This is a genomic window from Fibrobacter sp. UWB12 (assembly GCF_900142485.1).
Taxonomy (GTDB): Bacteria; Fibrobacterota; Fibrobacteria; order Fibrobacterales; family Fibrobacteraceae; genus Fibrobacter.
Window position 1 is genome coordinate 575,944 of the sequence record NZ_FRAZ01000001.1, and the last position, 57,671, is coordinate 633,614.

Here is a 57,671-nt window from a genome sequence, read left to right on the forward strand (position 1 = left end):
CTTGGCGGTATGTCGTCCGATTTCAAAACCGATAATCCCTGCTGCAAAACTTGCAAATGCGATGGCGCTTACGGCAAAGCTCAAGTTGACGCTCATAAAAGCAAACGAAATTCCAACGGCAAAGGCGTCGATGCTTGTGGCGATGGACAAAAGCAAAATGTTCGTGAGGCTTAAGTGCTTGCACGAGACCGCCTCATCGTCACCCCTGATGGCTCCAAAAATCATGCGACCGCCCAATATGCAAAGGATTCCGCAGGCAATCGGCGTTCCGACGGTGTTGAACCAGCGTTCCGCGAAGCTCCCGAGAAAGTATCCGAGCATGGTCATGCCGCCCTGAAAAACGCCAAAAGAAACGGCCTGGAGCCCTGCGCGCGAGCGCTTGATTCCCGATTTGCAAAGTCCGGTCGAAATGGCGACCGCAAAACAGTCCATCGCTTCGACAATCGCAATAATGATAATCTCTATAGTGCTCATGAAAAGTCGCTTTTTTGAAAATGTGAAAAACGACATCAAAAATAAAAAAATATATTGTAGAGGGGGAGGTTCGTTCTTGGTGTAACTAACAATGAACAACAAAGTCGTTACAATTGTTTTTATCGCACTATGTTTGCTACTACTGCTTTCTGTAGGAGGCACGTTTTGGGATGGTTCTCTTGATTTGCTTTTGCATAATAGCGGTAGCTGGAAGTTCCCCAAGACTCTCTTCATTTTTTGGATGGGGATGTCTCAGGCGGGTGTTCTCCTTTCGGCGTTCTTGCTCATCATGAAGGTGAAAATCCACCGGCGTACGTCGCTTTTGTTGGAACTGAGTTCCCTGTGCAGCCTTGTTGTCGCTATTGCGCTTGCGATGCTTTGTTCGAACTCAATCAAGATCGATAGCGGTGTGTATAGCATTGGTATTGTTGGCTTTATATCGCTTTTGTTTTTTGTGACGCATCTTGTGGCGGCGGATTCGGCTGAAGATTTGGCGCTCTGCAAGGAACTCGCAAAGATTAGGCGGCCGCTTGCATGGATTATCCTTCCGACGGTGTTTTGGGTGGTTTCGTCTTTTGCGCTTGGCTTTGCGCAGTTTGAAAATTCCGTATGGCAGGGCTCGTTTTTCCCGGTGAACGTTGTTGCGTGTGTATTCTATATGGGGCTTGCCAATTCGATTATACTGCTTTCGTTCGAGAATTACTACAACCGTATGATTGGGCGATTCCTGATGCTCTGTAGCTGGTTTATGTCGCTGTTGTTCCTTTGGTTGATTTTATTGAAGGGCGGGGGCAGTTTTGCTTCGTTTATATTTGCCTGCGCTATCCCGCAGTTGCTGTTCTTTGAGGTTGTTCGCGAAAATCTCTGGGGACGCCTGCTAGTTGTCTTGAGTATTTTGTTCGGTATTTTGCTAAAGTGCGATTTCGTGGTGAACCACAACGATTATCATTTTTTCGCCAACGCGAATTTTGCCAATGCAAGTCTTATGTTTGCAGGGGGTACGCTGTTTGTCGCTTTGTTCTTTGGCGTGCGTTTTTTGCTTTCGCGGTTCTTTGAAAACGATGAAATCCTGATGGGCGAAGAAAGCGGCAACTCGGATGGCGAAGTGCCCGATGTGGAAGAGAAAAAGTATTACTCTCCGTTTTCGGCTCCGGAATTCAAGGTGGTTCGTTTGCCAGTGCTGTGTGGAGTCCTTGCTGCAGTAACGTATGGCTATTTTTCTTCGGACTGGATTACTCTTGCGGGCCCGTTTGGGGCGTACGTGAGCTGCTTGTTAGTCTGTTTGCAACCCTTTGTGCATCTTGGCGTAAAAAGGCGTAGGGGGAATCGAAAATGAGCATGTTTGCAAATGCAGTGGCATGCCTCTTGTGCCTGATTTTTGCGGCGTTCCTTTGGAAAATGAAGGGAATGTTCCGCATTACGCTCGTGATGTTCCTGATTGTCTTGACAAGCTGCCTTTATACGGTCTTTGTTGGGAATCTGTTTAACCCTGTACTTGAAAATTACCCGTTCCGTATGCTTGCACTTGCGTTGTGTGTGTTTACGACCGGACTTCGCGAAAACCGCAGGCGCTTTATGGTGCTTGCTCAAACATTCTGGCTTTGGGTGGAACTTGTAGGGAATGTCTCGCTTTATCAAGCGGGGGCCGAAGCCCCGTGGATACGCCTTGCCGCCATTGCCGAAATTGCTCTCGGTTGTTGCTTTATGGCAAGAATTTCTAGAGAAATTGAATTCGGGCTTATCGTTTTGTGGATGGCCGTCTGGATGTTCTTCTAGGAAATGTGCGTGTAAGTGATTTTGTTCGAAAGTCTCTTTTCGAATTCTTCCTTAGAGAGAGGCTTGTCGAAAAGGAATCCCTGAATCGTAGAGCATTTTGCGTCTTGTAGAAAATCTAGCTGCTTGCTGTTTTCGACACCTTCGGCTACGACTTCGAGGTTCAGTTCGTTGATCATGTTCACCATGTTCTTGATGACAACTTCATCGTGGTGTGTTTCGTCTCCAATGTGGTCGAGGAGCGACTTGTCGAGCTTGATGACGTTGACGTTCAAGTCCTTGATGGCGGAGAATGTGGAGTACCCTGTACCGAAGTCATCGATAGAAACGTTAATGTTGTTCTCGCGGAGACCATTTACGAATTTCTGCATGGAAACCTTATCTTCAAAATCGGAGGCTTCCGTCAGTTCAATTTCGATGTACTTGCTATCGATCTTGAATTCCTTCATGATGTTCAAGATATTTTCCATAAGGTGCGGGTTGCGCAGATGGTGCCTTGAGAAATTCGAAGAAACGCGGACGGGTTCCATGCCAGCATCAATCCAGGAGCGGATGTCTTCGCATACTTTGCGGAATACGTAAAAGTCGAGCTGGCAGATGGTGGCTTCTTTTTCGAGAATCGGCAAAAATTCAACGGGAGCGATTATTTTGCCATTGCGATTCCAGCGCACAAGCGCTTCGCAACCGCAAAGCTTTTGATCCTTGACGGACACTTTGGGCTGGTAATAGACGATAAATTCCTTGCGGCGCAGAGCCTCGCGGAAAAGCGACGAAATTTCCTTTTCGTGGTAGGCTCTGTCGAGCATTTTCCTTGTGAAAAAGACGATGTCGTTTCCGGGATGGACTCTGGACTCGTTTAGCGCAACGGAACTGCAATGCATGATTTCGTTCATCGAATCATTGGGCTGGATATCGTAAATGCCCATGCGGCTTTGTAGCGTAAGCGGGATAGGTTGTGATTGCGGTATCGGAACGTTTATGTTCACCGAGGTCAATTTCTTGATGAATTCGTCTCTGTTCTCTTTTTTGACAAGAACAAAAAAGTTGTCGCCGCCCAGTCTTGCAATCATTTCGTCATCGTGGCACATTGCCATGACTGTATGCGTAAAGATGGTAATACCCTTATCTCCAATAGCAGGGGATTTCGACTGGTTGATGTACTTGTAATTCTTAAGATTGATGAAAATGCCGCTGAAATTCTGCAGCTTGTTTTTGGATTTAAGCTCAATGCTGTGGTGAACCAGTTTTGCCGTGTTGGGGGCACCAGTCATGGTGTCTGTTTGACTTGCATAGTGAATTGCGCCCATAAGGCGTGCTCTGCCAAACATGATGAAAAGGTCGTCGCAGACGAGTTTTGCAGCTTGGAGTTCTGGTGTTGTAAATTTGTGGTTTTTCTTGGCGCGGACTTCGATGGTGGCCATTCCATTTTCACCCGTTCGATAAGTCTGGATTAAGGGGAACTGCTCGTAACCGGTGGTATCTTCGTAAACAATTCTTTCTTCGTTTAATCCTTCTTTGGATATAATGGAGCTTGGGGCTATAAGTTTAATTTTGATGAAACCAATGTTTAGAATATTGCAAACTGGAGGAATCGCGCTGGAAACGCGCTTAATCAATGCTGAAATATCAGGCACATTATCAAGAATAGCATCCCTAAAATCTTTATATACGCTACTGAAAATGACGTAGTCCATTTCCGCCCCTTAATGTCCACACATTATACACCGAATTAGTGCTCTAAATGTAAATAAAAATTTCATAAAAGGGAAAAAATATTTTTTTTATATGTTTTGGATGTATTCCATTTTAGAACGCTTGATTTTGATTACAAATACTAGTGGATTGGTGGGAAGAATATGTAGGCAATAATGATTGCAGCAATGACTCCGACAGCATCTGCAATGAGGGCACATGTGACGGCGTGGCGGGTCTTTTTCACGCCCACGGAACCGAAATAGACTGCTATGATGTAGAATGTCGTGTCGGCAGCTCCCTGGAACATGCAACTGAGACGGCCTGCAAAGCTGTCCGGGCCGAGGTTTTTCATGGCGTCGATCATCATGCCGCGGGCACCGCTACCGCTGAGGGGTTTCATAAGGGCGGTGGGGAGGGCCGGGACAACGTCGTTTCCGACTCCGATAAGGCCAAGTAATGCTGAAATTCCATTCATAACAAGGTCCATGGCGCCGCTAGCACGGAAAACCGCAACGCCAACGAGAATGGCGACGAGGTTCGGGATAATCATGACTGCGGTGTTGAATCCTTCCTTGGCGCCTTCGACGAATGCTTCGTATGCTTGAACTTTCTTGTAGCAGGCGAGGCCGAGGAATGCAATGATAATGCCGAATAGAACAATTCCGCTAATAAAGAGACTCGTTGTGCCGATAGCTTCTGCGGTGAGGTGGCTAAAGTAGAACATGATGGCGATGACGCATGCACTGATGCCGCCGAGCCATGCGACGGTTACGGGATCCTTGAGCTTGATTTTCTGGAAAAAGCTGAGTGCGAAAATACCTGCGATGGTGCTGAAAAATGTGGAAAGCAAAAGCGGCAAAAAGACATCGCTTGGGTTTGCGGCGCCGAGCTGGGCACGGTAAGTCATTATGCTAACAGGAATTAGCGTAAGTCCACTTGCGTTTAAAACAAGGAACATGATTTGCGAATCGCTTGCGACGGTCTTGTCTTCGTTCGGGTTGAGCTCTTGCAACTGCTTCATGGCTTGGAGACCCATCGGAGTTGCTGCGTTATCGAGGCCGAGCATGTTCGCGCTGATGTTCATGAGCATGGTGCCTACAACCGGATGTCCTTTTGGAATTTGCGGAAAAAGTCTCGAAAAGAGCGGTTGGACAATCTTGGCGAGAATCTGGACTGCGCCTGCTTTTTCTCCGATTTTGAGGATGCCGAGCCAAAGGCTCAAAATGCCCGTGAGGCCGAGGGCGATTTCGAAAGCCGTTTTGGACATGTCGAACGCCCCGAGAATAGCCTTGTTGAAAATGCCGGAGTCACCGAATGCGAGCCATTGGACGATGCATGCGATAAATGCACCAAAGAAAAAGACGAGCCAAATTACGTTTAAAACCATGACTCAAATGTAAGAAAAAAATAGCAGGTGGTGCGCCATACCCCCTGCATAGTTATGCCCGCATTGTCACCCCGGATTTGTACAAGTATAAAGCCCTTCGGCTCAGCTATGAAAATGCGTGCATTTTCGCAGCGTTCGCCTTGGTTGCTTTTATTCCGGGATCACCTTACACGGTATAAAAGGCGATGCCGGCACTATGGCCGGCATGACAGTAAAAAACATTTCCTTTTTGTTGTCATGCCCGACTTGATCGGGCATCTCCGTTTCGTATTTCTATAAAGTCACGGACTTAATTTCCGAGCCGTCCTGCAGCGTGTGTATGCTGAATTTCGCATGTGCAGGCTCGTTTGCAGTTGCTGGCGTACATTCATAGAATCCAAAGGTCGGCGGGTTTCCGCCTTTGGGGAGGCTTGTAGAACCGGGATTGACCATGAGAACATCGCGGAAGTTCTTTTCGAGCTTCCAAATGTGCGTATGGCCGAACAGGTAGGCATCGATTTGCGGCTTTTTATTCGCCTCGGCTTGAGACTGCATTGTCGACTGCGCTGAGGATTGCGCGGCTCCCGTAGATTCGATGGCGTTTAGCGCGTCTTTCGGGAAACATTCCGGCATAAAGATGTGCCCGTGGCTCAGGAATAAATGGAAGCCTTTGTCCTCGATGACTTTGTATTCGTTTTCGATAGGGAAATCGAGCATCATCAAATCTACATCGGCATCGCAGTTCCCGCGGACGGCAATTATGCGGTCTTTGTAAGGCGCGAGTGCTTCGACGACTTGCATGGGGCCGTGGCCTGCCGGGAGCGGGTTTCTAGGCCCGTGATAAAGCGTGTCGCCAAGCAAGATAATCTTGTCGCAGTTGAACTTATCAAAGAACGTTAATGCTTGCCTTGCAGCCAAGGCTGAACCATGAATGTCAGAGAGTATTAATGCGCGCATTGTGACTCCTACTTCACTGTAATCATCGGGCTCGTTTCGCTCAAGAGGTAATTCCATTCTTCGCGAATCTTTTCGTATTCGGTCGGATCGGCGTAGAGCGCGAACGTAGTCCACTTGATTCCGCTAGAAGCCTTGGACTTCGGTTGTTTTTCAAAACTTACGTAGTCTGGAGTATGGTTGAGCGGTTTTGCTTCGGTGATGGTTACCGAGTGGCCGCTTGCGGTCTTGATGTTCAACTTAAAGCTGAAAATTGTTTCGTGCGGCATACGGATGGGGTGATGACGCTTTGCAACTTTCGGAAGCTTGAACAGGCTCCTTTCCCAGACGTTCGGGAAGCGTCCCTTGAGTTCGGAACCGCCTTGACCAAAGTAACCCTTGGACAAGTAAGTGTTCACGATGATGAGAGGCTTGTTGAACTGCTCGAGGTTCTCGATGCGGATGTTGCCGATGCTTACATCAGGTATGCCTGCGGCGAGGAACTGTTCCAAGAGCTTTTCCTGGTCCTTCACATCGCGACCAAAGAACTTGTTACGGATGGCACTGGCGAACTTGCCCTGGAGCTGCACGGAATCGCGGAATTCGCATTTGCCGTCTTCACCAATAAAGAGGTCGTGCTGGATTGCAATTTGGTGTTCCTGGTTGTCTTCGAGAATCGGGGTGGTTACAACGTGGCTCTGGTCTCCATCGATGACGAGGGCGACTTTGCCTTCCATGTCAAGCGGTACAGGGCGGTCGTTTCCAGTTTTGTCAGTTGCGTCAACCCAGCGTTCACTAATCTTACCCTGCTTCGGGATGTAGAGAATCATGTGGTTGAACTGCTGGATGGTCGGCAAGTGCGAGAATCCTTCTTCGGTGAGGTGGATTGCCGTCAGGTAGCTCTTGACGCCAATGGCTTCGAGCATGTCCTTGAGCAAGAGTGCCATGTCCTTGCAGTCGCCGCGGTGTTCCTTGAGGGTCACTTCTGCAGTTTGCGGAATGAGGCTGTGGCCGCCGAAACGTACATCGCGGTAACGGATGTCGTGACGGACAAAGTTGATAATAGCCTTGACGGCTTCATCGCCAATCTTGTTGCCGCGCACTTCGAACGCTTGCTCGCGAACCTTGACGGCCTGCTTGAACTGGTGGCTGATGAGGTTCTGGTAATCGTCGCCAACATCGCGCCATTCCTGCTTGCCTGTGAGCATGAGGCCTGCGCCAAAGTCGCGGTACACGGGCATGTAAAGTTCCTTGCGGACAATCACGGGATTTTCAATCTTCCATTCAATGCCACCCTTAATGGCGGTCTTTTCGAGCGGACCGTATTCTTCAGTGACAAAGCGTGTTGTGTCGGCGTAAATGCGGAAGACGGATTCTCCGACAGGCACTTCGCGGCTACTTTCGTAGTTGGTGTACGGAATCATGCCCTTGTTCTGGAGATTCGTGCGGCTGAATTGCATGTAAATGAAGTCACCCGGAGCAATTTCCGAAAGCGGGAAGTGTGCGGTCTGTGATTCATTGCCACCGCCGATTTCTGTAGCGTAGGTGATGTAGGCTCCGTTGAGTGTAGCCTTCTGCTTGAGTTTCCAATTGCTGTCGTAAACTTCGAGTGCGTTCAGGTAAATGCGATCAAAGCCCGGCAAGAAGTCGAACGTGAATTCACGATAGATGGCTGCACCGCGCTGGTCCAAGATTTCGAGGAGCATTTCTTCGCTGCGGACCCAGTTGGCGCCTTTTTCTGCCTTGAGGGCTTCTTTTTGGTAATGGATAACGGCCGGGAAGTCGCCTTCGACAGCGGTCTGCTTTGCCTGCGGGCGGAGAAGCGTCTTCAAGTCAGCGGTGCGATCTTCGACAGGAGTAATCGGCTTTTGGAGCGTGCGGTTGTCAGCCTTGCCGAGATAAGCCTTGGTTGCAGAAAGGAAACTCTTGGCGTCTTCGTTATCCGGGCGGAGGGAGAGAGCCTTGGTGAGAGCCTTTTCTGCTTCGCGGTAGTTACGGCTGTAGAAGAGAATCTTGCCGTGCATCGTCCAAATTTTATAGTCGTTCTTTGCCTTGGCGAGCGTTTCTTCGCTGATGGCGCGAGCTTCTTCGTAGCGGCCGAGGAACATGAGAGCGTCCATGAGAGTTTCACCCAAATCCTTGCTCATGCCAAAACGTCCGCGGACTCCGTACAAAATATCAACAGCTTCGGCGTATTGGTCAAGTCCCATGTAGGTCTTGGCGAGATAGACACCGAGACGGGAACTGGGCTGCGTGTCAAAGAGGCGCTGCACGACGATGAGGGACTGATGACGTTGTCCGAGTCCCCAAAGTGCATCACTCAGGTTGATGACGTATTCTGGATTGTTGGGGGTGTAGCGGAGGGCGCCTTCGGCACATTCGCGAGCGTGACCATAGTCGAACAGCGCTTCGTACATTTCGCCGAGAATCGAGAGCAATTTGCCATTCTTGCGCACAAGGTCAATTTGGCTTGTAAAGTAGCTGATGCCCGGACCGTAAAGTTCCTTCATCTGGTACACAAAACCACAGTTGATGAGGTAGAGCGGTTCTTCCGGGTCCATCTTGTTGGCGCGTTCAAAGTAGCTGAGGGCCACAAACGGCTGGTCTTCGAGCAAACGGAGAATACCCACTTGGCTCATGACTGCTGCATTAAACTTGTTCTGTTTTTTACGGGCTTCATCATCGCTTGCCATTTTCGGCATGGCGCCAACCTTGAGGCCTTCGACAGCGTTCTTCATCACCGAGGCGTATTTCTTTTTGTTGATGCCTTGAGTCCATGTCGCGATGAGGATGCCGCGGCCATTGTCGTAGAAGAATCGGCCGGTATAGTAGAAGTCGAAGTTGTTGACAACGCGGGTGAGGGTAAATTCTTGAGCGTAGCGGTCACCGACCTTGACTCGCTGAACTTCAATGGACGGATCGTTCATTGAAAGTCCGAGGCGGTTAAGGAGAACCTTGAACATGTCTTGCTGGCTGACTTCTTCGCTTGGGACGATGGCTCCGTATACGAACAAGGAAATATCTTCTTTCTTGTTGCTGAGGACTAAATCGGGGTCTTCGTTTTGCTTGGCGACGCCTGTCCAGTTGTGCCAAAGCGTATCCTTGGTGCTCCAGGTATAGCCGAGGTCTGCGCTAGAGTATTGCGTGATGCGTTCATCGGAAAGTTCCGAGACTGCTTCCTTTACAACGTCCTTGAGTTTGAATGTTGCGAAGAAATCTTTCCATTCCTGCTTGAGTGCACCTGCGGTAAGCTGAACGTCGTTTGCGGAGAGCGTGAGCGTAAAGACTCTGTTCCCGGCGCCGATGACGAGACCGACGGCTTCGTATGGCGTGTCGTAGCGTTTGCCTGCAACATCGAAGAATGCGCCGGTGGTGCCGAATGCTTCTTCGGGGTAAGTCTCGGCAAGCGATGCTTTTTTGCCGCTCGATTCAAAGGACTGCATTTCGATTTGGGCGCGGTCCATGAGTCGCAAGGGTTCGCCTTCGGGGAGTGTTACTTCGACGAGGACGGCGCGACGGCCTGTTTGCGGGTTATAGAATTCATAGGGTGCGTTATCTTCGCCACCGATGATTGTCCAACCGTTATCGGGAGCGGTGAATGTGTAGCCGCTTGTTTCGATGGTGCCGCCGGTTGCTCTCGGGGCGACTGGTTCTTCGGATGTGTAATCCGTTTCCGAGGATTCATCGTCATAATAGGAACCATCGGTATTGCCCGAAACTTCGTTCGTGGGCGTGGTGTTTACATCGGGTGTGTTACCGGCGCAAGAAAACAGGAAAAAAAGCCCGAATGCAACAGTCAAGCGGGCGAGGGAACTCTTTTTATTTACAAACGAATAACGCATAATAAACTTCGCAGGTGAAATGTTTAACACCTTAATTTTAGAAAATTAGGGGGTGCAAAAAGTAGTGTTTTGCGATACAAATGAGAATAATCTGAAAATAGGTTGTTATGTTTCTTAGTGTTTACAAAGTCTGTGCGAAAGCTGCGTTTTAAACAGTCGGAATGACTTGTGAACCTTCGAACGCGTTCTTGTAATGGGCAAATTGGAGCGGTTGTTGGTAAGCGCGGGCGCTCAGAACATCAAAGCGGCATGGCTCATCAAATCCTTTGGGTGCAATCTCTTTTTGCGTTGCCAAAAAATGGCAGGCCGTGTGCCAAATTTTCTTTTGCTTGAGCGCATTCACGCGGGCTGCGGGATTTCCTTGTTGATTGTTCCATACGGATTTGACTTCGACAAATACGAGGGTGGAGCCGTCACGGGCTACAATATCGAGTTCTCCGCCGTGGTAAGCATAATTGCGGGCCACGACTTCATAGCCTTCGCGCATCAAGAACGCGACTGCTTGAGTCTCGATAAAATTACCCTTGGATTTGTTCTGTGATTTCTTCGAAATCATTTGCTCCCCTTTTAATTGCTATGTCAAGACTTTACTGGATCCTTCGCGTTGCTCAGGATGACGGAGAATTTATTTCACTTCCATGCCTAATAGGCGGATTTCCGAAATTGCATAGTCGTCGTTATCCGCTTCGTAAACATCGTCGAGGTAGAACCGGAGTTCGGTTGTTTCGACCGTTTGAATGTTCGGGTATTGCATTCCCTTGATGTTTTCGAGATGGAGGCGCTGCTTGAAGCCATCCTTTGTTTCAATGGTGATTGTGCGGGGCTTTTTGAAAATGCGGAAACGGTCACCGAACGCGTCGTCGATGGACTTCTGGTAGCCAATGGCAATGCCGATATTCGTAATGAGAGTGTTCTTGTCAAAGTACATGGCAAGTACAGGATTCAATGGCTTTAATGGCATTTTATTGAGCCATGCGGTGGAAAGGTCTCCATCGGTCAGGTTCGATAGCGGGTAGCCTTTCGAATTTTCAGGCTCGATTGCTCTAGTCTCGTGATTGCCTAGAATTTCGCTCCATTCGAGTTCGTGCAGTGTGTTCATGGGCTTGTGCGTGAACATAAGCAGCATGAGCAAAATAACGATAATCGGGAAGAGTACCGAGAATGCCACAATGATAAGTTTATGCGGAGCCAGGTTGCGCCCGAAGTTTATTGCCGATTCTACAATGGAGGGGGCAACGCGACGCTGCGATCCCGTTTTGCGAGCAATGGAGGCGTTCTGGTGAGGCGTATCGTGCTGCGGGAATACTTGGTCACATTCGTCCAAAAATTCCTGCATGTCGTGGAAGCGTTCGTTGAGTTTTTTCTTTAAGCACTTGAGGATAAGTTCCGAAAGACCTTCCGGGATGTCTTCGCGGAAAAGTTCCGGAGCTGGAGGCGGTTCCTGCACATGCTTGAGCGCAATTTCCACAGGGCGGCTGCCTTCGAACGGCAAGCGTCCGCAAGTCATTTCGTAAAGGATCACGCCCATGCTGTAAATGTCGGACTGGAGCGTGACTTCGTCACCGTGGCACTGTTCTGGCGACATATATTCGGGCGTGCCCATCGTCATGCCGGTGCGGGTGAGACGTTCCTTTTCCATCTCTTGGATGTACGAAATGCCAAAGTCCATGATGTAGACGCGGTTATCGCGCGTGAGCATAATGTTCGAGGGCTTCACATCGCGGTGGACGATGCCCTTGCTGTGCGCGTAAAGGAGACCGCGTGCAATTTGCTTGATGATGACTTCAATGGCCTCAAACGAAAGTTTGCTCTTGTTTTGCAAAATTTCGGCAAGCGAAATACCTTGCACGTAAGTCATTGAAATAAAGAGCTGGTTGCCCTGCTGACCAAAGTCGAACACGTGAACGATGTTCTGATGGTCGAGCTCCTTCATAGCTTGCGCTTCGAGATAAAAGCGCTTGATGGCTTCGACATCGGAGGTCGAGTCGAGAATCTTGAAGGCTACTTCGCGGTTTAGCCTTTTATCGAGAGCCTTGTAGACATAGCCCATTCCACCTTTGCCGAGCGTTCCCAATAGTTCGTAGTTTTCGTTAAAGGGGTACGGAAAATTTAGTGGTTGTTCTGGACGTATCATCTTGGCTTCTTTAATTTGTGTAGTAAAATTGCAGTTACAATATAGAAACTAAGAGCGATGGCGATGGCAAAAATCGCGTTAAAAATGTCGTCTTTTCGTTCTAGTAAAATGTTGAGGAGCGACGCTTGGTTGTAACGTGACCAGATGACGCTGGAAAGCGCGCGGCCAATGGGCTGCATTTGGTCGAGTGGCACGAGGGCTCCGGCGAGGGCAACTTGCGGGATGATGAGTAGCGGCAAGAAGGCGTTCGCTTGGCTCGTGTTCTTGGCGAGTGTACTCGTGAATAGCCCGACGGTGGTTGCGGGGATGGCGATGCAGGCGAAAATGCTAGCGATAAGCGCAATATTTGGGGTGGGAGTAATGCGGGTACTGATAAACGCATAGACAATGGCTGTCTGTATCAGCGTAAAAAATACCGGGAGCGTGCATTTTGCAGTCAGTGTCGAGATTGCTGAAACGCCACGGCGGAACTTGTCACGGAGAATGTCTTTCTCTTGGACGATTTCACGGATGGAAAGCGAGAGCGCAAACCAGTTGGCACAAAGGATGATTGCGAAGGCGACTGTCCAGAGCGAACTTTGGTCGGAGAATATCTGCGAAAGCAAAAATCCAATAATTGCAGGTTGCACAAAAAGCGCTGCAATGCGGCCCTTGTCGCGGAACCACTGCTTGGCGGTGATGTACACGGTGTAAGCAAAATTGCGGGGAAGCTTGGTGCGTTCAAAGAAATACTTGGATTCTTTCTTTTTGACGTTGCTCGAATTTTCGGTAGCTCGCGACGCGGCTTGAGATGCACGCCACTCGGCGGATTTGCTTTGTGTTATGCTTGTGAGGAGCGCTTGCGGGTCGGTCGTGTTGAAATGCGAGTATGCGGCCTGAATGGTTCCGTAGAACGCTTCTTCGCCCTGGTGCAGTACGAGAACTTTATTTGCAATTTGCAAGGCCTTGTAGCTGTGCGTGGTGAGGATTATCGTATGGCCGAGGAACGCGAGCTGCTTCAAGTGCGTGCAAAGGATTCTTGAATTGTACGGATCAAGACCCGACAGCGGTTCATCGAGGATAACGAGGCCTGGGCTTCCCATGAGCTCGCGCGCGAGGGCTACGCGGCGCATTTCGCCGCCGCTGAGCGTTTTCACGAGGTTCTGCCGGCGGTTGCTCAGCCCGAAAAGTTCGCAGAACTTTTCTAGCCTCGCGCGTGCATCTTGCTTGAAGTTCCGAACGTCCATCGACGACCTAGCACCGTCGAGAATAGTTTCCTCGACGGTCAGCTCCGGGCGGAGCGGCGGGTCTTGCGGCAGAATTGCAATGCGTCTGCGAATCTCGCTTTTGCGGTAATCGACACCGCCGATGCGCACAATGCTTTGCTTGTCGCAACTGTTGATGCCTTGAATCATCTTTAAAAGTGAAGACTTGCCTTGTCCGGAACGCCCGATAATCGCAAGAATCTCGCCTGCGGGGAGTTCGAAATCAATCCCTTTTAGTAATTGCTTTTTGCCGGCAAAGACATTCACGTTTTGCGCGAAAACATCAAAGCCTGTTGCTGAAGCCTCGATGAGCAAGTTGTTGTTGCGAAAAACAATTACGGCTGATTCAAAGCGGCATGCATCGCCGTTTGCAATTGTAATCGTGCGCGTGCGTTTGCCGCTTTCGTCTACAATTGCTTTTGCAAATTTGATTTCGGCATGTTTTTCGCGGGCGTAGCTAGAAGCGCGGGCTTTGCCGATTCCCGGTATTTCGACTTCTCTCCATTCGGCCGAAAGAGGAATCGTTTGCATGTTGCTTTCGGTTTCTCGCTCCATCACGAGAAGCGTAAGGTCACTTCCGCGGAGCGTCGCTCGCAACTGCCTCGGTCCGATGAGAATCACGTCGCCATCGTTAATGGCGGCGGTTTTTACATCTTTCCCGTTCAGCATGGTAATGCTGTTTTGGGATAAATTCTGCAAATTCCATTTGCCGTCGGTAAAGTTCAGAACCGCATGATACCTCGAAACCATCAGGTTATCGAATTGCAAAAGGTTATCCGATTTGCGCCCGATGGTAAATGGTTTCGAAGGGTCTGGATTGACGAGACGGAATGGAAACATCGCGTTTTCCCGTTATTGTAATTCTTTCACGAACGCTTCAAAACGGTCGCAAGCTTTTGCGAGATTTTCGTCGCTTGCGGCGTACGAGAATCGAACGCAAGTGTCGTCGCCAAAAGCGGCGCCTGGTACAATTGCAAGGCCCTTGCTTTCCAAAAGTGCGCTGCAAAAATCAATCGAGCCTGCAATCACCTTGCCATCCGGTGTCTTTTTGCCGTAGTAATCGCTCACGGGGGCAAATAGGTAGAATGCACCTTCGGGTGCGCGCGGCTTGGTCGAGAGGAACGATGTACGTTCGAGCATGTAGGCTCTGCGTTTGCGGAAAGCTGCCTGCATGGCGTGCACATTGCTCTTGTCCATGTTTAGCGCACCGAGTGCTGCATACTGTGCAACATTGCTCGGATGGTGCGTGGCCTGTCCCTGGATTTTGCCGATAATCTTTGCAATCGGAGCGGGGGCGGCATCGTAACCGATTCGCCAGCCGGTCATGCAATGTGATTTCGAAAAGCCGTTAATCACGATGGTGCGTTCTGCCATTCCCGGGAAAACTGCGGCGCTCGTAAATTCCGTATCGTAGACAAAGTATTCATAAACTTCGTCCGAGATGCAGTAAATGTCCTGTGCGACAATTTCTTTGGCGAGCGCTTCGAGTTCGCTCTTGCTGTAAACAGCGCCAGTCGGGTTGCACGGGTTGTTCAAAAGAATCGCCTTCGTGCGCGGCGTGCAAGCCTTGCGCAAATCTTCGGCGTCAATCTTGAAATTCTTTTCGATGCCTGCTTCAACAAACACTGGCGTACCGCCGAGCCATTTCACAAGTTCCGGATAGGTAACCCAGTACGGAGCGGGGATGATTACTTCGTCGCCCGGATTAATCAAGGCGGCGAGTGCATTGAACACGGCGTGCTTTGCACCGCTAGTCATGATGATTTGCGATGCATCGTAATGGAGACCGTTTTCTTCTTCCAATTTCTTTGCAACGGCCTTGCGCACGTCCAAAATCCCGACGGGTGCGGTATAGCGTGTCTTGCCTGCGCGGATAGCTTCGATTGCTGCATCTTGAATGGGGGTCGGAGTTCCAAAATCGGGTTCGCCTGCGCCTAAACTTACGACGTCCTTGCCGTCTGCGATCATCTGTTTTGCCATCGTGTCGATGGCGACGGTGAGCGATGCTGCGATATTTTGTGTTCTATCGGAAAGCGATTTCATTTTTTAGCTTCCTTTTTTTTCTTCTGTCTCAGACGGTATTGGTCGAGCGATCCAGCGATGAGGGGGAAAATGGTGAATTGGGAGATGAATATGCAGATAAGGCCTGTCAACGAGACGTAACCCATGCTGCGAAGCCCCGGATGGGAAGAAACGAGCATGCCGTAAGTACCGATGAAGGCTGCCATCTGCGAGAGGAAAATCGTAAAGAACTTGTCCCTAAGAATCGTGAGCGCGGTCCCTTTTTGCTTCTCGTAATAAGCGGTGAAGAACTGGAGGGATCCATCGATGCTTGCGCCAATCAAGATAGGGAAGGTGAGTGCGCTGTATGCCGAAATTTGCACGTCAAACGCGTTGAGGGCAGCCAAGAACCAGCTTGCAGCAAATACAGACGGGAGTGCGGTAAACAAGGCGCGGCTAAAGCGGTTGTAATAAACGAGCATGAACAGGAACACGAGTACTCCGCCTGCTTGTAATGGCCTGCGAATATGGTTCGTGATTCGGTCTAAGAATATGGCGCGGGTGATGGGGATTCCTGCAATGAGGTATGTCCCGTTTTGAATACCCTTAATTTGGTGAAGCTCATTGTATAGCTTTGTAATTTCGCTGCCGTAGTTTTCTTGAATGTCCGTGAAAACGAAGGCAAACCTGCCTTGGGTTCCTTGCTTATCGCGGAATTTCTTGGCGATGTATTCGGGCGGTTCAAATTCGTCACCTTCGTCGAATTCGAGTGCCTGTTCCACCTTTTCAAGATTTTCCAGTTCGCTCTTGGAAAGCGCTTCGCGGAATTCCTTGGTTACTGTGTTGTGGAGCTGGCGGAGCTTTTCCATTTTCTTTTGCTGCAGGTTGGGGGAGAATTGCGCGAGCGTAAAGATGGAATTGACCGTTGAAATGGAACCGTTTTCTTTGAGCTTGTTGAACTGTTCCAATAGCAATTCGCTCTCGGATTTGTCCGGAAGCATGATGATGATGGGGGTCTTGTTCAAGAATCCCGTTTCTGCAATCAATGAATCGATGACAGGATCTTTATAATTGATTTCTGTTGCCGAAAAATCGTTACGGATATGGATTCTAGTTCCGCCGATGTAAAGCCCGACAAGGCTTGCTGCAATGATAATCGAAAAAATAATCCAGTTTACACGATTGGAAAGCATCGAAATCCTGTATTCCGAATGGATTTGCGCATGCCTAATCGAGAAAGGTTTTTTGCGTTGGGTCACTTGCAAGAGGGCGGTAGAGAAAAGCAATGTGATGGCCCAGTTCAAGATGCACCCTGTGGAACCGAGAACGCCAAGTTCCTGAAGCCCCGGCAGAGGAATCAAGATGAGACATGCAAACAAGGCGGCAAATGCAAAACTGGAAACAGCGGTCGAAGGCCCAATGCCAAGAAGTGCGCTTTCGATGCAAAGTTGCGGGCTCAAGTTCTGTTCGCGTTCCAAGAAGTAACGGCTAAGAACATGGTTGATGATTTGCAATGCCTGCCCTGGGAGAACAATCGCAAGCAAAAGCGTAAACAGGTTGATGCGTCCGTAAAAAATGTAGGAGCATGCGAGTGTCGTAACGATAGGCGTTGCAATCGGCAATGCCGAAATAAAAATAAGTTGCGGCTGCCTAAAGAAATGCAAGATGAGAAGTAAAATAATTAGGACTGCGGTGACGATGCCCACCATCTTCGCTTCGGGCAAGAGGCGTCTTCCGGTCTGGATGGATTCGTAAACTTTTCCCGCAAAATGGACACGTAAATCGCTTGGCTTGCTTTCTTTTTCTAGTTGCGTCTTGACGTCAGAAAGCAAGTTACGGTTTGCCTGCAAATCCGAAATAGAATGGGTCGGATAGATCTCTACAATGCGGATGGTTCCGGTCTTGTTGGAATGGCTTACGGCGAGCTTGTCGAAATATTTCTTTTCGAGGTCGCTCAAGAGTTGTTCGCGCTGTTCCGATGTCGTTTGCGTGATGGAATCTATCGCGCTTTTGAGGTCTATGAACAGCGGATTGTTCTTCATGATGTAGCTATGCTTGAGTTCTTCAATGCGGTGCACCATGATATCGATATCGTTTTCGCTCGCGTACAAGAACTTGTTCTTCTTGTAAAAATCAATATCGGTCTCGAAATCTGCAAAATGCACCGAAGGGTTTTGCTGCATTTTTTGCGCGAGGTCTTTTGCGATGTGGTAATTCGCAACTGAATCCTCGGATTGCAGAATGACGATGAGGCTCCCGAGCCCGCCGAATTCGTCCTCAATTTTTTGGACGTTGCTGGGTTCACGCGCACTTGTAATGGTATCTTGCAATTGCAAGTCCCAACGTAAATGCGAGATAGGGTAAATGCTTAAAAGTCCTATCGTGAGGAAAATCGTAAGGATTATCTTAGGATAGGTTGCTAATTTTTTGATAATTTTTGCAAAGAGTGAAAACATCATCCTTAATATAACTATATATTAAAGGGAAAATGAAACGTTTGGTGACATTACTGGTGCTTGTAGGTGTGCTGTGTTTTCCAGCGCATGCGAAGAAGGCGCGCGAAGCCGTGCAAGATACTTCTTCAAGTTCCATGTCGTTCCTTGATGTTGTTTCGTGGCCCTTTATCCATGTTATCCAGCCTGTTTTTGGAATGTTGGTCTATCCGTTGGCGGCCCCTTTGCACTATGCAATCGATAATGGTGTTGCTGACAAGGCGGTGGACCTCATTACGTTCGGTGAAAATCGTAATATCTTGATTTATCCGGTGTTTAACCTCAAGCCGGGGAGTTCCACGATGATCGGTATGTGCTACCGCCACAGGAATCTTTTCCAGCAAGGGGATTATGGGGTATTTGAAGGCCATTATTATGCGAATAGCGATTTGGATGTGAAACTGCGCTACTCGAAACAGTCGCTTTTCGGTAAAAAACTGTATGGTGTCATGAGTTTTAACCTTTACATGGATCGTGACAATGGTTTTATTTTACCGGGTTCCAAGGAATCGTTTAAGCAGGCTGACACGACGTATAATTTTAGCGGTCAACTGGGGTTCCCGATTACGGAATCTAGAAACTTGAACTTGAGTATAGGTTCGGAGTTTATTTACCATAAAGCCGATTTTACGGATACGAAGGATTCTGTGCTGGATGACCCGAAATACCCGATTGTGGATCGCGGTCTGTATCAAAGTCACTTTGAAATACCGTTCTATGTGAACTTGGTGTTTGATAACCTGGATTTCCCATTTGCTCCGTCACGGGGACAGCGTCTAAGTATAAAGGCCTCGTATGTGCTGACGGGCAAGTATGGAGGAATCAATGCTAAAGATTTGACTTTGGCTGATTTGGACCGTTCTGAAGCAATTAAAGATGGCGGCAAGAACCATGACTATGTGAGTGTCGATGCCTTTTACCAGATATATTTCTTCATTGGACGGGCGGACCAGTATGTGCTTTCGGCAAAAGAGGGCCGCAAGACGAGAAAATTCTATACGGACTTTTCTTTGAATGAAGTGCTACGTGTGTGGCGCCCTGAAAATTTGGTCGAAACACTTTTTGAACATCGTGTGCTTGCTTTCCAGTTCCGCTTCCAGGGAATGTGGGAAATGGAAAAGGGCGGCGCTCCGTATTCGGCATTCCCGACTTTGAATGCGAGATTCCCGTTGCGCGGCTATACGGATGCATGGATGAGTCCGTTCGTGCTTGGGCTTTCTGCAGAATACCGTTGGCCGGTGGACCGACTTGTCGATGGCGTCGTGTTTAACGAATACGCTATGATTAGTGATAAGATAAATGGTTGGTCAAAGGACAATCTTTACAATTCGTGGGGATTTGGTGTCCGCGTTCGCAAACCGGATATGTATCTGTTCCGCGTGCAGTTTGCTTTCCACAGTTGGCATGGCTTGAGCCTTGTATTGACGATTGCTCCGGAATTCAAGTAAAAAAGGCCTATATAATACATCCGTGGAAATTTTTTGCTTTTTGGGGCATTTTTTGACAAAAAAAACGTTCTGAAGAGGTCTATCCACAATTGAAAACGCATGCTTGTTTGTTTATATTAATGATGTGGTTGAATGGCTTTTGAAGGAGGCTGCAAAATGTATAAACACTGGAGAAAATTTCTACTTGCTTTGACGGCGTTCTTTTGGAATGCTTGCGATAACACCGCATCGCCTGTGGCTCCTGTCATCCAGGATTCTAGTTCAAGTACAACCAATGGCCAAAATTTGAGCTCGTCTGTAGAAAATGCAAGTTCAAGCTCGGTTGCCGAAACTCAGTCTTCAAGTTCTTCGGATGTTCAGTCTAGTTCTTCGGAAGCACAGTTGAGTTCCTCTGCTGAATCATCGAGTTCCGTAGAATCCTCAAGTTCCTCTCCGATTGCCGAAAGCTCCAGTGGCGGAATAGAAGTCGTGCCTTTGTACGGTGTTTATATGGATAAGGAAACTTGCACGGCTCATAAAGACGACAAAGTTTATGAATGTACCGATGGGGTGACGTGCGTTGAATCTACGGCTGATGCCGAAGATGTTCCTGCAACGAGCGATCCGACTGAAGTTACTGCAAAATATGGTGTAGTTTACAAGCCCGTGGTTACGGCCAAATATGGTGTTGTTTATATAAAAGATAAAGTTTATACATGCAGTGATGGCAAGGTTTACAACGAAGCTGAATTTCAGGCTCATTATAATACCCTTATAATTGATGAGACTGTTGTTCTTTATGGCCCTCCTTGCGCGTTTGACGGCTCTTGCGGAAAAGATAAATAATTCGGAATTGATTCCGTATGCATCTCGGTTTTAAGAAGTTTCTTGCGCTTGAAGCGCATCGCCTTTATCGTCATAGCCAAATCAAGGCTCATCCGCTGACATACCTTTTTTGGGAATGTACGCTGCGTTGCAATTTACATTGCCTGCATTGCGGGAGCGACTGCGTTGCTGAAGCGATTCCGGACATGCCACGCGAAGATTTTATGCGCGTCTTGGATGGTGTTGCTCCTCATGTCGATCCTAACAATTTTATTGTGGTGATTACTGGCGGTGAACCGTTGATGCGTGCCGATCTCGAAGAAATCGGCAAAGAAATCAAGTCGCGCGGATATCCTTGGGGAATGGTGACGAATGGACTTGCTTTAAATCCGGAACGTTATACGAAACTCATGAATGCCGGATTGCGCGCGTTGACGATTAGCCTTGATGGCCTTGAAGAAAATCATAATCATTTCCGCGGCAATGCGCATAGCTTCGAACGTGCGGTTCGCGCCATCAACATGGCTGCGCATACGGACGGCGTTACGTTTGACGTGATGACTTGCGTGAATCGCAAGAACCTTAAGGAATTGCCCAAAATTTATAACTTGCTTTTAAATCTGGGCGTCAAGCGTTGGCGCGTTTCGAATGTCTTTGCAAAAGGTCGTGCAAAAGACAATCCGCTATTCCAACTTACGAATCAGGAATTTCGTCAAGTCTTTGAATTTATCCGTGAAGCCAAAAAGCAAAATCTCATGAATGTGAACTACGATTGCGAAGGCTTTCTCGGCAGTTACGAAAAGACTGTTCGCGATAATCCGTTTTTTTGCTGGGCTGGCGTAAATATTGCATCGGTGCTGTGCGATGGGAGCATTTCGGCATGCCCGAGCTTGCGTGGGGATTACATTCAGGGGAACATCTACAAGGATGACCTGTGGGATGTCTGGCAGAACCGCTATCAGGTGATGCGTGACCGCAAATGGACTAGAATTGGCGAATGCAAAACTTGCAAGTATTGGCGCTATTGCGAGGGCTCTAGCCTGCATTTGCGCGACGAGCAGACAAAAGAACTTGCTTTCTGCCATGTGAAACGGCTTGAAGCGGCTGGCGTTTAAAGGTGGTTTTACTACCTTTAAAAACATGGTTACGTTAGCTCTTTCCCATTTTGAAAAAAGTTTCCCGGTGGTACTTCGTGGTAAGCGCCTGGGTGCGGTTCTCCATCCGGCTTCGGTCTGTGCCGATTTGAGTTATACGCTTGACTTGCTCAAGGATTTGGACGGCAAGCTCTTTAAGCTTTCGGCTTTATTTGGCCCGCAGCACGGTATCAAGGGACATACACAAGATAACATGATTGAATGGGAAGGCTACGAAGACCCGGAATTGCATATTCCGGTTTACAGCCTTTATGGTGAACATCGCGAACCGACCGCAGAAATGCTTTCGCACGTGGATGCGATGCTTGTCGATTTGCAGGATGTGGGCGCGCGTTATTACACGTTCATCTGGACGCTCTTCCTTTGCATGAAGGCCTGCGAAAAGGCGGGAATCCCGGTGGTCGTGGTGGACCGTCCGAATCCGATCAACTGCGTAGACGAAGAAGGCCCGGTGCTCGACCTCAATTACACGAGCTTTGTGGGCTTGCATAGCATCCGCACGCGCCATGCCAAGACGATTGGCGAACTTGCCGAACAGTTCAAGGCCGAACGATTCCCGAAGTGCGAACTTTACGTGATGCACATGGATGGATACGATAAGCGCATGTGGTTTGACGAAACGGGTCTTCCGTGGATTTTGCCGAGCCCGAACATGCCGACTCTCGATACCGCCATCGTGTATCCGGGCATGTGCTTGTTCGAAGCGACCAATGTGAGCGAAGGCCGTGGCACAACGCGTCCGTTCGAAATTTTCGGCGCACCGTTTATCGATGCCGTGAAGCTTTGCAAGTACATGAACGGGCTTAAGTTGCCGGGCGTGTATTTCCGCGAAAACTATTTCCAGCCCACGTTCCACAAGGGCGCGGGGCAGATTTGTGGCGGGGCGCAGATCCATGTGACTGACCGTAATTCGTTCCGCAGTTTTGAAATGGCGGTGAAGCTATTGCAGTATATTTTCAACGAATACCCGAAGGATTTTGCGTGGAAGCAGCCTCCGTACGAGTACGAATTCCACAAGCTGCCGATTGATATTTTGCTTGGCAACGGGACATTCCGCAAGGAATATATCGAGTCGAGTATTTAATGCTTGTAGGGACTGCCGCGAAAAATACGAAAATGCGCCGCTCTTGTTACTCCAAACTTTGGCTTGTCACCCCGGACTTGTTCCGGGGTCACCATACACGGAACTCTATTGCAGAACACTTGTATAAATGAAACTTAGACTTTCGACAGAAACTTTGAACCGCCTGAAGCGCTTCCGCAAGAACAAGCGCGCCTTTTGGTCGCTTGTGATTTTGGTGGTGGCGTACTTGCTTTCGCTCACGAGTCCGTGGACGGTAAATGATGAACCGTTCTATTTGCGTTATAACGGCAAGAGCTATTTCCCGGCGTTTGCGCGTTATAGCGAAGCAGACTTTGGTGGCGAATACAAGACGGAACAGGATTACGCAAAGCTTTTTGCAGATGTCGCTGAATGTAAGCAGGATGAAGAAGACGGATTCCCGCGTGCTGGAGGCTGCCCCGAGATGTGGACGCTCATGCCGCCAGTGCCGCACGATCCGCTGAAGGCGGATCTGAGCGAGGAGGGAACCCCTCCATTTGCGCCGAGCGCAAAGCACTGGCTCGGGACCGATAGCAATGGGCGCGATGTTCTGAGCCGCCTCATTCACGGGTTCCGCATTTGCATCAGCTTTAGCTTGCTCTTGACCGTGCTTGGAACGTTCCTCGGCATTGTCATTGGCGGTATTCAGGGCTATCTCGGGAAGTTCTGGGATACGGGCATGCAGCGTATGATTGAAATTTGGTCGTCGCTCCCGATGCTTTACGTGGTGATTCTCATCGGCAGTATTTACGGTCGCAGTTTCTGGCTTTTGATTTTGATTATGGCGGCGTTTAACTGGCTTTCGCTCAGCTATTACATGCGTGCGGAATTTCTGAAGCTCCGCAACATGACGTACGTGATGTCCGCAAAAGTTCTTGGACTTGGCCATCGCCATATCTTTTTCAAGGAAATCTTGCCGAACGCGATGACGCCTGTGGTGACGCTTTTCCCGTTTACGCTTATCGGTGGAATCGGAAGCCTCACATCGCTAGACTTCTTGGGCTTTGGACTCCAGCCGCCTACGCCGAGCTGGGGCGAACTCATGAGCCAGGGACTCAACAACCTCTACGCACCATGGATTTCCGTGAGCACGGTTGCTGCGTTGTTTGTAACGCTTTTGCTCACGACATTCGTCGGCGAAGGCGTGAGGGATGCTATGGACCCGAAGTCGGGAGATAGATATGTGTAATGCAATACGACTGAGTGGTCCATGCCAAGCTGGACCGGCTCGTATTGACGAGCCGTGGAAGCGCGGAGCAATTGACTTCAAATGTACTGATAGCGTTCTTAAGTCAATTGCGGAGTCGTCAACCGACCCGAAGTCGGGAGATAGATATGTCTAATCCTGTTTTAAGCGTTAAAGACGTTTCTGTGGCGTTCGGGTTCGACAAGAACGGTAACTCGCGTGACGGCAGGAAACCGTTGCAAGTGACGGATCGCGTCTCGTTCGACATTTTCCCGGGCGAATTTTTTGCGCTGGTGGGCGAGTCCGGTTGCGGAAAGAGCGTGACCGCAATGAGCATTTTGCGCTTGTTGCCGTGGCCAAGCGCAAAAATTGTGAACGGCGAGATTTTGTTTGATGTGGGGGCGAATGATACGCAGGCTCAAGATGCCCACGACTTGGTGAAGCTCCCGCTCAAAGACTTGCAATCCGTTCGCGGTTCTGAAATTGCTTGCATCTTCCAGGAACCGATGCAGGCGCTGAATCCCGTCGTCACTATAAAAAAACAACTTCTCGAAGTTTTCAAGTTTGGCGCAGTCTCGAAAAGTGCAGTCTTGAAAAATGCGCAGTCCCCAAAGGAATGTCATTCCCGACTTGAAGAGCCTGCCCCGGACTTGTTCCGGGGGGAATCTCCTTTAGACCTTATTTGCGAGCAGCTCCGTCTTGCCGGTTTCACTGATCCTGATCGTGTTCTGAATTCTTACCCGCACGAACTTTCGGGCGGCATGCTCCAACGCGTTTGCATTGTGATGGCGCTTTTGCCAAAGCCAAAATTGATTATCGCCGATGAACCGACGACCGCTTTGGATGTGACCGTGCAGGCTCAAGTTCTTGCTGTGCTCAAGGAAATGGCCGAGAAAACGGGAACTGCAGTTCTCCTCATTACGCACAACATGGGCATCGTTTCGCAGTACGCTCACCGTGTTGCCGTGATGTATGCTGGCCGCATCGTCGAAGAAGGTCCTGTCCGCGAAGTCATTAACCACCCACTCCATCCTTACACGCAAGGACTACTGGCTGCTATTCCCGAAAGCCACAGCGACCTGCGTACGCTTGTTTCGATTCCGGGCTCTGTGCCGCATCCGAAGGACTTTGTGAAGGGTTGCCGATTTGCGGACCGTTGCTGCAAATGCGCTCAGGCTTCAGCCGATGTTCGCGAAAAATGCCTTTCCGCCGAACTCCCGACGAAAATTGCCGAAGCGGACCATTTCGCTTATTGCTTTTGCGCCAAGTAACTCCGCCTTGCAATCGAATTTTGCATAAGTTTTACATCCCGTTCTTTATCGTTTTTTAATATTATCATTGCAATGTTGAAAAATCGAGAATCTTTTTCGGGGAAAACGCTATGTTCTGTAAAGAGTGTCATAAGAATCTAAAGGATTTTGATGCTTTAATCGATAAAATGGAAAATTGCCCGTTCTGCGGGGCCAAATTAGTTCGCCCTCCGGTCAAGGTGGCGCAAAAAGATGTCAAGACTTTGTGTGATGCTCTTGTACAAAAAGTCGGTGATTCCATTTTTGCAAACGAATCGACTTTGGAAAAAGAACTGCGTGATTTGAATGCTCCCGAATTTGCTGATGCCAAGGACCGTTTGTTCTTGCTTGTTTTAAAGCAAATTCCATCAAGCATGTACGAAGTCAAAAGTTTTTCGGATGGCGAACAGCAAGAAGTGCTGGAAGCTTGCCAAAGACGTCTTTGCGTGGATTTAGGACTCTCTTTTGAACCTTGTGCGCAAATGCTCGATATCTTGCAAGAGTACATTTGGCAAAAGAGGTTCTCGCTTTCTCCGAATCTTTACGAATCGCAGTTTATCGACCCTCGCGATGGTCAAGTTTACAAGACCGTGAGGATTGGCGACCAAGTGTGGATGAAGGAACCCTTGAAGTACAAGTGCGTGGGGTATGCCGGTGAAGGCGTGTATGAATGGAATGCGGTGAACAAGTATTGTGCTGTAAGGGGCTGGCGCGTTCCCAAGAAAAAAGATTTTGAAATATTGACTCAGACGGCAGCAAGTTTGGGCTGTGGTGATCCGTCGAGTGTGCTCATGTCCCGCAAGGGCTGGGAAAAGTGCAGCGTGACTCCGACCGATAACCTTGGTTTTGAAGCGACTCCAGTTAAAAGCAATACAGGAATCAGCAATAATTACTTTAGCCATTTTTGGACTGCCGAAGATAAATTCTGCTTTGAAATTTTCCCTGGGCGAGTAACGTTCAGCACTCACTCGCAATCGTATGTGCGCTTGATCAAGGACGATACTCCGGAAACAAAAACACCAGAAAAGAAATAAAAAGTGCGCGGGTTGTCCCGCGCATTTTTCGTGCATTTCGAGCGCAATTCTATTTGAATTCTTCGCACCACTTGGGGACGATTTCTGTTGCTTTCCCTTGAATGACGACGTCCGTGTACGGGTCGCCATAGGGTGCTTCAAGATTTAAGCAAGTGACTTTTGCACCGTACGATTTTGCAAAGCTCTTGAACCCTGCTGCCGGATACACGACACTGCTGGTGCCGATATAGGCGAACTCGTCGCAGTTCATGAGCGCGTTCTGGATTTCGTCCATGTACAAAGGCGTTTCGCCAAAGAACACAATGTCCGGACGCACGGGGCTTCCGCAAATCGGGCACTTGGTGTCCATCGTTTCTTCGCCCGTGAAGTCGAATTCGTGTTCGTGCTTTGTGCAGCGGAGCTTCATCAAGTCGCCGTGCATGTGCAGCACACGCTTGCTGCCTCCACGTTCGTGGAGGTCGTCGACATTCTGCGTCACCAGCAAGAATTCGTCGCCGAGGCGCTCTTCGAGCTTGGCAAGTGCGATGTGTGCCGCATTCGGGGCATGCTCGGGGAGCCCTTTTCGCAAGAAGTTGTAAAAGTCCTTGACACGTTTCGGGTCACGGCGGAGGGCTTCCGGCGTGCAGACGTCCTCGATGTTTTCGTGTTCCCACATGCCGTCGTTTCCGCGGAATGTGCGAAGACCTGATTCAGCGCTGATTCCTGCACCAGTCAGAACCACTACTCTATAACGTTTCATATTTTCTCCTTCTTCTTGCTACAGGTTCGCAAAGAAAAGCGATTCCGCGATGATTCCACTTTCGAAATCGGGCAGATAAAGGCTTTCATTTTCGCCGTGAGCATTGCATTCCGGGTCTTCGAGGCCCGTGAGCAAAATCGGGATGTTTCCGAGCGTGTTGCGGAAAAGTTCTGCGCCGGGGATGCTTGCGCCGCAGCCAATGAACTTGGTGGGGGAGGCGTAAGCGTCCGCCATGGCTTCGCTCATCTTTTTAAAGAACAGGTGATTCGTATCGGTCGTGAACGGGTTTGCTCCGTCTTCCTTGTCAATGGTGATTTCCAAGTTGTTCGGAACTTGAGCCTTGAGGAAATCGGCGAGCATATCGGTGCATTTCACGGCGTCCATGCCGGGAGCAAGGCGGATGCCGATGCGGGCGTAAGCGCTGTCTTGCAAAACGTTTCCGGCGTTCGCGCGGGAGCCGGATTCAATCGTGCTTACGATGATGCTTGGGCGGCGCCAAAGCGAAATCAAAATTTCGTCTTCGGGCACGTTTAACTTTACTTGTTCAAGAACGCCACCATCGTTGCGGAAAATTTCTTCGGTCATGCCGAGCGATTTGTAAGATTCCAGCTCTTCCTTGGTCGGCGGGACAATGTCGTCTTCGTAATGCGGGATGAGAATCTTGCCGTCCTTGTCGGTAAGGCTTGCGATCATGCGGCAAAGAGCTTGTGCAGGGTCTGGAATCGGGCCGGACCAGGAGCCGGAATGGAGCGGAGCCTTTGTGGCGCGGAGCGTGACGTTGATGGCGCTCATGCCGCGGAGTGTCGTTGTGATGGACGGTGTTCCCTTCGCGAAGTTCCCGAGGTCGGCGATAATGACGGCGTCGCTCTTCAAGAGTTCTGCATGTTCCGTGAGAATCTTTTCGAAGCCTGCACTTCCAGATTCTTCTTCGCCTTCGATGATGAACTTGAGATTCGGACCAGCGCCTTTAAGTTCCCTGCGGACCTGTTCCAATGCGGCGAGATGCGTGATGATTCCCGCTTTGTCATCGGCTGTGCCTCGTCCAAAAAGACGATCGCCTTTAAGCGTTGCGGTGAACGGCGGTGTATTCCACAGAGGTTCTCTCATGGGCGGCTGCACATCGTGATGGGCGTACAAAAGGATGGTCGGCTTGTCTGGGCTTGTAAGGCTTTCGGCATAAACGCTCGGACGCCCGCTGGGCGGCATCAAAAACTGGATGTTTGTGAGTCCCGCTTTTTCAAACATCGCCTTTACGGCGTTTGCGCTATCCAAAACGTATTTCTGGTCAAAATTGTCAAAACTGATAGATGGAATGGCGACCAAACTTGAAAGCATGTCGATATAGCGAGGCATGTTTTCGTGAATATCTTTCTTGATTTGATTTTGCATAATTTTCTCTCTTTTTATAGAATTATAATTTTTTTCAAAACTCTGCAATGGGTCCTTTATTCGTTATATCAGTCTTGCGGGTGTGTCTTTAATGGCGGATTTTTCTATCTTACTGAATATGAACGATAATTGCATCAACCACGAATATTACATGCGTGTCAGCGACCGCATTCTTGCTTTGATTCGCCGCATTTTCCACAATAATCCGGAATTTCGCCATGATTCCCTGAAGCATGTGGCTCGCTTTGCCCCGATTATACCGTTTATGGGAGGTCGCCCGGACTTGAGCAAGACGCTGAATCGCGTGGTGACGTTTGCTGATGGCTCGAATCCGCTCCATTTCGGGGCTCCGATTGTGCTTGCGGCTGGTGCAAATAAGACTGCTAAGCGTATTTGTGATTATGCAAATATGGGTTTTGGTGGAATTTCTGTGGGTACCGCGACTCGCCACGTTCGCGAAGGAAACACGCATAGACCGCGTATCGGATTCATCGAAAATGACCGTGCCATCCATAACAGCATGGGCCTCAACAATGATGGTGTCGAGGCAGTGACTCGTCGTACAGATGCTCAGATTGCTGCCGCACACAGGGCCGGAATGTGCGTGGGCATTTCCGTTGCTGAAACGCCGGGCTTGACCGATGAAAACGAAAAGGTCAAGGATATCATCGAAAGTTTTTCCATTGCATACCGCGTGGCTGACTACATCGAAATCAACGTGAGCTGCCCGAATACGGGGGAAAATCGCCTTGATCTTGACATGTCGTTCATCGACAAGATTTTCTCTGAAATCAAGAATTATCGCGATGCCCAGAGCTATCGCAAGGCGGTTTATGCCAAGCTTAGCCCGGATATGGAAGAGGCTCACACGGCAACGATTATGGATGCGCTTGTGAAGGCGGGTGTCAACGGCGTTGTCATCGGTAACACATATCCGACCAAGAAAATCGAAAATCTCCCGGTCCGCGTCAAGTATAATGAACTGACTCCGCTCCGTGCTGATGGTGATTGCGGTGGCATGTCGGGTCGTCCGCTTTACGAAAACATGGTCAAAAATGTCAAGTTTATCCGTGAACATTATCCGCAGATGAGCGTGATGGCTTGCGGCGGTATTGACCATGGCTACAAAATTTACGATCTTATCAAGCTCGGCGTTGATGCGGTGCAGTGCTATTCTGTAGTGGCTTTCCGCTGGATGGCTGCTCATGCGATGCGCAAGGAACTTCAAGAAGCGCTCTCGAAAGACGGTTTCAAGACTCTCGCCGATTACGACTCCAAAAATCCGAAGGGCTAAAGAAAGCTGATGGTCCGAAGCGTTAAAATATTCTTCGCAGCACTTTTGCTTGCTTGTGTCCAGTCTTTTGCTGGATACTTTATTGAGCAATCCTACGAAGAAGCTCCTGCAAAGGATTCTCTTGCTTCGCTTTCTTTTGGTGGTGAACTGGAACTTGTTTATTATTTGAGTTCCATACATCCAGGACTTTTGTTGAGTGGTGAATATCGCTTTCATAAACATCATTCGGCGGATTTGTTCGCGGTAGCCTTGTTTTCGGGTGATTACTTTGAGATTGGCGCCGATTGGAGATTCTTTTTCCGTGGTACGCGCGAAGACGATTTTTTGCGCTTGGGCATTTCGTTTATCTCGTTTGAACGTTACGACAAGAGCTATTTCCCGCCACGTTTAACGTTCGGGTATGGTCGCGATATCACGTTTTTTAAGAATGCAAGTTTCTTATGCCGTATAGAACTGGATGCTAGCTATATAATGGGGCGTGCGCTCGTCGAGCACAACGATGATGACTTTTTCGGTCGAGAAGCCCATTTTACAGCGGCTTTGAATATCGGTTTTTACCTGTTTTAGGAGTGTCTCATGTTAAAAATTGTACGTGCTATTAGTATACTCTTGTTGCTTTCGGTTTCTGCTTTTGCGGGGCCGTGGCTTGGGCTTATTTATAAGAAGGATACTTTTGAAAATCACTTAGCGCTTCATGTTTCGGGCGTGCATCCTGAATCGGGGTGCCTTGCTGCGGGCGTTGTCTCGGGCGACTTGGTCATAGGTATTGACGGTAAGGCCTTGGAGAACGTTGCGCAACTCCAGAATGTCATGAAAAAATCGAAGGTCGGTTCGAAAGTCAAAATAGAGATTTTCCGCGATGGAAAACGCATTCCGCTCACGGTGACGCTTACGGAACGCCCGGACGATATTTCTAGCCTCACTGGGTCTGCAATTGGGAGTAAGATTGCAAAGTTTGGTGATAACTTCTATATGAATGCCGAAAAAAGGCAAGAAGCTCCGAAGGCAACGCTCTTGGACTTCTGGGCGACTTGGTGCGGCCCCTGCCGCCAAACGCTTCCTGTACTTGAAAAACTGTACAATAAGTATTCTAGCCAAGGGCTCGAAATTATCGGCATTTCGTCTGAACAGACCAAGCCACTTCTCGCATTCTACAAGAAACAACACGCTTCTCCGTATCCACTGTATCGCGATGCAGACCAGGGACTCTGGCGCCGTTATGGCATCCATGCGGTTCCGACGCTCATGCTCCTTGATTCAAATGGCTATATCAAGCGAGTCTGGAGCGGGGCTCCGAGCTTCGAAATGCTCGAAAAGCTAGTTCTTGAAGTCATGGACAAGTAGCGGGGGAGAGGTGGCACGACCTCAGATGGCGGTCTTTGGTCTTTTTAGTCGCTTTTTTTTGAGATTATTACTACACAAATAACCCGTTTTTTTGTATCTTTCCTGCCAACAAAGCTCCACCGTGTAGGTGGGTAGCAATTTCAACAATAAAAAAAGGATCCAATAATGGCTCTCAAACTCGGTATCAATGGTTTCGGTCGTATCGGCCGTATGGTCTTCCGCGCTGCTGTGGAAAACTTCGCAAATGACATCCAGGTTGTCGGTATCAACGACCTCCTCGACGCAGACTACCTCGCATACATGTTGAAGTATGACTCCGTCCATGGTCAGTTCAACCACGACATCAAGGTCGAAGGCAACTTCCTCATCGTCGACGGCAACAAGATCCAGATCTTCGCTGAAAAGGATCCGACCAACATCACTTGGGGCGCTCTTGACGTAGACGTCGTTGTTGAATCCACTGGTTTCTTCCTCACTGCAGAACTTGCTGAAGCTCACCTCAAGGCTGGCGCTAAGAAGGTCATCATGTCTGCTCCGGCTAAGGACAAGACTCCGATGTTCGTTTACGGCGTGAACCAGAACACCTACAAGGGCGAAAAGATCATCTCCAACGCTTCTTGCACCACCAACTGCTTGGCTCCGATTTCCAAGGTTCTCAACGACAAGTTCGGCATCGTCCGTGGCCTCATGACCACCGTTCACGCTGCAACTGCTACTCAGAAGACCGTTGACGGCCCGTCCAAGAAGGACTGGCGCGGTGGCCGTGGCATCCTCGAAAACATCATCCCGTCTTCTACGGGTGCTGCTAAGGCTGTTGGCGTTGTTCTCCCGGAACTCAATGGCAAGCTCACTGGTATGTCTCTCCGCGTGCCGACTTCCGACGTTTCCTTCGTTGACCTCACTGCTGAACTCAAGACTCCGGCTGGTGCAGACAAGGAAGAAGCATACAAGAACATTTGCGCTGCTATGAAGGAAGCTTCTGAAGGCGAACTCAAGGGCATTCTCGGTTACACCGAAGACGCCGTTGTTTCTACCGACTTCCGCAACGACTCTCACACTTCTATCTTCGACGCCAAGGCTGGTATCCAGCTCGACCCGACCTTCGTTAAGGTCTGCTCTTGGTACGATAACGAATGGGGCTACAGCAACAAGGTTTGCGAAATGGCTCGCGTTATCACCAACTACAAGGGCTAATTTAGGCTCGATTAGTGTTAGTGGTGTGGGCGCAACTGCCTAAAGCAAAATAGATTCCCACACCTCCGCTAAAAAATTTAAGTCCCGCTCAATCGAGCGGGACGATTTTTTTTACCCCGGACTCTGCCCGGGGTCACCATCACAACGTCACTTCTTTCAAAAAATCTGCTTTGAGCTTGGAGAGTAGTGTTGCCGCTTTTCGCTTTTCTTTGATTATGCTTCTGTTGCGGAACAATGTGGGAATGACAGACGGATGGTGGAGGGCGAACGGCAAAGACGCTTCAATTCCAAATGCTTTAGACAAAATAATTGCAGTTGCTTTAAGATTAAGCGCAATTCCGCTAGCTATGGTATTTGTGTCATTTTTTGTATTTGCTTCAGATGTACTTTCGCTAGCAACGTTATCTGCTATTGTCTGCGCTACGAGATACGGAACGGAAAACATTCTGCCACCGGCATGCATCATGCGAAGAGTAAAATCTGCAAGCCTTGCGTTTGCGGGGAGTGTAGTGTCGAAGCCGCCTGTACGTTGAATGATGCGTTTGGAATAGACTGCCAAATATGGGTGCGGTGAGGCGACATAACGCATGGGCGCATTCTCATCGATTTCGATAAATCCAGAACCTTTGGTTGCAGGTCTTAGTAGGTATCCGCCTAAAAATGTTCCTTTGTTTGTGCGAATGCGCGGTGCAAATGCATCAACCATCGGAAAACTATCGGTGACTTCTGCAACGTTGTTCAAAAAGGCGCGGTCGATCTTGACGCAGGGGTGCGCGAAAACGACCCATTCTCCCTCAATCTCGTTCAAGTGCTTGTTCCAATCATTTGTGAAGAACCAGCCGAGTTCGGGGTCCGTAAATGGCGGTTGGGGATTGCCTTGCGATTCGTCAAAGTTTTCGTCAAAAACAAAAACGTCGAACTGCCGCATCGTTTGCCTTATTCTTAGAACTCTACGCGAAGACCGAGCCTGTGCTCGTAGCCTAAACTTTGTGCGAGGACCGAGAACGCATAGTCGAAGGCGAACATGTTAGAGGTGTAACCGAGACCTAGGCTGAACATGCGTGCTTCGTTTGTTTCGTCAGGTCTGTCGGAGGAATTCGCCAACTCCTTGATGTCGCGTGAGATGTCGAGCCAAGTGCGCGTGAAACCTGCGCGGATGCGGAAAAATTCACCCAATGCATATTCTGCACCGAGATTCAAATCCGGTTCGGCGTAACGCGGAAAATCTGTTTCTGCGAAAACGGTTAAGCGCGGGATGCTACGGGGCTTGAGGAATCCGCCAATGGCAAACGTCTGGGACAATGGGTACGTGTCATCTGCGTCGTCTTTAACGTAACCGCGAAGCATGGTGCCGAAGTCCCTTGCAACAAACGAAAAACCGTAGTTCTTGCTGTCGGACATCCAGGTGATGCCCCAGTCGAATGCTGCTGCCATGGCGGTTTGATCGCTTGCATCTCCGGTCAATTTGTCCGAGGCGAACTTGAGCGCTGCACCGACTCGGATATGCTTCATCGGATAAGCGACGCTTAAAGTCGTGAGCTGGCTGAATGGCTTGTATTCGCTGCCGTTTTCGTCGCCATACTCGTTATAGCCTACAATCGTGCCGTACGAAATCCAGTTGTATGAAAACTGAAGGATGAATTTCTTGAACTCCGTTGTGTACGAAAGCGTACCTTGGTTGTCTGCAAATTCACCGGTTTGCCAGTGGGCTTCGATGACACGCTTTTTCCCTTCGGTCATAAGGATTGCAGCCGGGTTTAGCTGGACAATGGTCGGATCGGTAGAAGGGAGCGCCGACGCAGATTTTTCGAGAGCCGCATTGCGCGGGCTGTCAAAAGTTGAAAGGAACGAAAAAACTTCTTGCCCTGCATCGTGCTTTGAAAAGTAACCTAAATCTGATGCTGGACATGCGATAGCGAGAGCTGCAATTGCTGATAGTTTTTTCAATAAATCCATGATGTAAATTTATAAAAAAGTCAAAGAAAAATTTTGCAATAAATGCACTATAAGTACGTTTTTTTATTTAATATGGCGTGCGAAGCCTTTACAATACAAAAATGTTTTTATATATTTGCTCCTGCTCGGGCTACTAGCTCAGTTGGTAGAGCAACGCCCTTTTAAGGCGTGGGTCGAAGGTTCGAGCCCTTCGTAGCTCAGTAATCGGTTCCATTTAATGGAGCCGATTTTTTTTATATTGATTGGTAGCGTTATAACCACAAGCAGGAGTGCCTTTATGGTTCCTTTCTTGGACCTGAAAAGAATAAATGAACCATATAAGAATGAACTAGATAGAGCCGCGGTAGACGTGGTCGAATCGGGTTGGTATATCCGAGGGCGTTATGGCGAACAGTTTGAACGCGCTTTTGCTCAATATTGTGGCGTAAAGTTTGCTGTAGGCGTCGGGAACGGCTTGGATGCACTTACGCTCATGTTGCGTGCTTCGATAGAATTGGGGCGCCTTCATGAAGGTGACGAAATTCTTGTTCCGGCGAATACGTATATCGCTACAGTTCTTGCCGTTAGCGCTGTGGGGCTTAAACCAGTGCTTGTGGAACCTGCCGAAAATAGCTACAACATGGATCCGAAACGTTTGAAGGATGCTTGTGGTGCTCGTACTCGTGCAATTTTGGTTGTTCATCTGTATGGTCGCCTTTGCGCTATGGATGAAATTTGTGAATTTGCCAATTCGCATGACTTGCTCCTTTTTGAAGACTGCGCGCAGGCTCATGGGGCGCGTCTCAGTGATGGACGTTCTGCAGGTACGTTTGGTTCGTCCGCTGCTTTTAGCTTTTATCCGACCAAGAATTTGGGTGCGCTTGGCGATGCGGGCATGGTTCTCACAAACGATGCCGATGTTGCCAATATTGTTCGAGCGCTTGGCAATTACGGCTCCGAGCAAAAGTACGTGAACAGGTTTAAGGGCGTAAATTCGCGACTTGACGAAATGCAGGCTGCGCTTTTGCTTGCTAAGCTTCCGCATTTGGACGAATGGAACGAACGCCGTCGTGAAATTGCTGTGCGTTATTGCAACGAAATCAAGAATTCAAAGGTCTTGTTGCCTGAACTTCCTTCGGTGCCTTCGGAACATGTTTATCATGTGTTTGTGATTCGCCTCAAGAGCGAGGATTCTCGAAATGAAATGCAGGCGTACTTGAAAAAGCGCGGCATTGAAACGTTGATTCATTATCCGATTCCTCCGCATTTGCAAGAAGCGTATGCTCATGAATTTAACGGAGTGTATCCGATTGCAGAATCGATGGCCAAGACGATTCTCAGTATTCCGATGAGCCCTGTGCTTACCGATGACGAAGTCTCCGAAGTAATTGGTGCCATTAATGAGTTCTAAAGATAAGACATCGCAAGAATCTGCGAATTTCATGAAATTGTTTTTAGGCTCGGGAATGGTGACGTTCCTGAATGCCGTGCGCGTTTTTGTTGTAAATAAATTGCTTGCCGTGTTCCTTCCGCCTGCCGCTTTTGCATGCGTAGGGCAGTTTATGAACTTTATGATGTTGGGGCAGGCGACATCTTCGCTTGCTCTCCAGAACGGCTGGGTGAGCCTTACTGCTCAGAATAAAAACAATTTGGAACAGCTGCGTGGCGTGTGGCGTGGCGGTTTTCGGCTGACTACGTTTGCTAGTATTGCGACTTTTGCTGTTGCGTTAGTTCTTTGCTTTACGGTTCCGCTTGAAAAATTCTTCCCGGATATTCATCCGCGTCTTGTCCAGGCTGCGGTTATTTTTGCTTTGCCGGGCGTTTTTGCAACGAATATCATTACGATTACCTCGTCTGTAATGAATGGGCTCGGGCATTATCGCCGTTGGGCGCTCATCAATATGGTGACGTCGCTATGGCAAATGTTTTGGGTGGCATTCTTCCTTTATACGGGGCGGTTAAGTGTTCTTTCTATAGTGGCAACGCAGTCTGTTATTGCAGGTGTTTTTGCAACGCAAATTGCGTCTCGCGCTGGATTCAGTTTGCGCGAAATTCGTAAGTCCGCGTTGGATATTCGCTCTCCGTGGATATCGTATGCGCTCATGGGTATTGTTCCGATGGTTTTGACGCCTGTGGTGCTTACGTTTATGCGACTTACAATTGGCGAAAATTTGGGCTGGAATGCGGCCGGTATTTGGCAGGGAATTTGGAAAATTTCTGATTTCTTGACGACGTTTTTCTCTGCAATTCTTGGTGTTATTATCTTGCCGAAAGTTTCTGCAAAATTGACGCAGTCAGAATTTTGGGGAATGTTTAGGCCGGTTCTTGTTAAGACGATGGCACTTGCGCTTGTAGCGGTTGCAATTCTTTATTTAGGCCGCTCGTTGTTTGTAACGGTGATGCTTTCTTCAGCATATGCTGGCGCGGCTGATTACATGCCGATGCAGTTGTTGGGGGATTTTTTCCGTGTGGGAGGTTGGGCTCTGGGGCTTGTGCTGGTTGCGCGCCGTGAAACAAAAAAATTCCTGATTCTTGAAATTTGTTCTGAAACGGTTCTTGCTTCTGCAACATACGGCTTTGTGAAATTGTATGAATTTAATGGCCCGATGATGGCTTATGCGCTTGAAAATTTCCTTACGCTTGTGGCTTCGTTCATTATCGTTAGTCGCTTAGATTGGGCAAAAAAATAATGGTAAAAATGGCTCCGAAAGTTTCTGTAATCTTGGCTAGCTATAATCATGAAGCGTACGTAGAAAAGGCGGTACGTTCCGTGATGGAACAGTCTGGCGTTGATTTTGAGTTGATTGTCGTGGATGATGGTAGCAAAGACCATTCTCCAGAAATTCTAAAGCGCTTGGCCGATGAACTTGGATTTGCTTATGTCCATCGCCCCAATAAAGGTGTGATGGAAACGCTAAAAGAAGCGCTTTCTTTAGCGACTGGGCGTTATGTTTGTTCGTTTTCGTCGGATGATATTATGCCTCCGGAGCGCTTGAAAAAACAGAGCGACTTCTTGGATGCGCATCCGGAAGCTGTAGCTTGTTTTGGACAGGTTGTTCCTTTTTATAAAGACGATGAAATCGGAACGGAAATGGATGAACGTTATCTCCGCAGTGTGCCTCAGATAACGTTTGAAGAATCGTTCCTTGGAAAAAAGGCGTTGCATGGTTGTGCAGAAATGTTTGTGCGCGAAAAAATTCTAGCTATTGGCGGCTACGATATGCGCTACGCATTTGAAGACTATCCGCTTTACCTGAAAATCCTTTATAATTACGGTCCGCAGCCTGTTTCGAAAGATTTTTTATGTTGCTATTATCGCGAACATGGCGATAACATGCATGTGAATCATGAACGTATTTATGGTGAAATTCTGCGCGTGTTGTCGGATGATTATAGCAAGCATCCGCTTTATAAGCAGGCCGTTCGCGCTTGGAAGGCAAATTGGTTTTCGGCAGAAGCTGCGCAGAGTAAACTTGGGGCTCTTCGTTTGATTCCCAAGGTGATTTCGCTTTCCCCGCGTTTTTGGCTTAGACTTCCAAAACTTTTTATTCCGCGAAAGTTGCTGAAGTATTAGTTTTTTGAGGCCGGAATAAACTCCGGCTATTTTTTTTGGGAGAATAGATTATTCTTCTATAATTTCGTATGGTACGTTCCCAAGGCTTGCTGCGTATTTCGGAAAGTTCGACGGGTACGTTTTATATTTGCGGTTGCGATAGAGCTTTGCGCTTGAAGCTTTTGAAATGAGGAAAAATTCCGTGAACGCTTTCAAGTAATCTGTAGCTTTCTTGGAACTGTTGAAGTCTATGTGAATGCTTTTCCCTTTGACAGTAACGACGTTCGGCAATTTTTCTGCTTCGGCAAGGAACGTCGGGCTGTCTGCTGTCACGAGAATTTTGTTTTGGCTGCCCGTTGCGATTTCTCGCTTTATAGCGTTGAGTGCCGCGTTCAGCAATTTTTGTTTGCCAGCACTTGGCAATTCGTTGAAAGTAAATTCCTTGAAATCTCCGAGCTTGTTCTGAAAGCGGAATGAAAATGCCGAGTAATTTGTACCTAACAGGCTTTCATAGTGGATAAGCTCTTGCGCAAGAACCTGTGACGGCTTGAATAAATCGTTGAAATATTCCGCAAATTTTTCACCGAGTGTATCTACGCAGGAATACAGATGAAATTGCTGGTGCGTTTTGTCGAGCTGCCGTTCCAAAGCGGAATCGTTGTTGAAGTCTTCGCGATAGAGCAATACTGGCTTTGCTACGGAACAGTTCTTGCTGATTTGCTTTTCGTCAATAATCCAATTAACTTTGTTCGGTTCCAAGATTTCTTGCAATAAAAATGGCGAAGTGTGATAAATCTTGAAATCAAGATTGTGCTCGGTTGCGAATTTATAGGCACTAGCCATTCCGCGGAGGCGGTCTGTTAGTCCGCCGTGCATCCATTTGCCATCGGCCATGTAAATGAGCACTTGGCGTTTGTTGCTGCTGTCTTCAAGTTGGCGACATTCTTCGCGATTCTCGTCTGCTTCGCGGTTTATTCCGTTGAAATCGCTTTCACTTTTTTCTGTGTAATCGTCTCTCAGGTGGCGTAATTTAATTCCACGCTTTATCAGATGGTCGTGAACGCGTTCTTCTCCGAGAACGTGCCGCGCAATGCGGATAACGGCTTCTTTAGGCGTCAAGGGAATCATTAAATGCCTTTTTTCAATAACTTTAAAAATAGAGCACGGGGGAGGTACGAAAGCATAATGGCAATGCGGTTGCGCATGCGTATTTTCAAATCGAAAAATGTGCTAAAGCGGTACTTGCGAATATGTGCCAAAGCTTTTTTGCGGAATTCTGCGGTCTCTTCGGTGTCTTTGGTTCGCATCAGAACGCTGAAACCGGCGCTCACGAGCATGCTGCGGGCTGCTTTGTATAGCGGCTTCGATACCGGTTTCATTTTTTCAAAGACGTTTTCGGCAATGTCGAGTAGCTGTACAATCTTTTGCTTGTCAATTTGCGTTGCTAATTCACTGCCTGAACGCTTGCGGTAAAAGTAAAGTTTTGATTTTGTCGTTGCTACTTTGTTTGCTTCAAGCAAAATTTCAGGAATTACGGCGAGATCTTCGTAAATCGTTCCTGCGGGGAATTGTTTTCCTTTCCAAAGGCTTGCTCTGTACAACTTATTCCATGCAGAATAGTCGGGCAGAGAATCCTGATAAAGCGAAATTCTTGCAGCCTCTTCGGCAGAAATGATTTTTGAAATTGTTGTATCGGGCGTGCTTCCGTCAGTCTTGAACGCTTCGTCTGTATTTTGGGCGGCACTGCAGACAACATCGGCCTGATGCAATTGTGCTAAAAAGAACAACGTTTCGAGAAAATTGGGGGCAACGCAATCATCGCTATCGATGAAGGTCACGTAATCGCCACGCATAATCTTGAGCCCAGTATTGCGGGCTTCGGAAGGTCCTTTGTTCGGTTGGCCTATCAATCGGAATCGAGCGTCGGACGAGGCGTAACTTGCGGCGATTCTTGCGCTTTCGTCAGTGGAACCATCATCAATGATAATGGCTTCGAAATCTGAGAAAGTCTGTGCAACAAGGCTATCGAGGCAATCCTTGATGAATGCCTCGGTGTTGTACATCGGGATGATTACGCTTACTGCGGGCATTCTTCGCCTTTGTCTGTTTTGCTTTCGGTTTCGGTTTCGTCGGCAATGCCTTTGACAACTTCGATCCAACCGGCGCGGACAAATGCACCTGCCTGAACTAAATCGTTTTGCGCTTTTTCGTAAGCCTTAAGAATTTGGTTGTATTCCGAAACATCGCGCATCATCTTGACTTCGTGGCGGACCTTCTTTTCGAGCAAGTCCTGCTTCCATTGTGCTACGTCGGCGAGGTACTTGCAAGAGGTGTCAAAGCTGTCCAAGTACGCAGGCACGGTATCAAGAAATGTTTTTTCGTATGGTTTGGCTTTGGACTTTGCTTCTTTGGCAAGTTTTTTCTGCGAAGCGACGTTGTTTCGCAGCTCACCCATAAGTCTAACGATTCGGATATAATCTACTTGCGGCCAAATGAGGCTGAAGGGCCACATTTTTTTCCAGTGAAATTTGAAAATGGATTCATGCGCGGTGTTCTTGGCGCGCATTAATTCTTTGAGGTTGTCAAAGATAATCTGGGACGGTAACTTGAGTACATTTTCGCTCATACAAGAAGAATATAAAAAATAGGCGTGTTTGTTCTTGATTATTGCTTTAAATTTGCTTGATTTTTTTAAATTAAAGTTTAGATTGTTTTTGAAACGTCTTTTTTTAAAGGAATATTATGGATAAAAAGAAAATGAAGATCCTCGTCGTGGTTGACGTTGTCATCCTCGTCGCTCTTATCATTATCCTGATGACGCTCAAGGGCGGCTATGAGGAACAGGCTAAGCGCACTGCGAACGAACAGGAATCGGCTTATTTGGAAAAGAATACTCAGGTTCTCGTAGAACAGTGGCGTTCTGTAGACCAGTACAGCATGGCTTGGAAACTTGTTTATTCCATGCTCTCCGGTGCAAAGACCGAAGCTGCTTTCAAGAGCAACCTCGCTGCAATCGAGGGTGACAAGGACGCTCGCTTCAAACAGATTTCTCACCTTTACACAGGTGCTGGCATCAATGATGCTGTGCAAAACGGCATCTTCCAGAAGGCTGGCCTTGCCGAAGGCTCTATCCTTATCAAGAACGAAAAGGGTACAAAGGAAGTGGCTTGCGGTAAAAATTGCGTCGTGAAGTTCAGCTTTGCTAAGGGCAAACTCAAGAACGTTGATTACAGCGCTTTGGTCCAGTACAACCTTGCTAACACCCTCAAGATTGAAAAACCGGGTGAATACCATTTCGAATAAGGGAGAACGTCATGAATTTAAAGAATATTTCCATTGCACTTACCGTTCTCGTCTTTGGCGTTATCGCTATGCTCTTTATGCAGAAGGGTAACTATGTCAACCAGGCCAAGGAACATTACGAAGCTACGACCGCCAAGTCCTTCAAGGGCAATTCTATGGTTCTTGAACTTGTCAATAATGCCATTGACATGAACAAGCAGACTTGGGCAATCGCTTGCCAGGCTCTCCAGACGGTCAAGAATTCTCAGGACATGGCAAGGCTCGAAGCCAAGTTCTTCCCAGCCACCAAGGGTTCCAACAGCATCGCAAACAAGACGCGTCGCTTTGAAGCAAGTTCTGCAAACGTTATTGTCTCTACCTTCGGCAAGGTCGAAGAAGACAAGAAGACGGGCGTGAAGAGCCTTGCTGATTTGCAGTCTGTCGATGTGAGCGTCTTGCTTGGCAACTTCGCTGCAGCAACTGCTAGTGACGAAGCTGAAGAAGAAGGCGAAGAATAATTTAGTGGAATAGTCATTGGGACTTTGTCCCAATTCCATAAAGCAAATAAAAGGCCCCGCTTCGGCGGGGCTATTTCTGTATTGCAAGGACTTCGCGGGATTTCTATGGCGGAATCTTGCAGCGTTTTTTACAGCAATTCGCCGCGGATGATTTCGACAGAATCACCAACGAGACTTACGATGTTCGTCGGATTGATTTCGATGTTGCCGCAATCAACCATCATGTCCACGGAATGTTGGAACGTTTTCCAAATGTCATCGGTTTCGTAAATGTCTTCTTCGCTGAGCTTTGCTGCCGTACTGAGAATCGGCTTGTCGAAGTGCTGGAAGAGTTCCTTGAAAAACGGATGCGTCGGAATACGGATGCCGATTTCCGGGCGCTTGACATCAAGCTTGCGTGCAATATGCGGATCGGCCGGGAGAATGAACGTGTACGGCCCTGGCACTCGCTGCTTGATGATATTGAACGCAAAATTGCTCACGTGGGCGTAGCCGGTGGCAAAGCGTATGTCTGGAACAATCAGCGCCATGACGAACTTTTTCATGGGCTTCTTGAGCGCATAGAGCTTGTGAATGGCCTTGGGCGATTCGGCGTTGCAACCGATGGCGTAGCCTGATTCAGTAGGGTAAAGGACGAGTCCATCGTCTTCGAGAATTTCTGCCGCTTGCTTCACAACTCGTGCTTGCGGATTTTCTGGATGTACTTCAATTCGCATAATTTTCTTACAGCATTTCGCTTTTGGAGGAATAATATATAAAAAAATGTGTTGGTGAGGCTATATAAAATTTCTATCTTGCGGCCCGTGAAGCGATTTCATAGAACGATAGCGAAACTTCTCGTGGTGAATGGCTATTTGCCCAAGCTTGCACTTGCGGCAGTTATAGGGGGCGTGACTGGGCTTGTCGCTGTGGCGTTCCATTTTGGGCTGTGGGCCGCTATGGAATTTGTTCGTTTGCCGTGGACGCTTGGAATTCTCCCATGGTGGGCTTTTGCTATTGTTCCTGCAATTGGTGGACTTGCCGTCGGGCTTTTCATTCACAAGGTGGCACGTGCGCCAGAAACGGCGGGGCAGGGCACCGACAAGATGATTTATTCATTCCACCATCAGGGTGGAAACGTTCGTGCGCGCGTGGCGCCGGTTAAATTTATTGCAAGTATCATTACGCTTTCGACGGGCGGTTCAGCGGGGTACGAGGGGCCGATTTCGCAGATTGGCTCGGGGATTGCATCGACCATTTGCAAGTTTTTCAAAATGCCGCGGATGTTGCGGGGGCAGTTCCTGCTGGCAGGGACGGCGGCTGGACTGGGCGCTATTTTCAAGGCCCCGCTGGCAGGCGCGCTCACGTCGGTCGAAATGCTTTACCGCGAAGATTTTGAATCGAATGCCTTTGCAACTTCAATTGTTTCGTCTGTGGTTTCGTTTACGGTCTATATTGCGTTTGTGGGGACGGCACCGATTATTAGCGGTGTGTCGGCTTTCCCGTTTACAAATGGTGTAGAACTTTTGGCGTGCGCGCTCTTGGGCATTTTCTGTTTCCCGTTTTCTTATATGTACGTGCGTTGCTATTATGCTGCGGAACGTCGGTTTAACAAGTGGACTGCTCCTGCGTGGCTCAAGCCTGCGGTGGGTGGTGCGCTTATTTCGCTTTTGGTCCTTGTGTATCCCGAAGTCTCTGGCGGCGGTTTTGACTTTATCGACCATTTGATGTCTGGGCTTGTTCCTCATTCGGACGTAGGTGTGCTGCTGTTGCTTGGGGTTGTGCTTGCAAAGATTGTGGCGACAGCCTTGACGGTTGGCTCCGGTGGTTCGGGTGGTGTCTTTGGTCCGTCGCTATTTATCGGTGGCGTGGTGGGGGCCATGTTTGCTGGAATATGTGAACTTGTTGCTCCCGGATTTATTCGCATGCCGGAAATGTTTATTCTTGTCGGAATGGCTGCATTTTTTGCTGGGGCATCAAAGGCTCCGATTGCAGGTGTCGTGATGGTTTGTGAAATGACAGGGAGTTATAGCTTGTTGCCGGGGCTTTTGATTGCGGCGGTCATGCATATGGCTTTCTCGCGCAACTGGACCATCTACAAGAGCCAGGTGCTCAACAAGTTTGCTTCTCCTGCACATCGTCGCGACATGGATCGCGAACTTCTCCAAGCATACGATAAAATCAGTAGACAATAGGCTGTGGTTGATTGCTTAAATGCCTTTTTTCGAAAGCCTGCTACTAAACGCATCTAAAATTGAATTTTGGTAGCGTAAAAACGGCAAAATCGCTCTAAGTGTCCTTCAAACGTCCTTCAAAAGCAAAAACAGCCCCCGGATTCCAGGGGCTGTTAAATGGAGTATAGAAATTTTGCTGTGAGCTGCCTGCGGTTTACGAGCAGCGGAGAACTTGACCCGGACGAATCTTTTCGGACTTCAAATTGTTCAAACGCATAATCTGCTGGACCGATGTGCCGTATTTGTGGGCGATCTTTCCAAGGCAATCTCCACGACGAACTTTGTAGAACTTGCTCTTGCCGATTTCTTTCTGGTAAGCCGATTCGATTTCCTGGAGCTTGTCTGTGTCGAGCGTGACGGAAATATCTCTGAAAGTGCCTTCGGCAAAATCGTAAACGGTTTCTGGGTTGATGTAAATGCCGTTGTAGCGCATTTCAAAATGCAAATGGGCGCCAAACGAGCGACCGGAGTTGCCTCCAATTCCGAGTGTATCGCCGGCCTGGAGTTCGTCACCGACTTTCACCTTCCAGCGTTCGAGGTGTGCGTAAAGCGTGGTGAGTCCGTTGCCGTGGTCCAAGATCACATAGCGACCATAGCCCTTGCGACGGCCCTGGTTTCTGACCTTGACGACCTTGCCTGCAAATGCGGCGACGATAGCGCGGTTTTCTCCGTGGCAGAGACCGAGGTCGACACCACGATGCATACGGTGCTTGCGTGGGCCATAGTGGCCTGCAATACGACGGCTTTCTGTCGGGATGATAGAAGTCGTCATGTCGAGAACAAAGAGCTTTTCCGGAGCGCCTGTCGAGGCGGAGTCCGTTGTAGCCTTGATATCGGCATCCGCTTCTGCATATTCGCGTGCGGCTTCTTCGGTATCGAGGCTATCGCTATTGATGCCTTCTTCGGTTCCCAAATCAGTTACTTCGACCTTGGAAACCTTGGCCGGAGCACTTGCTTTGCTTTGCTTTTTGGGCTTGATTTTTTTGCTGGAAAAGTTGCTTTCGGTGATGACGAACTTTCCAACGGAAGGATCCTGAGTCTCGATGTTAGCGAGATCTTCGATATTTTGAGTTAATTCTGTAGTTTTAGAATCAACCAGGCGAGGAACAATTTTTCCGGCCATATCGTCGTCTTTTGCGAAAAGCGCGATAGGCAGGACTCCTGCAATGAGTATAGTTTTGATCTTCATAAAAATAGCGGTATTATATATATGGGTCTAAAAATACACATTTTGTTTGATTTTGTCACTAGTTTTCGGGCGTTTTTTAACGAGTTATTAACAAGAAACAATGAAGTAAGTTTGTTGTAACAAAAAAGACCCCGCCCAGTGGGCGAAAGTCCTATAAAATGGTCAAAATGTCGCATTTTCTAAATGTAAAAAATTGTTTAAAGCCTTGTGCTGCGCGGAAATGGCGCGCTTTTGCGAAAATTAACTTTTTGTCTATAAAATTTTTTGTAACTCTCGGAGTATCAACGACTTACATGTCACATTTTTCAAATTTTTCGTTGATTTCCTCTAATTTGGCTCGTATTGTTTCACGCTCGTATTGGTCGTTTTTGAAAATCTCGTTAATGTATTGGTCATTAATGAAAACTTTATGTTCCGAGGTATCGCATTCCGTTAGATTGTATTTTCTCAGAAAATTTTGATATCCATCTTGCTTTTCTTTTTGACGCGTTTTTAAATATTCTATTTCTAGAGAGTCCATCTCGTCTGGGTATGTTTCAAAAATTGGGACTACTTCAAAATGACTTAATTCATAGCATGAAGAGACCCCATATAAGGGCATATTTTCTATTTCAATGGATTCCTTAAAACAGTCATACTTTGCTTTGGAAATTTTATTTGCATTGAGGAGTGTGTCAATTTTTTCTCGTGCGATAGAGCCCGCTGCAGCGGCATGAAGGTAGTATGCATTATAAGCTGTTACATCATGGCAGTAAGATTCTGCCGAAATACATTGCCCTATCAATCCGGTTGTATCTGGTTGCTTGATTTTAGCCAATTCTTGGTCTATGTCGATAGTGGCAGAAGGATTTTCTGCGGACGTTCCCGGATCGCAACTGGCCCAAAAGAATGAAGCTCCCGAAAGGAACATTTTTCCAAGAATGTTGTGGATTTTTTTGAGCATAAATTTCCTCCTCATCACTTACTGTATAAAAATAAATTAATGGGATGTAAAGAAATGTAAGAATTGACTTCAAAAGCATAGTTTCTTGAGTGTTATTCCGAATCTTTTTGGATAAATGTATTATATAGAACAATCTAATTGGTGATGTCCCCGTAATCTCTATCTTTGTTTGTCTATAAAAAAAGGCGTGCTTAGCACGCCTCTTTTGCCTTACGCATTTGTTGTCTAAATTAGAACTGGAAGTAAATGAACGGGCAAGAATCTGCGCTCATGAATTGGTAAATCACGAAGATGATGAACGCCGTCGCCGCAACCATCGCAGGAATCGGGAGCGAAGCGAACGTGATGCGATAACGGGACTTAAACTTCTTCGGAATCCAGTGGATAAGCATACCAGCGATAAACACGAGAATGATATTGATGTGTTCCCAGGCTATCGGGAGAATCGTGTCCCAACGCCAGGCCGTACCCATCTGGTTCACCATGTTCTTGGCGGTGTTCCATGCGACTTCATTTGCTTCTGCCGGGTCGAGGTTAGAGCCTGCACGGAAGAAAAGACGTGTAAAGGTGATGAACACAAACGTGAGCGAAACGTTCCAGGCTGTCTTGAGCCATTCCATTTTCTTGTCGCTGAACAGGTGGAAAATGATGGTCGAGTAAATACCCACGAAAAGTACACCGAACCACACGGCGGTAATCGCGCATATAGGAATCGTGTAATGCTTGTAGAGAATGGCGCTCAGTGCAAAGAAACCGAGTGCAATCGAGGCTCGTACGGTTGCGCTACGCTTGACCCAGAGCTTGTTGAATACTTGGCCAAAGCCGTTCAAACCACCCCAGATGATGAAATTCCAGCTTGCACCATGCCACCAACCACCGACAATTTGCGTTGCCATGGCGTTCATGTTCGTGGTAATCGTCTTGCGGGAATCCGGCTTGAAGTACGCAAAAATTGCAATGTAGACAAAGAAAACGCCGAGTGCGATACCGACCCACACGCTTCCAGAAAGAAGGATGGCGACAAGGCTCAAGAAGCCCATCCAGAAGAATGTGCCTGCGGTTGCGTTTCTGTTACCGCCAAGGGGAATGTATAAGTAATCGCGCCACCAGCTAGAAAGCGAAATGTGCCAACGGCGCCAGAATTCGGTCGGGCTCTTTGCTTTGTACGGGCTGTTGAAGTTCTGCGGCAGGCGGAAACCCATGAGGAGGGCAACGCCAATGGCGATATCCGTGTAACCCGAGAAGTCGGCGTAAACTTGCAGCGAGTAAGCGAAAAGGGCAATCAGGTTTTCGAGGCCGGTAAAGAGGAGCGGTGTGTCGAAAACGCGGTCTACAAAGTTTGTGGCGAGGTAGTCGCTCAAGATAATCTTCTTTGCAAGACCGTTCAAAATCCAGAACACAGCCATGCCAAAGGCGCGGCGGGGGAGGAAATACGGCTTGTAAAGCTGCGGCACAAACTTGTCGGCACGCACAATCGGGCCTGCCACGAGCTGCGGGAAGAATGAAAGATAAAAACCAAAGTTCAGAATGTTGTTGACGGCCTTGATTTTGCCTCGATAAATGTCGATGCAGTAGCTCATTGCCTGGAACGTGAAGAACGAAATGCCCACCGGGAGGATAATCTGGTCGACGAGCGAATGGGTGTTGAACATCGCGTTGCTTGCTGCAGCAAAGAAGTTGTAAACGTGAAGTTCGATACCTGTAAAGTCGTAAAGGGCGTCCAAGAAGAAGTAGGAATACTTGTAATAGCAGAGAACGAGCAAGTCGATGATGACTACAATGATCATCAGCATCTTCTTTTTCCATTTTTCCGTAGATTTTTCAATCCACTTGCCAATGAAAAAGTTTGCGATGACGCAGAAGATGAGAATGCACACGTAACTTCCACTCGTCTTGTAGTAGAAGAACAAGCTTGTCGCAAAGAGGAACGCGTTGCGGAGTAAAAGCTTGCTGTGTATGAACGAGAAGATGGCGAATACTACCGCGAAGAACCCCCAGAAATAGAACTGGGTAAAGAGAAGCGGGGAGTTCGGGTCAAATGCGAATGTGCGGGTTAGGTAGGGGATGATGTAGTCAAGCATGATTTGGGACTTTAGGAACTGTTATTTGTCCTTGGGTGCTGTTGATTCCGTATTTTGAGATTGCGGTTTCAATGGAATTTGAATTTGTGTTTGCGTGTTTTGAGACGCTTGCTGTAAAACTTTAGGCATAGGCACGTCGGCCTTGGCTGCCGATGCTACTTTAGGCATTTGTGGCGCGGTCTTTGTAGCAGGCGCTGTTACCTTTGCAGAAGATTGAACAGCTAAAGGTTTTGTCGTTGATGTCGTAATGGACTGGACGCTGGCGGCCTGCTTTGCTGGGAGTGTAGACGCAGGTGCTTGCGGTTCAGCTTTTGCAATTACGGGGGCTTCGGCAGGGAGGTTTGCGATGTGCTCAAAATAGGCCTGCATCAGAGCCTTGTAGAACATGTCGCCGAGCAATTGGTAACCGGCGGTCTTGAAATGAACCTTGTCTTTCTTGGCGAGGTCTGCTTTTTCCCACTTTGCCATGGAACCTAAGCCCCCCATGATGGAAAACTTGTCCCAGACTCCGGCCTTGTGCTTGTCGGCAAGCATGAAGAATGCCTTGCGTGCGATTTCCCCGTTCGGGTGTTGCACATATTTTTTCTTGCGAATTTTGCGGTAAGAGTCGTTGTTTGTTTCGAAAATGAATGCCGTCTTCGGGCTTACCTTGCGGATGCGTTTGATGAGCGTATCGTATTCTTCGCGGAACTGCTTGTCGTTAAAGACTTCGACGTTTGCATCGTTAATGCCGATTGCAAAAATCACGAGGTCCGGCTTGTAATAAGACATTTCCTTTTCGAATAGCGGGCATGTTTCTTCGAAGTAGTTTGCCACTTTGGCACCGTTGATACCTACGTTTGTATAGGTGATGCCGGGGGCGTTGTTTTCGGCAAGAATACCGGTAAGCGTAAAGCGCGGACGTGGAGGAATAGTATCGACTGCTGCTGAATCCTTCAAAGCGGCCTGCAAGTCTTCGTCGCGGTTGAGGCAATTCGTGTCGAGAACGTCTTCGCAGTCGCCTTGGAACATGGAATCGGCTGCTGCAGCTGCTTGAGGCACTGAACTTGAAGAAGGCAAAAGTCCAAGGGAATCGAGGCGTATGGAGTCTGCTACGCGGGCGAGTGAGTCTGCTCGTGCAACAGAGTCTTTAAAGAGCGAGTCCGTGATGAACGCGGCGATTTCGGCCTGCTTGGTTGTATCTGCCCAGCGGAATGCAATTTGAATGGTATCTATCGGGCGCGGACTTGTGAAAACGTAGCTCTGGCTAGAGGCATCGAACGTTCCGAAAACATCCATCGAATCGATGCGGAGCACCGGTTCCACATTGTTGCTGTCGCTAAATCCGAACACTCTAAAGCTTGTTTCGCCCCAGATGGGTTCGCTGTTATACTTGTCTAAAAGGAGAGTGAGCTCTGCACGCGGGTCGCTGGTGCTAATTGCAATGCCAAGGAGGCCAAGCGGTTTTGTGATTTCGCGCTGGACATTCTTGTTCTTGTCCCAAATGCCTTTGTAAGAGCTTGCATAGCTTGCCGGTGTATTTGTTCTTGCTGCCGAATACGGAAATACAAATCCACGACCTGCCGAAGCACCCGGGTATTCCTTGATAAGGTGCTCGCGGATGCGGCCGGAAATAACGTCTGCCTGCAAGTGCGAACCACCGATGTGGAGAATTCTCACTTTGCCCCTGTTCTCGAAAACAAGCGTATCAAGTTTCTTGAAGAAAGTCTCGAAACTAGCGTTTCCTTGCGGGAATTGGATTGTGTTTAGCGACGTATCAATAAAATCGTATTTCGCAAAATCTACGTCATAGTAGCCCGGAGTAATCTCCATATCCTTTGCGGAAATGGAACCGATGCTAAAAATGCCAAGAAAAGCAGCTATAGCGGCAAGCTTTTTTCTCACTTATAAACCCCCTCCGGTTTTTGTGGATTTAGCTTTTTCTGCGTTTAGGTCAATTATGTTGGTTGTGTCTGCGTCAGATTTCTTTTTATCCGAAAAATTGCGGATGTCCTTGAGCTTCGAATCGTTCAAGTTGTGTCTGCCGCGGAACTGGTAGTAATCGTAATACATGTGGAGTGACGAACAGAACAGGTCGCCCATGTAGGCTGCGCCACGGCGTGTAAAGTGGACGTGGTCGGTAAATCCAAGCGGGGGAGACTTTTTCACCCACTTGATCATGGAACCTTCGCCGCCCATCACGCGGTGCATATCCCAATAAGCAAGGCCGTTTTCAAGTGCCACTTCGCGCAACATCTTGATAGTGATGCCAAGACCCGGATAAGTTTGCCATCTTCCGTTAATTTGTTTTGCCATGTGGGCCGGACCGATAAAGAGAATGTCTGCATCGGGGTTAGCCCTTTGTACTGCTTTAATTTGTCTGGTGATAAGGTTCTTGTTGTAGTCCAAGCCCTTAGGTGTCATGCCCGGCACCAAATTGCCGCCGTATTCCATGATGATAAGCTTTGCGTTCATTGCCTTGTAAGATTCGGCAAGGAGCTGGCTATCGATTTTGTGGAAGATTGTGCCCGAACTTCCGCGCATGGCAACGTTGTCTACAGCAACACCATAAGCACCATCGACGGAAATACCGTAGATTTCGGTGCGGCCGCTCATATAAAGCTTGATGTTGGAAGTTGTATCCGGGAGTTTCCACGTATAAACTCTCAACTTCGTGAATTCTTCGTATGCCGGTGCTTCTGCGGTTTCTTTCTTGTTCTTTAATTTGTACTTGGTTGAACCATCTGCGTTAACGCCTACGGAATCAGATACCATGTGTTCGTATGTGAGGCGCAACTTCAAGTTGCCCTTTTTACCAGCAAGTACCTTGATTGTCGAATAGCCACCGACATGCGGGAACATGTCCTTCTTATTTTCGCGTTTCTTGATGCCGACAACTGCGGAACCATTGAGTTCACCCACCTGTGCCAACGGTCCATAGCGGTTGTGCGTTGCTTGTTCTTCTTTGGGTCCAAAGATAATGTAACGCTGCATGTTGCCATTGTTCCACTGCGATGTCGACTGCGACGGGATATGCATGACGGCAGGGAGCAAGCCCGGACCGTTACCGCCGAATTCTGTTTGCAAGTCTTCGCGGATAGTCGAAGAAATGCGGTCTTCTTCGAGCTGCGAGTCACCGTAGTGAATTACGTGGATCGTGGACGAATCCTTCTGTGCGTTCTGCAAGCTTTGGAAGAACCTGTCAAACCACGTGAGGTCGTCGTTCGGCAATTCAAAGCGTGTGCGACCTTCCCTGAAGAAGTCCTCGTAATATTTGAGGGAATCCGAGAATGCAGCAAACTGCTTAGCCTTTGTTTCTTCCATCATCTGGCGGATAGCTTCTTCCGGATCGACTTGCTCGACCTTGACTTCGTTTCCGGCGGAGTCCGTTGTTGTTTCGGCCTTCTCGAAAACTTGTGAAAGCTTCGGATAGCGAAGCGTCGTGTCGCCAATGTGGATTCCGTCCTCGGGGTAGGCGAGCGCCATTACCCCAAGGGTGAGGAACAAAGAAAGGATGGTGAGTAATACTTTTACTGGTGTCATAGTTAAGCTTTCAGCTGTTCAACAATCGCGGCGACATCGCCCACGTGCATCGTGCCATCGCGGAGGTCCTTGAATTCGAACTGACCGGCCGCGGCCTTGTCACCATCGACATAAACGACAATCGATGCACCTTGGTAGTTAGCCTGTTCCAACTGCTTACCCATTTTCATTGTTGCAAGCGGGTGAGAGACAGAGTTTCCGTTTGCGCGGAACACCTGGGCCGTTTCGAAAATCTTCTTCATGTCGTTCGTGAAGCTTGCGATGTAGAAGTCCACATGCTGCTTCGGGCTCGGCAAAAGTCCGCGTTCGCGGAGGAGGTCGGCAAGCACAACGTCGCCCATGCCAAAGCCAACGCCCGGAATGCGGTCGCCACCGAGCTTTTCGGTGAGGCTGTCGTAACGTCCACCGCCTGCGATAGCGCGCATGGATTTGCCTTTGTCGAACACTTCAAATACGATGCCCGTGTAATAGGCGAGACCGCGCACAATGGAGAGGTCGAGGTTCACGCATTCGCTAAAGCCTGCGGCGGCAAGCGTTGCAAAGAGGTCTTCGATTTCCTTGAGGGCGGCGGTTGCGTTTTCGCTCTTCACGGCGGTGCGCACTTCTTCGATAGACTTACAACTCATGAAATCGTCGAGTTGCTTAATCTGAGCTTCGGAAAGTCCTGCTTCGGTAAGAGCCTTGGCAAAAGCTTCCGGACCGATTTTCAAGCGACGGTCAAGAACCGGGTAAACGAGTGCCGGGTTCGGGGCGCCAATTTCTTCGAGGTAAGTGGCGAGGAGCTTGCGGCTCGAAACGCCAATCGCAAAGTCGCTGTCCTTGAGACCGAATTTGCGGAGCATTGTAGCGATAGAAGCGAGCAAGTCTGCTTCGGCGTAGATGCTTTCGGTACCGATGATGTCCATGTTCAGCTGGAAGAATTCGCGGAGGCGACCCTTCTGAGCCTTTTCGTAACGGAACAGGCGCGGCATGGAGAACCACTTGAACGGCTTCTTGAGTTCGCGGGCCTTCTGGATCACGAGGCGGGCGAGCGTCGGCGTCATTTCGGGGCGGAGTGCAATTTCGCGGTCGCCCTTGTCCTTAAAGTTATAGAGCTGGCTTACGATTTCTTCGCCGGATTTTCCGGTGTAAAGTTCCAGATGTTCAAACATCGGGCCTTCATATTCTTCGTAGGCGAAACTTTCGGCGACCTTGCGCCATGTGTCAAAAATATAGTTCTGGATGCGTTCAGCTTCCGGGTAAAAATCACGTGTGCCTTTAGGCAGTTGAGGAATTGCAATACTCATAGTGCGTGCAAAGATAGAAAAGTTGCTAGTTCGTAGTTATTAGCTATTGGAAAAAGTAATCGTTACGGACGTTTTATGAGTCGAATTAGCAATCTTGCGTTTAATTTATTTGTAACCACCATGCCGTGTTGTGATAAGAAATGGAATTGCTAGAATAGTTCTTTCCGAAAAATTGACGGTTCTTGCCGAAAAACTGTCCGGAACGGTCGGATTGGGTCTTTTTTCTACTCACTGGAAGACAAATAAATAATATGTAACATTGGTTCATATTGCCGGTTTTACATTTCTTTTGCTATATTTGGTACGTAAAATTTTAAATACCTTAAAAGGAAGGTTAATCATGGCTAGAAAGAAGATTGCACTTGTTGGTGCTGGTCAAATTGGTGGTACAATGGCTCTCGTGCTTGCACAGAAGAACCTCGGCGACGTCGTCCTTATCGACATCCCGATGACTCAGGGCATGCCGAAGGGTAAGGCTCTCGACATTATGGAAGGCCGCTCCGTCATCAATTCGTCCGTTGATCTTCAGGGTTCTACTGATTACTCCGCTATTAAGGGTGCTGATGTTGTTATCGTTACCGCAGGTTTCCCGCGTATGCCGGGCATGAGCCGTGACGACCTCCTCGACAAGAACTGCGGCGTTATCAAGACTGTTGCAGAAGCCATCAAGGAAAACGCTCCGGATGCATTCGTGATCGTTATTACGAACCCGCTCGACGCCATGGTCTACAACATGCAGAAGCAGTCTGGCCTCCCGGCCAACAAGGTCATCGGTATGGCTGGCGTGCTCGACTCCGCTCGTCTCGCTTGCTTCGTCGCTGATGAACTCGGCGTTTCCGTCGAAGACGTCAAGGCTCTCGTTATGGGTGGCCACGGCGACACGATGGTCTCCATCATGGAATGCGTCTCTGTCGGCGGTATCCCGGTTTCTCAGCTCATGAGCAAGGAAAAGTTTGCTGAACTTGCAAAGCGTACCGCTGGTGCAGGTGGCGAAATCGTGAACCTCCTCGGTCGCGGTTCTGCTTTCTACAGCCCGGCTACCTCTGCAATCCACATGGCTGAAGCTTACCTCCTCGACAAGAAGAGCGTGTTCTCCTGCGCTGCTAAGCTCAATGGCGAATACGGCGTAAGCGGTCTCTACTGCGGCGTGCCGGTTGTCGTTGGTGCAAACGGTGTCGAAAAGATTCTCGAAGTCAAGATGAGCGCCGAAGAAAAGGCTGCTTTCGACAAGTCTGTCGAAGCTTGCAAGAAGAACGCTGAATGGGTCGACGCACACACCTAACCGTTCGCGTCAGAATCAAATAGAAATATGTGAGTGACGCTCACTCTCGCGAAAACGCCTGGCTAATGCCAGGCGTTTCTCGCTCACACCTAATGAGACCGCTCGGCTCTTGTGCAAGGCGGGGACTCCGTCTTCGCCTCGCTACCACCTAAAGGTGGCCATGTCCACGTAAGCGCTAAAGCGCTAAGTGGCCAAAGGTCACGAACACGACCGGTTGATACCGGTCGCTTTTCGTTCACGGGTGACTGTTCGGTAATCCAACTGTTTTAACGAAAACAGCCCACGGGGAAACCCGTGGGCGTTTTCTTTTACCCCAGACGCTATTATGGGGCTGCTATCATGTATTGTTTTACTTCAATATAATCTTCTTTGCGAAATTGACGTTTTTCCCGTTGACGTGAACCATGTAGACTCCTGCATCGAGTGAAGCTAGATCGAGCGAAGCTGTTGTGATATCAATTGTTCCCTTGACGACAGTTTGACCTTGGGTATTTATGATATTGACTGTCGCTTTGGATTTGATTCCCGTAAAGTTAAGTGTGCGGCCCGCAAGAGTTGCCTTGGCTGATGATACATTGCGAATTGTCTTGATGGCATTGCTTCCTTCAAGACCACAGCCTGTGTATGGCCCAATTTGTTTAATGTTGAAGTTGTAGTCTCCATTAACGGCTTGAATCTTGAATTTGACTGCAACCAGTTGCTTAGCTGCGTCTGGACCGGAAATTTTTGTTGTGCCGCTATACCAAGTGGGTTGTGTGAATTTAGACCAAGGTATGGCTTGGGTTACGGGGGTTGTGGTTGCTTTATTAAGTTTGAATATCGGGTTTGCGTATTCGATAGTCGCATCGAATGCTCCGAGACCAAGTTCGAGATCGGCTGCAATGTCTGATGTGTATGTGATGCAGATTCCGCCCCAATCCGTAGCGTCTCCGGCTTCAGGGTCTCCGTCAATACCTTCTCCGACAATGTTAAAGCCAATGCCTACAAAGGGATTGTATTTTAAAGAGCCCTTAGATAGCGATGCGACGCCACAGACTCCTTTGCAGTGCGTAATTACTGAGTCTAGTGATGTCCCGGTTTCGGTTCTTGTATCTACAGGCCATGTGACTTTCGATTCACCTCCGTCTCCGTCATCGGCATAGCTGAACCAATAACCTGAAGTTTCGGAACCGTTGTCAAGTCCGGTATTGACCTGTGATATTCCATCTTCGCCGTTCCATGTTTGAAATGCTCCGGCGTATGCTGCAGATGCAGCGAAAATAGCTGTTGCCAGCGTGATTGTGTGTCTCATGATGTTTCCTCCCTAGTCCCAAAATGGAACTATAAATAAGATATACTCGTTTTGTATAAATGTTTTGAGGAAATGTCAGATAAAATGAAAAAGTATGAATTTATTATGAAATGTATTCTTAAGATACGTGTCATATGTGATATAAAGTATTTATATGATACGTTGTGTGCTATATAGAAGATTTTGATGCTTTGTCAAAAATTTCGTTCTTAACAAAACAGCCCGCGGGTAGTAAACCCGTGGACTTTTTCGCATTAGTTATGTCGGCCTCCGAGCCGGAATCGCCATCTCGTATTGCGTTACCTTAGCACAATCTTCTTTGCTATATTGACGTTTGTTCCGCTCACACGCACCATATAAATTCCTGCGTTAAGCGCGGTGAGGTTAAGCGTTGCTGCAGCATTATCAATGGCGCCTTTCAGTACGACTTGCCCAAGAGAATTCAAAACTTCGACGGTGGCTGTGGACTTGATTCCCGTGAATCCAAGCGTGCGTCCGTTCAGAATTGCATTGATTGCGGAAACCCTGCGAGCGACCTTGATATCGTCCGGTGGTGTGGGGATTCCGCATTTTTCTGGGCAGGTTCCGTCTTTTGGCCCGACGGCGCAAATTCTGAATTCGTAATCACCTGGTTCCGCCTGAATCTTAAAATGAATTCCGACAAGTTGCTTTGCTGCTGTTTCACCGTCAAATTTGACTGATCCGTCGTACCATGAAGGTTGCTTAAAGTCGGACCACGACACTACAATTTTCTTGTCGGTTTTTGATGCAGGAAGGTTTACTGCTGGGTTTGCATAATTCATCGTTGAATCGATGGTATCGCCAAGACCGAGTTCTAAGGATATGTCTGTATCCGATGTGTAGGTCACGCAGAGTCCGTCCCAAGCGGATGCGTCGCCTGCGACTAATGTTTTGTCGGTGGAGGATGCTTCTCCGACGATGTTGAATCCCATACCGGAGAACGGTTTTTGGGTCGATGTACCTCTAAAGAGAGTGGCTGTTCCGCATACTCCTTCGCAATCCGCAATAACTGCATCCATAAAATGAGGTTCGCATGAATAATATTCGTGACATGGTTGAACTGGATAAACGATTTTTGATTCACCGCCATTGAAGGAATCATTAAAATCGTACCATAATCCGTAAGTATTGGTTTCGTTGCCTAGTCCGGTTTCTACTGCGGGGACTCCGTCGGCTCCGTTCCATGTTTCGAACGGCCCTGCAAAAGTTGCCGATGCTGCGCAAAGTGCTGCTATCGTAATCTTTTTCACCATCGACCTCCAAATTACCTCAATATAATCTTCTTTGCAAAATTCACGTTTTTCCCGCTCACACGCACCATATAAATTCCCGCGTTAAGTGATGCAAGGCTAATCGTTGCGGCGTTATCCATAGCGCCGTTAATAACGCCCTTCATCACGACTTGCCCAAGAGAATTCAAAACTTCGACGGTGGCTGTGGACTTGATTCCCGTGAATCCAAGCATGCGACCGTTCAAAATTGCTTTGACTGCGGATGTCCCACGAGCAATTTGAATCCCTGCACTTGGCGTTCCGCATTGTTCCGGGCATGTCCCGTCTTTCGGGCCGACCGCGCAAATGTTAAAACGGTAATCGCCATCCTCTGCCTGTATCTTGAATTTGACCATGGCGAGTTGCTTTGCTGCGGCTTCACCTTCGATTTTGACGGCCCCGTCGTATGACGAAGGTTGCTTAAAGTCGGACCAACTGAAAACCATTCTATTGCTGGTTTTGGAGGCGGGCAATGGAACGGCTGGATTTGCGTAATTGATTGTGGAATCGGTAACTTCGCCAAGGCCGAGTTCCAGAGATATGTCTGTATCCGATGTATAGGTCACGCAGAGTCCGCCCCAAGAAGAGGCATCGCCTGTGACTAGTGTCCGATCTTTTTCTGAAAGTTTTCCGACGACACTGAATGCTAAACCCACAAATGGAGTGTAGGTTAAATTCCATTTGTTGAGCATGGCTGTCCCGCATATTCCTTTGCATTCATAGATGATGGGGTCTAGTGTATATGGGTATTCTGGGTTGAGGGGCATATCCCAATGAACCATGGATGCTCCGCCATCGCCATCGTCTCCGTAGGTGAACCAAAATCCGCCCCATTCGGTGTTGAGTCCTGTTTGAACTTGGTCGTAAACATCTTCATCAGCTCCGTTCCATGTTTCGAACGGCCCTGCAAAAGTTGATGTTGCTGCGCAAAGTGCTGTCAATAAAAATTTTTTCATCGTAGCCTCCTGAGTCACCCCGGACTCTGTTCCGGGGTCAGTATCTCGTATATCTTTACCTCAGTACTATTTTCTTTGCAAAATTCACGTTTTTCCCGCTCACACGCACCATATAAATTCCCGCTTTAAGCGATGCAAGGCTAATCGTTGTGGCGTTATTCGTGGCGTTGTTAATGGCGCCCTTCATCACGACTTGCCCAAGAGAATTCATCACTTCAGCTGTTGCAGTGGACTTGATTCCCGTGAATCCAAGCGTGCGCCCGTTCAAAATTGCTTTGACTGCGGATGTTCCACGAGCAATTTGAATCCCTGCACTTGGCGTTCCGCATTGTTCCGGGCATGTCCCGTCTTTCGGACCGACCGCGCAAATGTTAAAATGGTAATCGCCGTCCTCTGC

General features: G+C 48.4%; 48 protein-coding genes and 1 tRNA gene (2 of these 49 only partly in view). 21 read left to right on the forward strand and 28 right to left on the reverse strand.

Annotated features, from left to right (window positions below):
• Nucleotides 1-474, reverse strand: the 5' portion of a protein-coding gene (locus BUA34_RS02285) for a manganese efflux pump MntP (protein ID WP_072827106.1). Its footprint begins 75 nt before the window's first position; the window shows 474 of its 549 coding nt (coding positions 1-474); it begins with the start codon at nucleotides 472-474; its stop codon lies beyond the left edge, outside the window.
• Between the two features lie 91 nt (nucleotides 475-565).
• Between BUA34_RS02285 and BUA34_RS02290 the strand changes: the two genes are divergently transcribed.
• The gene (locus tag BUA34_RS02290; protein ID WP_072827107.1) at nucleotides 566-1,810 is read left to right on the forward strand and encodes a hypothetical protein; all 1,245 of its coding nucleotides are present in this window, start codon (nucleotides 566-568) and stop codon (nucleotides 1,808-1,810) included.
• Complete coding sequence (locus BUA34_RS02295; protein WP_072827108.1) at nucleotides 1,807-2,250, forward strand: hypothetical protein; 444 nt, start codon at nucleotides 1,807-1,809, stop codon at nucleotides 2,248-2,250. Before BUA34_RS02290 ends, BUA34_RS02295 begins: the two co-directional genes overlap by 4 nt.
• On the opposite strand, the gene BUA34_RS02300 is transcribed toward BUA34_RS02295, so the two are convergent.
• The 9 genes from BUA34_RS02300 to BUA34_RS02340 form a co-directional block, all read right to left on the reverse strand.
• Nucleotides 2,247-3,941, reverse strand: coding sequence for a putative bifunctional diguanylate cyclase/phosphodiesterase (locus BUA34_RS02300; RefSeq protein WP_072827109.1), 1,695 nt, complete (start codon nucleotides 3,939-3,941; stop codon nucleotides 2,247-2,249). The genes BUA34_RS02295 and BUA34_RS02300 overlap by 4 nt on opposite strands.
• Before the next feature lie 140 nt (nucleotides 3,942-4,081).
• Complete coding sequence (locus BUA34_RS02305; RefSeq protein ID WP_072827110.1) at nucleotides 4,082-5,329, reverse strand: nucleoside recognition domain-containing protein; 1,248 nt, start codon at nucleotides 5,327-5,329, stop codon at nucleotides 4,082-4,084.
• Nucleotides 5,330-5,602: 273 nt separating this feature from the next.
• Nucleotides 5,603-6,265, reverse strand: a complete 663-nt coding sequence (gene yfcE, locus BUA34_RS02310; protein WP_072827111.1) for a phosphodiesterase — start codon at nucleotides 6,263-6,265, stop codon at nucleotides 5,603-5,605.
• A gap of 8 nt (nucleotides 6,266-6,273) precedes the next feature.
• Nucleotides 6,274-10,083 (reverse strand): transglutaminase domain-containing protein, encoded by a 3,810-nt coding sequence (locus BUA34_RS02315; protein ID WP_072827112.1) that lies wholly within the window; start codon nucleotides 10,081-10,083, stop codon nucleotides 6,274-6,276.
• Between the two features lie 148 nt (nucleotides 10,084-10,231).
• The gene (locus BUA34_RS02320) at nucleotides 10,232-10,639 is read right to left on the reverse strand and encodes a YraN family protein (RefSeq protein ID WP_072827113.1); all 408 of its coding nucleotides are present in this window, start codon (nucleotides 10,637-10,639) and stop codon (nucleotides 10,232-10,234) included.
• 69 nt (nucleotides 10,640-10,708) lie between these two features.
• Nucleotides 10,709-12,217: a serine/threonine protein kinase gene (locus tag BUA34_RS02325; RefSeq protein ID WP_072827114.1), complete on the reverse strand. Its 1,509-nt coding sequence runs from the start codon at nucleotides 12,215-12,217 to the stop codon at nucleotides 10,709-10,711.
• Nucleotides 12,214-14,301, reverse strand: a complete 2,088-nt coding sequence (locus tag BUA34_RS02330; protein WP_072827115.1) for an ATP-binding cassette domain-containing protein — start codon at nucleotides 14,299-14,301, stop codon at nucleotides 12,214-12,216. The genes BUA34_RS02325 and BUA34_RS02330 overlap by 4 nt, the downstream gene beginning before the upstream one ends.
• Nucleotides 14,302-14,313: 12 nt before the next feature.
• Nucleotides 14,314-15,504 (reverse strand): pyridoxal phosphate-dependent aminotransferase, encoded by a 1,191-nt coding sequence (locus BUA34_RS02335; RefSeq protein ID WP_072827116.1) that lies wholly within the window; start codon nucleotides 15,502-15,504, stop codon nucleotides 14,314-14,316.
• Nucleotides 15,501-17,921, reverse strand: a complete 2,421-nt coding sequence (locus BUA34_RS02340) for an MMPL family transporter (protein ID WP_072827117.1) — start codon at nucleotides 17,919-17,921, stop codon at nucleotides 15,501-15,503. The genes BUA34_RS02335 and BUA34_RS02340 overlap by 4 nt, the downstream gene beginning before the upstream one ends.
• Nucleotides 17,922-17,950: 29 nt before the next feature.
• On the opposite strand from BUA34_RS02340, the gene BUA34_RS02345 reads away from it, so the two are divergent.
• The 7 genes from BUA34_RS02345 (at nucleotide 17,951) to BUA34_RS02375 (ending at nucleotide 25,971) form a co-directional block, all read left to right on the forward strand.
• A complete protein-coding gene (locus BUA34_RS02345) occupies nucleotides 17,951-19,402 on the forward strand; it encodes a BamA/TamA family outer membrane protein (protein ID WP_072827118.1) in 1,452 nt (483 codons plus the stop codon).
• A 156-nt stretch (nucleotides 19,403-19,558) separates the two neighbouring features.
• On the forward strand, nucleotides 19,559-20,227 hold the full coding sequence (locus BUA34_RS02350) for a hypothetical protein (protein ID WP_072827119.1): 669 nt from the start codon (nucleotides 19,559-19,561) through the stop codon (nucleotides 20,225-20,227).
• 17 nt (nucleotides 20,228-20,244) lie between these two features.
• Nucleotides 20,245-21,321 carry a TIGR04133 family radical SAM/SPASM protein gene (locus tag BUA34_RS02355; RefSeq protein ID WP_072827120.1) on the forward strand — a complete coding sequence of 359 codons (1,077 nt, stop codon included), beginning with the start codon at nucleotides 20,245-20,247 and terminating at the stop codon, nucleotides 21,319-21,321.
• Between the two features lie 25 nt (nucleotides 21,322-21,346).
• The gene (locus tag BUA34_RS02360; protein ID WP_072827121.1) at nucleotides 21,347-22,444 is read left to right on the forward strand and encodes an exo-beta-N-acetylmuramidase NamZ family protein; all 1,098 of its coding nucleotides are present in this window, start codon (nucleotides 21,347-21,349) and stop codon (nucleotides 22,442-22,444) included.
• Nucleotides 22,445-22,571: 127 nt separating this feature from the next.
• Nucleotides 22,572-23,651, forward strand: a complete 1,080-nt coding sequence (locus BUA34_RS02365; RefSeq protein ID WP_072827122.1) for an ABC transporter permease — start codon at nucleotides 22,572-22,574, stop codon at nucleotides 23,649-23,651.
• A gap of 146 nt (nucleotides 23,652-23,797) precedes the next feature.
• Nucleotides 23,798-24,919 (forward strand): ABC transporter ATP-binding protein, encoded by a 1,122-nt coding sequence (locus BUA34_RS02370; RefSeq protein WP_254794285.1) that lies wholly within the window; start codon nucleotides 23,798-23,800, stop codon nucleotides 24,917-24,919.
• 110 nt (nucleotides 24,920-25,029) lie between these two features.
• Complete coding sequence (locus tag BUA34_RS02375; RefSeq protein WP_072827124.1) at nucleotides 25,030-25,971, forward strand: FISUMP domain-containing protein; 942 nt, start codon at nucleotides 25,030-25,032, stop codon at nucleotides 25,969-25,971.
• Nucleotides 25,972-26,020: 49 nt separating this feature from the next.
• On the opposite strand, the gene BUA34_RS02380 is transcribed toward BUA34_RS02375, so the two are convergent.
• Together BUA34_RS02380 and BUA34_RS02385 are read right to left on the reverse strand one after the other, a co-directional pair.
• Nucleotides 26,021-26,710 carry an NAD-dependent deacylase gene (locus tag BUA34_RS02380; RefSeq protein ID WP_072827125.1) on the reverse strand — a complete coding sequence of 230 codons (690 nt, stop codon included), beginning with the start codon at nucleotides 26,708-26,710 and terminating at the stop codon, nucleotides 26,021-26,023.
• Nucleotides 26,711-26,728: 18 nt separating this feature from the next.
• Nucleotides 26,729-28,099, reverse strand: a complete 1,371-nt coding sequence (locus BUA34_RS02385; RefSeq protein WP_072827126.1) for a M20/M25/M40 family metallo-hydrolase — start codon at nucleotides 28,097-28,099, stop codon at nucleotides 26,729-26,731.
• Nucleotides 28,100-28,217: 118 nt separating this feature from the next.
• On the opposite strand from BUA34_RS02385, the gene BUA34_RS02390 reads away from it, so the two are divergent.
• The 4 genes from BUA34_RS02390 (at nucleotide 28,218) to gap (ending at nucleotide 31,931) form a co-directional block, all read left to right on the forward strand.
• Nucleotides 28,218-29,393 (forward strand): beta/alpha barrel domain-containing protein, encoded by a 1,176-nt coding sequence (locus BUA34_RS02390; protein WP_072827127.1) that lies wholly within the window; start codon nucleotides 28,218-28,220, stop codon nucleotides 29,391-29,393.
• A 9-nt stretch (nucleotides 29,394-29,402) separates the two neighbouring features.
• Nucleotides 29,403-29,960: a hypothetical protein gene (locus BUA34_RS02395; protein WP_072827128.1), complete on the forward strand. Its 558-nt coding sequence runs from the start codon at nucleotides 29,403-29,405 to the stop codon at nucleotides 29,958-29,960.
• Between the two features lie 9 nt (nucleotides 29,961-29,969).
• On the forward strand, nucleotides 29,970-30,737 hold the full coding sequence (locus BUA34_RS02400) for a thioredoxin-like domain-containing protein (RefSeq protein ID WP_072827129.1): 768 nt from the start codon (nucleotides 29,970-29,972) through the stop codon (nucleotides 30,735-30,737).
• A gap of 165 nt (nucleotides 30,738-30,902) precedes the next feature.
• Entirely contained in the window at nucleotides 30,903-31,931 is a 1,029-nt protein-coding gene (gene gap / locus BUA34_RS02405) for a type I glyceraldehyde-3-phosphate dehydrogenase (RefSeq protein ID WP_072827130.1), read from the forward strand.
• 139 nt (nucleotides 31,932-32,070) lie between these two features.
• Here the strand turns inward: gap and BUA34_RS02410 are convergent, their stop codons facing one another.
• Both BUA34_RS02410 and BUA34_RS02415 read right to left on the reverse strand, forming a co-directional pair.
• Nucleotides 32,071-32,859: a hypothetical protein gene (locus BUA34_RS02410; RefSeq protein WP_072827131.1), complete on the reverse strand. Its 789-nt coding sequence runs from the start codon at nucleotides 32,857-32,859 to the stop codon at nucleotides 32,071-32,073.
• A gap of 14 nt (nucleotides 32,860-32,873) precedes the next feature.
• Nucleotides 32,874-33,887, reverse strand: a complete 1,014-nt coding sequence (locus tag BUA34_RS02415; protein ID WP_072827132.1) for a PorV/PorQ family protein — start codon at nucleotides 33,885-33,887, stop codon at nucleotides 32,874-32,876.
• A gap of 127 nt (nucleotides 33,888-34,014) precedes the next feature.
• Here BUA34_RS02415 and BUA34_RS02420 point away from each other — a divergent pair.
• From BUA34_RS02420 to BUA34_RS02435, 4 genes are all read left to right on the forward strand, one after another.
• Nucleotides 34,015-34,087: transfer RNA gene (locus BUA34_RS02420), tRNA-Lys, on the forward strand.
• A gap of 77 nt (nucleotides 34,088-34,164) precedes the next feature.
• Nucleotides 34,165-35,277 (forward strand): DegT/DnrJ/EryC1/StrS family aminotransferase, encoded by a 1,113-nt coding sequence (locus BUA34_RS02425; RefSeq protein WP_072827133.1) that lies wholly within the window; start codon nucleotides 34,165-34,167, stop codon nucleotides 35,275-35,277.
• Nucleotides 35,267-36,556: an O-antigen translocase gene (locus BUA34_RS02430; protein WP_072827134.1), complete on the forward strand. Its 1,290-nt coding sequence runs from the start codon at nucleotides 35,267-35,269 to the stop codon at nucleotides 36,554-36,556. Before BUA34_RS02425 ends, BUA34_RS02430 begins: the two co-directional genes overlap by 11 nt.
• 8 nt (nucleotides 36,557-36,564) lie before the next feature.
• Entirely contained in the window at nucleotides 36,565-37,440 is an 876-nt protein-coding gene (locus BUA34_RS02435) for a glycosyltransferase family 2 protein (RefSeq protein ID WP_072827194.1), read from the forward strand.
• Between the two features lie 48 nt (nucleotides 37,441-37,488).
• Here the strand turns inward: BUA34_RS02435 and BUA34_RS02440 are convergent, their stop codons facing one another.
• The 3 genes from BUA34_RS02440 to BUA34_RS02450 are packed head-to-tail and all read right to left on the reverse strand — an operon-like array spanning nucleotide 37,489 to nucleotide 40,045.
• Nucleotides 37,489-38,547, reverse strand: coding sequence for an O-fucosyltransferase family protein (locus BUA34_RS02440; RefSeq protein ID WP_072827135.1), 1,059 nt, complete (start codon nucleotides 38,545-38,547; stop codon nucleotides 37,489-37,491).
• Nucleotides 38,547-39,509, reverse strand: a complete 963-nt coding sequence (locus BUA34_RS02445) for a glycosyltransferase family 2 protein (protein ID WP_072827136.1) — start codon at nucleotides 39,507-39,509, stop codon at nucleotides 38,547-38,549. Before BUA34_RS02445 ends, BUA34_RS02440 begins: the two co-directional genes overlap by 1 nt.
• Nucleotides 39,497-40,045 (reverse strand): hypothetical protein, encoded by a 549-nt coding sequence (locus BUA34_RS02450; RefSeq protein ID WP_072827137.1) that lies wholly within the window; start codon nucleotides 40,043-40,045, stop codon nucleotides 39,497-39,499. The genes BUA34_RS02445 and BUA34_RS02450 overlap by 13 nt, the downstream gene beginning before the upstream one ends.
• Before the next feature lie 116 nt (nucleotides 40,046-40,161).
• Between BUA34_RS02450 and BUA34_RS02455 the strand changes: the two genes are divergently transcribed.
• Entirely contained in the window at nucleotides 40,162-40,722 is a 561-nt protein-coding gene (locus tag BUA34_RS02455) for a hypothetical protein (protein WP_072827138.1), read from the forward strand.
• A gap of 11 nt (nucleotides 40,723-40,733) precedes the next feature.
• Nucleotides 40,734-41,219: a hypothetical protein gene (locus tag BUA34_RS02460; protein WP_072827139.1), complete on the forward strand. Its 486-nt coding sequence runs from the start codon at nucleotides 40,734-40,736 to the stop codon at nucleotides 41,217-41,219.
• Between the two features lie 128 nt (nucleotides 41,220-41,347).
• Here the strand turns inward: BUA34_RS02460 and BUA34_RS02465 are convergent, their stop codons facing one another.
• A complete protein-coding gene (locus tag BUA34_RS02465; RefSeq protein WP_072827140.1) occupies nucleotides 41,348-41,935 on the reverse strand; it encodes an L-threonylcarbamoyladenylate synthase in 588 nt (195 codons plus the stop codon).
• Nucleotides 41,936-42,022: 87 nt separating this feature from the next.
• Here BUA34_RS02465 and BUA34_RS02470 point away from each other — a divergent pair, with 87 nt between their 5' ends.
• The gene (locus BUA34_RS02470; RefSeq protein ID WP_072827141.1) at nucleotides 42,023-43,393 is read left to right on the forward strand and encodes a chloride channel protein; all 1,371 of its coding nucleotides are present in this window, start codon (nucleotides 42,023-42,025) and stop codon (nucleotides 43,391-43,393) included.
• A 193-nt stretch (nucleotides 43,394-43,586) separates the two neighbouring features.
• Here BUA34_RS02470 and BUA34_RS02475 read toward each other — a convergent pair whose 3' ends face one another.
• The 6 genes from BUA34_RS02475 to hisS form a co-directional block, all read right to left on the reverse strand.
• Nucleotides 43,587-44,621, reverse strand: coding sequence for a peptidoglycan DD-metalloendopeptidase family protein (locus tag BUA34_RS02475; protein ID WP_072827142.1), 1,035 nt, complete (start codon nucleotides 44,619-44,621; stop codon nucleotides 43,587-43,589).
• Between the two features lie 289 nt (nucleotides 44,622-44,910).
• Entirely contained in the window at nucleotides 44,911-45,564 is a 654-nt protein-coding gene (locus BUA34_RS02480) for a hypothetical protein (protein WP_072827143.1), read from the reverse strand.
• Nucleotides 45,565-45,794: 230 nt separating this feature from the next.
• Nucleotides 45,795-47,645 carry an MBOAT family O-acyltransferase gene (locus BUA34_RS02485; protein ID WP_072827144.1) on the reverse strand — a complete coding sequence of 617 codons (1,851 nt, stop codon included), beginning with the start codon at nucleotides 47,643-47,645 and terminating at the stop codon, nucleotides 45,795-45,797.
• A 21-nt stretch (nucleotides 47,646-47,666) separates the two neighbouring features.
• A complete protein-coding gene (locus BUA34_RS02490) occupies nucleotides 47,667-49,529 on the reverse strand; it encodes a GDSL-type esterase/lipase family protein (protein ID WP_072827145.1) in 1,863 nt (620 codons plus the stop codon).
• Nucleotides 49,530-51,167: an SGNH/GDSL hydrolase family protein gene (locus BUA34_RS02495; RefSeq protein WP_072827146.1), complete on the reverse strand. Its 1,638-nt coding sequence runs from the start codon at nucleotides 51,165-51,167 to the stop codon at nucleotides 49,530-49,532. It lies immediately after the preceding gene.
• A gap of 2 nt (nucleotides 51,168-51,169) precedes the next feature.
• The gene (gene hisS / locus BUA34_RS02500) at nucleotides 51,170-52,453 is read right to left on the reverse strand and encodes a histidine--tRNA ligase (RefSeq protein ID WP_072827147.1); all 1,284 of its coding nucleotides are present in this window, start codon (nucleotides 52,451-52,453) and stop codon (nucleotides 51,170-51,172) included.
• Between the two features lie 340 nt (nucleotides 52,454-52,793).
• On the opposite strand from hisS, the gene mdh reads away from it, so the two are divergent.
• Entirely contained in the window at nucleotides 52,794-53,735 is a 942-nt protein-coding gene (mdh, locus tag BUA34_RS02505) for a malate dehydrogenase (protein WP_072827148.1), read from the forward strand.
• Nucleotides 53,736-54,084: 349 nt separating this feature from the next.
• On the opposite strand, the gene BUA34_RS02510 is transcribed toward mdh, so the two are convergent.
• The 4 genes from BUA34_RS02510 to BUA34_RS15840 all read right to left on the reverse strand — a co-directional run.
• Entirely contained in the window at nucleotides 54,085-55,026 is a 942-nt protein-coding gene (locus BUA34_RS02510) for a T9SS type A sorting domain-containing protein (RefSeq protein ID WP_072827149.1), read from the reverse strand.
• Between the two features lie 299 nt (nucleotides 55,027-55,325).
• Nucleotides 55,326-56,297, reverse strand: a complete 972-nt coding sequence (locus BUA34_RS02515; protein ID WP_083579711.1) for a T9SS type A sorting domain-containing protein — start codon at nucleotides 56,295-56,297, stop codon at nucleotides 55,326-55,328.
• Nucleotides 56,298-56,311: 14 nt separating this feature from the next.
• Nucleotides 56,312-57,274 (reverse strand): T9SS type A sorting domain-containing protein, encoded by a 963-nt coding sequence (locus BUA34_RS02520; protein WP_072827151.1) that lies wholly within the window; start codon nucleotides 57,272-57,274, stop codon nucleotides 56,312-56,314.
• Between the two features lie 55 nt (nucleotides 57,275-57,329).
• A protein-coding gene (locus BUA34_RS15840) for a T9SS type A sorting domain-containing protein (RefSeq protein WP_175545410.1) crosses the window boundary here: on the reverse strand, nucleotides 57,330-57,671 show its end. Its footprint extends 1,347 nt past the window's final position; 342 of the gene's 1,689 nt are visible here — the last part of the coding sequence; the start codon falls outside the window, past its right edge; it ends in the stop codon at nucleotides 57,330-57,332.

Coding starts and splice junctions, on each gene's coding strand:
- BUA34_RS02355 (WP_072827120.1), top strand. CDS start 20,245: ATGCATCTCGGTTTTAAGAAGTTTCTTGCGCTTGAAGCGCATCGCCTT.
- BUA34_RS02385 (WP_072827126.1), bottom strand. CDS start 28,099: ATGCAAAATCAAATCAAGAAAGATATTCACGAAAACATGCCTCGCTAT.
- BUA34_RS02465 (WP_072827140.1), bottom strand. CDS start 41,935: ATGCGAATTGAAGTACATCCAGAAAATCCGCAAGCACGAGTTGTGAAG.
- BUA34_RS02380 (WP_072827125.1), bottom strand. CDS start 26,710: ATGAAACGTTATAGAGTAGTGGTTCTGACTGGTGCAGGAATCAGCGCT.
- hisS (WP_072827147.1), bottom strand. CDS start 52,453: ATGAGTATTGCAATTCCTCAACTGCCTAAAGGCACACGTGATTTTTAC.
- BUA34_RS02410 (WP_072827131.1), bottom strand. CDS start 32,859: ATGCGGCAGTTCGACGTTTTTGTTTTTGACGAAAACTTTGACGAATCG.
- BUA34_RS02425 (WP_072827133.1), top strand. CDS start 34,165: ATGGTTCCTTTCTTGGACCTGAAAAGAATAAATGAACCATATAAGAAT.
- BUA34_RS02495 (WP_072827146.1), bottom strand. CDS start 51,167: ATGACACCAGTAAAAGTATTACTCACCATCCTTTCTTTGTTCCTCACC.
- gap (WP_072827130.1), top strand. CDS start 30,903: ATGGCTCTCAAACTCGGTATCAATGGTTTCGGTCGTATCGGCCGTATG.
- BUA34_RS02320 (WP_072827113.1), bottom strand. CDS start 10,639: ATGATTTCGAAGAAATCACAGAACAAATCCAAGGGTAATTTTATCGAG.
- BUA34_RS02350 (WP_072827119.1), top strand. CDS start 19,559: ATGTATAAACACTGGAGAAAATTTCTACTTGCTTTGACGGCGTTCTTT.
- mdh (WP_072827148.1), top strand. CDS start 52,794: ATGGCTAGAAAGAAGATTGCACTTGTTGGTGCTGGTCAAATTGGTGGT.
- BUA34_RS02485 (WP_072827144.1), bottom strand. CDS start 47,645: ATGCTTGACTACATCATCCCCTACCTAACCCGCACATTCGCATTTGAC.
- BUA34_RS02415 (WP_072827132.1), bottom strand. CDS start 33,887: ATGGATTTATTGAAAAAACTATCAGCAATTGCAGCTCTCGCTATCGCA.
- BUA34_RS02520 (WP_072827151.1), bottom strand. CDS start 57,274: ATGAAAAAATTTTTATTGACAGCACTTTGCGCAGCAACATCAACTTTT.
- BUA34_RS02375 (WP_072827124.1), top strand. CDS start 25,030: ATGTTCTGTAAAGAGTGTCATAAGAATCTAAAGGATTTTGATGCTTTA.
- BUA34_RS02295 (WP_072827108.1), top strand. CDS start 1,807: ATGAGCATGTTTGCAAATGCAGTGGCATGCCTCTTGTGCCTGATTTTT.
- yfcE (WP_072827111.1), bottom strand. CDS start 6,265: ATGCGCGCATTAATACTCTCTGACATTCATGGTTCAGCCTTGGCTGCA.
- BUA34_RS02430 (WP_072827134.1), top strand. CDS start 35,267: ATGAGTTCTAAAGATAAGACATCGCAAGAATCTGCGAATTTCATGAAA.
- BUA34_RS02450 (WP_072827137.1), bottom strand. CDS start 40,045: ATGAGCGAAAATGTACTCAAGTTACCGTCCCAGATTATCTTTGACAAC.
- BUA34_RS02475 (WP_072827142.1), bottom strand. CDS start 44,621: ATGAAGATCAAAACTATACTCATTGCAGGAGTCCTGCCTATCGCGCTT.
- BUA34_RS02325 (WP_072827114.1), bottom strand. CDS start 12,217: ATGATACGTCCAGAACAACCACTAAATTTTCCGTACCCCTTTAACGAA.
- BUA34_RS02335 (WP_072827116.1), bottom strand. CDS start 15,504: ATGAAATCGCTTTCCGATAGAACACAAAATATCGCAGCATCGCTCACC.
- BUA34_RS02340 (WP_072827117.1), bottom strand. CDS start 17,921: ATGATGTTTTCACTCTTTGCAAAAATTATCAAAAAATTAGCAACCTAT.
- BUA34_RS02300 (WP_072827109.1), bottom strand. CDS start 3,941: ATGGACTACGTCATTTTCAGTAGCGTATATAAAGATTTTAGGGATGCT.
- BUA34_RS02400 (WP_072827129.1), top strand. CDS start 29,970: ATGTTAAAAATTGTACGTGCTATTAGTATACTCTTGTTGCTTTCGGTT.
- BUA34_RS02395 (WP_072827128.1), top strand. CDS start 29,403: ATGGTCCGAAGCGTTAAAATATTCTTCGCAGCACTTTTGCTTGCTTGT.
- BUA34_RS02480 (WP_072827143.1), bottom strand. CDS start 45,564: ATGCTCAAAAAAATCCACAACATTCTTGGAAAAATGTTCCTTTCGGGA.
- BUA34_RS02435 (WP_072827194.1), top strand. CDS start 36,565: ATGGCTCCGAAAGTTTCTGTAATCTTGGCTAGCTATAATCATGAAGCG.
- BUA34_RS02445 (WP_072827136.1), bottom strand. CDS start 39,509: ATGCCCGCAGTAAGCGTAATCATCCCGATGTACAACACCGAGGCATTC.
- BUA34_RS02360 (WP_072827121.1), top strand. CDS start 21,347: ATGGTTACGTTAGCTCTTTCCCATTTTGAAAAAAGTTTCCCGGTGGTA.
- BUA34_RS02460 (WP_072827139.1), top strand. CDS start 40,734: ATGAATTTAAAGAATATTTCCATTGCACTTACCGTTCTCGTCTTTGGC.
- BUA34_RS02345 (WP_072827118.1), top strand. CDS start 17,951: ATGAAACGTTTGGTGACATTACTGGTGCTTGTAGGTGTGCTGTGTTTT.
- BUA34_RS02305 (WP_072827110.1), bottom strand. CDS start 5,329: ATGGTTTTAAACGTAATTTGGCTCGTCTTTTTCTTTGGTGCATTTATC.
- BUA34_RS02370 (WP_254794285.1), top strand. CDS start 23,798: ATGTCTAATCCTGTTTTAAGCGTTAAAGACGTTTCTGTGGCGTTCGGG.
- BUA34_RS02290 (WP_072827107.1), top strand. CDS start 566: ATGAACAACAAAGTCGTTACAATTGTTTTTATCGCACTATGTTTGCTA.
- BUA34_RS02455 (WP_072827138.1), top strand. CDS start 40,162: ATGGATAAAAAGAAAATGAAGATCCTCGTCGTGGTTGACGTTGTCATC.
- BUA34_RS02315 (WP_072827112.1), bottom strand. CDS start 10,083: ATGCGTTATTCGTTTGTAAATAAAAAGAGTTCCCTCGCCCGCTTGACT.
- BUA34_RS02440 (WP_072827135.1), bottom strand. CDS start 38,547: ATGATTCCCTTGACGCCTAAAGAAGCCGTTATCCGCATTGCGCGGCAC.
- BUA34_RS02390 (WP_072827127.1), top strand. CDS start 28,218: ATGAACGATAATTGCATCAACCACGAATATTACATGCGTGTCAGCGAC.
- BUA34_RS02510 (WP_072827149.1), bottom strand. CDS start 55,026: ATGAGACACACAATCACGCTGGCAACAGCTATTTTCGCTGCATCTGCA.
- BUA34_RS02365 (WP_072827122.1), top strand. CDS start 22,572: ATGAAACTTAGACTTTCGACAGAAACTTTGAACCGCCTGAAGCGCTTC.
- BUA34_RS02330 (WP_072827115.1), bottom strand. CDS start 14,301: ATGTTTCCATTCCGTCTCGTCAATCCAGACCCTTCGAAACCATTTACC.